The organism is Moheibacter sediminis (assembly GCF_900176425.1).
GTDB lineage: Bacteria > Bacteroidota > Bacteroidia > Flavobacteriales > Weeksellaceae > Moheibacter > Moheibacter sediminis.
In genome coordinates this window covers 115344-173014 of record NZ_FWXS01000007.1, presented here as the reverse complement: position 1 = coordinate 173014, position 57671 = coordinate 115344, and the positions used below count along the sequence as shown (strand labels likewise).

Genomic DNA, 57671 nt, shown 5'->3' with positions numbered 1-57671 from the left:
GCTTGCGGCGAAGCGATGATTCGTTCTTTTTTGAAAAGTCCTTGGTAATCTAAGTCTTGTAGCTGGGTAGCTAAGTGCTGCTGGAATTTTTCGCTGTACATATTTTTGTTTGTTTCTGGTTTTTCGTTTTGCAAGATTCGAAGTTCGAAATTCGCTTTAAAAAGATCCCAACAAATATAGAATTTTTGGATGGATGTTGGAGGATGGAAAATTTAATTTGAATTTTAAATTAAGTTAGTTAAAGGATTTATCTATTTTAGCCGAAATGAAAATTTAAATGTTATGATTGTACTATTTGTATTCGGTTTTATGTTTTATAAGCTGGCAATGGGTTATGACAAAAACCCTTGGATATGGGCATTGGTGGGCGCCGGGAGTTATATTGTAATTCAATTATTAATTAATATTTTGGTTGGATTTTTATCTGCCTTAAATATGATTCCTGAAATCAGCGGAATTACTTTAACAATTATAACCGTAGGAGTTTCGAGTGGATCTGTGTATCTTGGCTATCGTTATTTGAAGAATAAATGGGACGAAGAAGACACGCGTTTTGACCTGCATGGTAGAGATGAGATCAATAACATCGGTAAAGATTAAGAGTAATCTTAGATTTTTATGATTAAATTAATTTCGGTTTCTGTTGATTTGATTTCAACCATTCAACAACTGTCACGTGAAATCTGGGACGAACATTACATCAAAATCCTTTCGCAGGAACAGATTGATTATATGTTGGAAAAATTTTATTCAACCGAAAAAATCAAATCTGAAATTGAAGAAGGTGTTTTGTGGGAAATGCTTTTGGATGATGAAAGACCAATCGGTTATTTGGTATGCAAGATAGAATCTGATAAAGTTTACATCTCTAAGATCTACCTGAAAGCTGAAACTCGCGGAAAAGGTTTGGGGAAACTCCTTCTGAACCGCGCGGTAGAATCAGCGAAGCAAAATGACAAAAAATCAATTTACCTCAACGTCAATAAATACAATATAGATTCGATTGCTTTTTATGAACGAAATGGTTTTGTGAAAATCGAGGAAGGGGTTTTTGACATCGGGAATGGTTATGTGATGGATGATTTCATCATGGAGCTAAAAGTTAATTAAAAATGGCATTCTTTGTGAACCTTGTGGTTAATTTCAACACAAAGATTATTTATCAAAATAATTAACGTACAAGATCCTCAACCACTAAATTTTTGATTTCAGTTTCGTAGAAATACCAATTGTCAGAATTTTCCCCCATCACATTTTCCAGAATAATCAAACTCAAATCCTGCTCAGGAAAATAAATATTCAGCGCTGCAAATCCATCCCCCAATCCGGTGTGCCCCATGAATTTAACACCGTTTTGTTCGGCAATTCGGATGTTGTACCCATACCCCATTTTTGCTGCGCCGAAAACACTGTGCTGCGACATAGCTGAAGATTCAGTCAATAATTTATACGATTCTTTTTTGAGGATTTTTCCGTGGTGAAATTTGTAACTTCACAAGGCCAAGTCGTGTGCGTTGGAAATAATTCCGGCAGCAGGAATGGAGAGCACGTGTTTGGCATTGGTAACGATTTCAGGTTTGTTATTTCTCAAATTATATCCGGAAACGAGTTGATTTTCGTTTTCGAAAGCATAACAGAAAGTGTTTCTCAGCTTTAATTTTTTGAACAAATTGTCGGCAAGTTCTTCGAAAGATTTTCCGGTTACTTTTTCTAAAATTTCACCCAATAAAACATTGGAAACATTTCCATATTTGAAATCCGTTCCGGGTTTGAAGAGCAAAGGTTTATTAACTTCGTCTATTCCATGCGTGTGATTTAACAATTGATGAACGGTGATGGAATCTTTCCATGATTGAGAAAGTTGAGGAAGATAATTGCCAATTGGTGCGTGTAAATCAATTTTTCCTTTTTCAACTTGCAACATCACCAAAACCGAAGTAAACAATTTACTGTTGGACATGATTTTGAATTGGTCACTTAATTTTAAAGCAATTTTCTTTTCAAAATCTGCGAATCCATGTGTTTTTGTATAAACGGGATTTCCTTTTTGGGTAATTAAAATGACACCGTTGAAAATTCGTGGATTTTTGAGCTGAATTAAGCTATCGATTTTTGAAGTAAGTTCATTTGAAATTTGTCCAAATGAAAAAGTTGAACACAATAAAGCCACAAAAAGAAAGAGTTTTGAATGCATGAAATGATGGAAAATTTAGAACACAAATCTAATTTTTTAACGCTTGATTTAAAATTTGGAATTGAGGAATTTTTGGGTTATCTGAATTTAATTAGTCCATTTATTTAATCTTTCGATTCGGTTGTCAAATTGAGCCGAGAGTGCATTCAATCTGGATTTTAAGATTAATTTGCGTCCTTCAATCGTACGCGTATAAACCAAAAAATAATTTCCAACCAAACTTCCCCACTGCGTTGCAAAATATTCTGCCCTATTCTTCTTTCTCCCGAGAATTTCAGGAACCGCATGGTAATCCGTTTGTTTTATAAATCCTTTGAACCGGCTTTTTCTGACAATTATATAACGAGGATTGTCAATAGGCGAAACGATTTCATACAAAGCATTCGTGAATACAGATTTATCATAAGTCGAACCGCCTTCCAAATGACAAAAAACCGCACCATGCTCGTCTTGAGAAGTAATAACTTTTATTTTTGAAGTTTCTGTGTGAAGGGATCCACAGCGAATGAGTGAATTTTTCAAAGCCTCCCCAATCTGATGAATGTCTTTAGAAATGTCGCGGTATTGTACATACAATCGGAATGCTCTGTAAGCTCTTCTGCCAAAAAATAAAATGCCGCCAGTCACCACCAAACCTAACAAAATATTGAGGTCTTGTAAGGTTTTGACATTTCTAACCAATCTAACGAAAATCTCAAAAGCATTTTCCATGTACCAAGAAGCAGCAATTCCTACAGAAACCATAAGATTTACAATGGTTTTTCGATGGTACATTCCTTTTACTTTATTGTATTCCAAGTCTTCAGAAAATGGAATTTTAATTTCCTCTACCAAACTTACTCCGGTTTTCAAAGCTTGTTTCCATCGGTCATGCAATTCATTTCGACTGCTTGCCTGTACCAATATATTTGCATTGACTTCTTCTATTTTTTGAATTAATTCAGAATTATCCGGCAGATTTAATCGTCCGATTCCGTTTTCAATCGTTGGATTTTCATACAATGAAATTCCAACAAAACTTCGAAATCTTCGTTTCAATAATTCTAAATCTGTTCCTGAAAATTCATCCGTCGGGTCTAAACTTACGATGTGCCAAATGTTGGATGTTTTTGCAGGATTGTCTTTTTGGGTACGGATTGCACGACCTCTCATTTGATTGGACATCACAAATGAACCCACAAAACTTGCAAGAATCAAAGCGTTAATCGCAGGTGCGTCCCAGCCTTCTCCCAATAACGATTTCGTTCCAATGAGAATTTCAATTTCTCCATTTTGGAAAATCTGTGTGACGATATGAACAATGTTGTGTTTCATCTGCTCATTCATGGAAATCAAAATATAATTCTCATCAAATGACAATGAAGAAAATTGGATTTCTGCAATTCCATATACTTTTGATTTCTCTTCAAACGAAGGGAAGGCCGATTTTGGAATGATAACAATTGAACCCGTTAAAACACCTAATTTTTTATGGTTTTTATTTTCTCTTCTTAATTTTTCAAAAATCGGAATTACACCTAATTTATTTAATTCTAAATCATTATTTTCAGAATTAATCAAAAACTCTTTTCGAATGTAATCCGAAAGAATGACCATCCGCAACTCCTTTCCCAAATGGCTGTATTCAAATTCTGCAATTTCATTTATACCATTTAACTTATTGATGCTGGAAGCAAGGTATCCTGAAATTTTCTGGCTTTGATAAAAATTGATATGATTTCTTTCCAGAACTCCTGCCTTGCGAAGTTTTGATTCAATTTGATGTTTGTGTTCATTAAACTCTTCAAAATATTCTTTTTCTCTGAACAAATAAAAATCAAGCAAAACCTTTAACCATTGATAATTCAGAAAAGGAATTTCAAAATCTTTTCCGCCAATGACTTCTAAATGCGATTTGGGAATGATGTGTTTATTACAGTTTAAGAAAATCAGACAAGCTGAATAAGATGATATATTTTCATAAATCCAATCCAGGTTTTGATCAGGATTAACCCAAACAGGATGGTTTTCAATGGCCTGAATTAAAGTTTTATCTACACTTATTTCCTTAAAAATTTTTTCAGCATCTTCTCTGAAACCACTGATTTTCTGATTTTCAAAATCTGTGGGCAAAGTAAAATAAACACAATCCTGATGCGGACACAAATCACCTTCGGCTATCAATTCCGGAACAGAAATTTCAGTATCAACAGGTCCGTTTAAACTAATGTAACGATTCCATTCGGCAGGAGTCACATCATACGGTGGCGTGGCCGTCAAACCAACAACCTTAGGATTTAATCTATCTTTTATTTTGTTGAGCGTCTGCCACCATTCATTTTTCAAATGATGTGCTTCGTCAACGATAATTACACCAACATTTTGTTTTTGCAAACCTTTTACAATGGTTTCTAAGTTTGAATTGGCATTGCTTTCTATAATTTCTGAATTGGTTTCTTCCTCTTCAAAATCATCATCTTCGATTTTGGAGCTACTGCAAGCTGCATGCAATCCTTGATAAGTAGAGACTGTTATAAATTTCGGATTGCGGATATCACGTGAAATCCATTCAGGAATTTCATCTATTTGAAGAAAAAGTTCACAAAAACGTTGGATCCATTGGTTTCGAATGGCAAGCGTTGGCGCTAAAATCAAAGCAGGTTTATTGAGCCTGAGCATGACCTCTAAACCCAAAACCGTTTTGCCGGATCCGGGCGGAGCCACTACATGAAGGTGCCCGTCTTCCATGTGAGCTTCTAATTCATCCAATACACGTTGCTGGTATTTTCGCCAATTGTATTTGAATTGTATATCGGTAGGAAAATGTTTCAAAGCAAATTTTTAGTTTACTTCTTCACAAATTTCGTCAAAATCACAATCAATTGACCATCGACTCTTCCTTCGATTTGTTCTACGTTGTCATGTACCAAACGAATGTTTCTGACAGCAGTTCCGATTTTGGCATTGATAGACGAACCTTTTACATCCAAATCTTTAATCAAAGTAACCGTGTCTCCATTTTGCAAAATGTTTCCGTTGCTGTCTTTGTGAAGTTCCACAGTTCCGTCGCCCATATGGTCGCCTGAAGCTTTTGCCCATTCCAAATTTTCATCATCCAAATACATCATTTCCAATGCATCTGCTGCCCAAGATTCATTTCGAAAACGGTTGAGCATTCGCCAAGAAACAACCTGCACGCCGGGAACCTCGCTCCACATAGAAATTGGCAAAATCTTTTCCCAATATTTACTATCGGGTTCTTCTCTTTTTTCGATTTGCGCAAGTGCCTTGTCTGAAATTAAAATCAATCTTTCCGGTTCGTTTCCGGAAGCCGGTTTCACTTCATAAAAATTCAAATTTCCTGTTTCGCTGCTTATTTCACATACGTCGCCGCTTCTTTCTTTTACTGTGTTTTCGAGTTTCATTTTTTTATTTTATTAAATTAGTTGTGATTATTTTGTTCGTTTCAGCATCATAAATAAAGTTCATTTTCAATGCTGTGGAAGAAACAATAAATGATTTTTTATCGAACAAATCAACTCCATATAATCTAAATGTACAAATATCAGTTGCTGATATGTAAGGTGTCATGGGCAAGTGAGTGTGTATAAAAGAAATTGGTATAGAACCATTTTGTTCACTAACTGAAGTTTGAATTAATGTCTTATGAAACCTTTTCCAATTTTTAATTTCACCATTTAAATCAGCCTCAAAAAAATAATCATTTCCAAATGGAATAATATTTCCCTTATTTGTTCCAATTATTATATAAAAATGGAATTTATTTTCAAAAGGAAGCATTACTACGTTTGGATTATACCCCTCCTGAAAAGACAGCTCATATTTATCAGGATTTTGGTTTAGTTCTACAAGAACTTTTTGCTTTACAGAAGCTAAATCACGTTCTTTGTCGGTCAAATCTGTTACATTTTTAAAAATCTGGAGAGGTTTATTTAAATCCTTAGTATCAAAATAGTAACGACTCAATGCTTTTTCTAATTTAACATCATAGTATACAGCCTTCAATGTGTCTGCGCTATGGTAAATAAAGTAACCCCCAAAATCCACCAACTTATCTTTATCTTCCATTGCTAAATCAGAAGACTTCCAAGCAATTTTCTCGTATTGATACATAAGATCAGCCTCTCTAATTATAGAATCTAATTTTATTTGTAGCGTATCTGTTTGGGCAGAAATAATTACTGACAATAAAAAGAAAGAAAAAAATAATTTCATAAGTATTAAGTTTTTGTATTTCAATAAATAATTTACCCATGAATCGCTTGATTATTCCCATAGCTCCGGATCAAATTACCTTCAAATTCCAACCATTCTTTCCAGCGTTTGTCCACATCAACATCGGTTGAATATTTCTTGGCGAATTTCAGAAAAGTCATGTAATGATTGGCTTCGGAAACCATCAAATCATGGTAAAATTTAGATAATTCTTCATCATTTATATTTTGAGAAAGCACACGGAAACGCTCGCAGCTTCTCGCTTCAATCATCGCGGCAAACAACAAACGGTCAACGAAAGCCATGTTGCGGCTGCCGTCCTTTTTGTTAAATTTCACCAATTGATTTACATAATCGTCTTTGCGCTCGCGTCCCAATTCATAACCTCTTTCCTTAATTATATTGTGAACCATTTGAAAATGCTGCATTTCTTCAATCGCAATTTCAGTCAATTCCGAAACCAAATCTTCATGTTCAGAATTGTAAACAATCAGATGAATCGCATTGGATGCGGCTTTTTGTTCGCACCAAGCATGATCGGTAAGGATTTCTTCTAAATTTTCTTCGGCTATCTTTGCCCATCGCGGATCGGTTGCTAATTTTAGTCCTAACATGATTCTGAATTATGTGGCAAAAATCGGATATTTGAACGATGAATCAAAGAAAAGTCTTGTTTATTGGATTGGTTTGGCCGGAACCGACTTCTTCAGCAGCCGGAAAAAGGATTTTACAATTGGTAAAATTCTTTCAGAGCAAAGACTTTGAATTGTTTTTTTGTTCGGCTGCTTCCAAATCTGAAGCGAGTTTTGATTTTTCTGATCGGAATGTTCAGGAATTTCCAATCAAATTAAATAATTCTTCATTCAATGAATTCATCCGAAAAATAAATCCTGAATTTGTAGTCTATGACCGTTTTGTTTCGGAAGAACAATTTGGGTGGCGTGTTACAAAAGAATGTCCGAATGCGGTTCAAATTCTTGATACCGAAGATTTGCATTTCCTCCGTTCAGCACGTGAAAAAGCTTTTAAAAAGAAGGAGGAAATCAATTTATATAATGAAATTACCATCCGTGAAATTGCTTCGATTTTGCGTTGTGATTTGAGTTTGATTATTTCTGAATTTGAAATGAATTTGCTCCAAAATGAATTTAACATCGCTCCTTCTCTGCTCCATTATTTGCCTTTTCTGGAAATCGGAGATGAGAAACAAGTAGCAAGACAGAAAAAATTTGAAGAACGAAAAGATTTTGTTTTCATCGGAAATTTTATTCATGAACCGAATTGGCAAACGGTTTTGCATTTAAAAAAAAATATCTGGCCCAAATTAAGAACGCAACTTCCGCAAGCCAGACTCAACATTTACGGCGCATACCCAAGCCTGAAAGTTTTTAATTTACACAATGAGAAAGAAGGATTTTTGGTTCACGGAAAAGCAGAACTAGCTTTGGAAGTGATTGGAAATGCGAGAATTTTATTGGCTCCGATTCCATTTGGCGCAGGACAAAAAGGAAAATTCATTGATGCAATGCAATCAGGGACACCGATTGCTACAAATTCCATCGGTGCGGAATCTATGTTTGATAATTTGATTCCGGGAATTGTAGAAAATCAAGAAGAACTATTTATTTCCAAAACAATTGAATTGTACAACGATGAAAATATTTGGATGATTGCAAGACAAGCAGGATTTAAAATCCTGTACGCGAAATTCAATAAAAACGATTTTGAAGATACATTTTATCAACTAATTTTAGATTTAGAATTGAATTTAAACGAAGCACGAAAAAGAAATTTCATCGGACAAATTTTAAAACACAATTCAGCCAATGCTTTAAAATTTATGAGTTTATGGATTGAGGAGAAGAATTCTAAATGACAATTTCACATCTAAATAACCCCCAATTATAAATTTAAAATTATAAAATCCTAATAATAATTTCCAATGCATCCAACCTTTTTGGTGTAAATTGCATCTGTTATAAAAAACCTTTTATATGAAGAATTTATTTTTCTTAATTACAATATTAACCTTCTCATTATCAATGGCACAAAAGAAATTCGACTACGATTCCAAATGGAAACAAATTGAAAAACAGGAGCAAGACGGCTTGTTGAAAAGCACGCTTCCTGCTGTTGATGAAATTTATTCCAAAGCAAAAAAAGATAAAAATTCGCAGCAAATCATCCGCGCGATGCTTTATCAGTCGAAAATTGTGATAGTAACGAGTGACAAAGGAGATATCGAACCGGAAATTATTACAAAATTCAAAAATGAAATTGCTGAAGCAAAACCTGTTGAAAAAGCGTTTTTGCATTCGATGTTGGCGGAAATGCTCTACCAATATTACCAGCAAAATCAGTGGGAAATCGGCGAGCGAACCAATATAGAAGAAGCGACCACAGACGATTTGCGTTATTGGACCGAAAATACTTTCCGTAAAAATATTTCAGAATTGTATCTCGCATCCATTAAAGAAAAAGAAATTCTCAAAAAAGAAGATTTGAAAAATTGGGAATCGGTTTTAAATAAAGAAGAAAAAAACAGAAATCTGCGTCCGACTTTGTATGATTTGTTGGCACACAGAGCAATCAGCTATTTTTCAGGATATACCAATTATGATTATTATCCAATGGAAGTTATTGCTGTGGAAACGGATGAAGGTGGAAATGAAATCAATTCTACCCAATCTAAAACTCAAGTCGTTCAGATTTTAAAAGATTTAATAATTTTTCACACTAAATCCAATAACCGCCATGCACAGCTTTACAATGAATTGGAATTGCTGAAATTTCAGCGCAACGATTATAAAGATGCAGAATTTGAGCAAAATTTAACTGGACTGGTTGAGAAATTTCCGGATACGGATTACACGCCCAATCTGCTGATGGAATTGGCTGATTTTTATCTCAATCAAGTCCCGAAACAGGCTGAAAGTGATTTTGTGGAACGCAAAAAGCAAACTGAAAAATCTTTGAAAGTTTTAGATAAATTGATTGATAAATTCCCAAAATCAGATGTTTCAGAAAATGCAAAATTGCTGAAAAGACAAATTCTAAAACCTGATTTCAACCTGCAGATTGAAAATTACGTTTCGCCCGAAAAGACAAATCCTATGTCTGTTTCACAAAAGAATTTAGACAAAATTTATTTCAAAATATTGAAATTTAAAGATGCAGAAAATGTAATGAATGAATTTCAAAATGCTGCCGAGGCCAACAGGCAAAAGGTTTTGAACAACATCATTTCTAAATTTCCTTTGGAAAAAGAATTTTCATTAGAGTTGAAATCTTTTGACGATTACCAGCAGCATGCAACTACAGCTAAATTCGAACCGTTAAAATCGGGAAAATATTTGGTTTTGGCTTCCAACAATCCGGATTTCAAAGTCAATGATGATTTCCTTTTGCAATATCAATTTGTAAACGTTTCTGCTTATTCTATCGTAACACGCGACAGCGAAATCCTTGTTACAGAAAGAGATAGCGGAAAACCTGTTAGCAAAAAAGTGGAAGTTTACGAGCAAAAGGGAAAAGATTTGAAACTTCTTGAAACCGTTACTACCAATGCAAACGGAATTGCAACGGTAAAGCCTAATGAAGCTAATTACCGTTATTACAATTTCAAAATTCAGGGTGAAGATGTAATGTACAACAGCTATGCTTACAAAAACCGCGAACGCACTCAACATGAACAAAATTTAGTGAAGTTTTTCACAGATAGGGCCATTTATCGTCCGGGACAAACCGTTTATTTCAAAGCAATTCTTTACAATGAAAGTACAGAAGGAAAGAAAAAAGTCATTCCAAACCAGGAAATTGAGATCACTTTGGGAAATCCAAACGGCGAAGATGTTTCAAATCTGAAATTAAAATCTAATGAATTCGGTTCAGTTTCGGGAGAATTCATCATTCCGACTTCGGGAATCACCGGACAATTTTATCTCGAAGATAATTTGAGCAATTACAATGGCTCGCATTATTTCAGCGTTGAAGAATACAAACGTCCGAAATTCGAAGTTGAATTTGAAGATGTAAAAGATACTTTCAAACTCGATGAAGAAGTGACCTCGAAAGGAAAAGCGATTGCTTATTCTGGTGCCACTATTGACAACGCAAAAGTCGTTTACCGCGTGTACAGACAGACGATTTATCCGTACTGGCCTTGGTGGAAACGAGGTTATATTCCTTATGGAGAGCCTGAAGAAGAAATCACACAAGGCGAAACGACTACTGATTCCGATGGTAAATTTGAAATTAAATTCAATGCAAAACCCGCGCAGAAAAATTCTTTGACCAAAGGAAAAGAAGAGCCTAGAACTTATAACTACCGCGTAATTGCAGACATTACCGACATCAACGGCGAGACGCGTTCGAGCGAGCAATCGATAACGGTTGGGGATTTGCGTTATATGCTGAGTTTTAATGTTTCGGATAAAATTGAAATTTCTCAATTGGGCTCCATTCAGTTGATTACCAATAATTTAAACGGCGTATTTACGCCGGCAAAAGGTCAGATAACTTTGACCAAAATCAATCCGCCACAAAGGGTTTTACGCGAGTCGCCGATTCCAAAAGGGGATTATGAATTGTATTCAAAAGAAGAATTCATCCAATATTTCCCACATGATGCCTATGGAAAAGAAAATCAAAAAGAGAACTGGCAAAAGGAAAATCCAGTTGTTGCACAGAGTTTCGATACCGAAAAATCTAAATCAATCAAGGTAAATCCGGCAAACTGGAAAGAAGGTTATTACGTTTTGAAAGGTTGGATCATAGATGGAAAAGACAGCATCCAAACAGAAAAATTGGTTTATTTATTTAAAAATGATAAAAAACAACCGACCGACAACGAATTGTTTGCATTAAATCTGAATAAAAATTCTTATAAACCAGGCGAAACTGCTCAGGTTCAGATTGCTTCCGCTGCCAATGATTCTGAAGTTTTGGTTGAATTGGAACATGACGGAAAAATCATTAAAACCGAGAAAATTAAACTGAATAACAACGTCAATAAATTCTCTTTCACGATTGATGAAAAATACCGTGGAAATGTTTTTGTACATTATTATTTCGGGAAATTCAACACGGCCAAACAAGGAACTTTAGGAGTAAATGTTCCACATGAAGACAAATCGTTGACCATTACTGCGGGGACTTTACGCGACAAACTCCAGCCCGGACAAAAAGAAACCTGGGAACTGACCGTGAGCGGGAAAGACAAAGATAAATTTCTGGCAGAAATGCTGGCGACCATGTACGATGCTTCATTGGATCAGTTTAAATCGAATAACATTTCATTCCCGATGAATGTCGATATGAATTACTCCCAAAGACAAAACTGGAATACTTACATGAGTTTCAGTGCAAATCCTTTCAGAACGCTTATTTATAAATATGAAAATTATCCGCAAAACTATTTGGCTTTTGATGAATTGAATTGGTTTGGATTTAACTGGAATTATGGTAGATACGAAAATTATGCTTTGTATGACATGGCTCCGGCACCTGCACGTGCAGAGAAAAGTGCAAATGTGGTTGATGTTCAATTGGCAGATATTGAAATGGAAGAAAGCAATTATAATTTAACAGCAGATAAATCTAAATTTATAACAGCGGATGGTAAGGCTATTGTTGAAGGGAATATTAATATGAGAATATATGATATTCCAAAACAAGAAAAGAATAAACTCGACAACATTGTTGCCCGCCGAGCATTGCAAGAAACCGCTTTCTTCTACCCTAACCTCAAAACGGACGAAAAAGGAAATATCAAAATCCAGTTTACCGTCCCGGAAAGTCTGACCGAATGGAAATTCATGGCAACAGCACATACACCTGAATTGAGAACAGGATATTTTGAAACGACAGTGAGAACGCAGAAAGATTTGATGGTAGTTCCTAATCCGCCAAGATTTTTGCGCGAAGGTGACCAGATTACATTCTCTTCCAAAGTGACGAATTTATCTGACAAAGAATTGAGCGGACAAGCCAAACTTTTGTTATTCGATGCGTTTACGATGCAGCCGGTCGATGTGGAATTTGGAAATAATAATGCAACACAAAACATCAAAGTTGCTAAAGGAAATTCAGCAAACGTTTCTTGGAATTTAAAAGTTCCGACAACGCATCAAGCAATTGTTTACCGTGTAGTGGCTTCTGCGGGGGATTTTTCAGATGGTGAGGAATCTGCTTTGCCGATTCTTTCTAACCGTATGATGGTGACGGAAACTTTACCGATTTATGTGCGTGAAAACCAAAACAAAACTTTCACTTTAGAGAAATTAAAAAACAACAAATCGGAAAGTTTAGACAATTTCAAATTGACTTTTGAGATGACGACCAATCCTATTTGGTATGCTATTTTCTCGTTGCCTTATTTGCGCGAATATCCGTATGAATGTTCGGAACAGGTTTTCAGTCGTTTCTATGGCAACATGATTTCGCAGCATATCATCAATTCCAATCCAAAAATCAAAACGGTTTTTGATGATTGGAACAAAAAAGGAGAATTGGTTTCCAAACTCGAACAAAATGAAGAATTGAAATCGCTTCTTTTGGAGGAGACTCCTTGGGTGCGTGATGCGCAGAGCGAGGAAGAGCAAATGAAACGCATAGCGGTTTTATTTGATTTGAACAAAATGCAGAATGAACTCCAGAGCGCATTCCAGAAATTAAAAGGAAAACAATATAGTTCGGGAGGATTTCCTTGGTTTGAAGGCGGTCAGGAAAGCCGTTATATTACCACGCACATCGTTTCAGGTTTAGGTCATTTGAAAGCTATGGGAATTGATTTCGAGTCGAAATTTGATGTAAATACAAATGAAATTCTCGAAGCAGCTATCCGATATATGGATGCTGAAATGGAAAAGGAATTTGATATTTATTTAAAGAACAATAAGCTGAAACCTTCTAATTACAACGGAATCCAGTATTTGTATGCGAGAAGTTACTTTCTAAAAGAGCATCGATTGGATCATAAAGGAACTTTGGCTCAGGAATATTTCATCAGAGAATTAGACAAAAACAAATTTGAAGAATCTTTGCAGACACAAGCCATGTTGGCTTTGATTTACCATAGATTCGGACACAAAGACAAAGCCTTAAAATTGTTGAATTCCATAAAAGATAACGCCGTGCAAAGTGATGAAATGGGAATGTATTGGAAATCGAACGTTGCAGGATGGTATTGGTACCAGGCACCCATTGAAACACAATCATTGTTAATCGAAGCTTTTGATGAAGTTTTAAATGACGTAGAAAGTGTAGAAAGTATGAAAGTTTGGTTGCTCAAGAACAGACAAACGAACCAATGGGAATCGACCAAAGCAACAACTGAAGCCGTTTTTGCTTTGATGAGCACCGGAAAAGACTGGACGAATGCGGAAGATGGAATCAGTTTAAGAATCGGCAACGAAAACTTAGATTTAAAATCTTTAGAGAAAGCACCGCAAAGCGGTTCAGGTTATGTAAAAACTTCTTGGAACAAAGAGGAAATTAAACCGGAAATGGCAACTATAAACGTTCAGAAAACTTCTCCGGGCGTAGCTTGGGGCGCATTGTATTGGCAATACTTTGAAGATTTGGATAAAATCACAACGGCGCAGACCGGTGTAAAATTCAACAAACAATTATTCATCAAAAAGAATTCTGACAAAGGTCCGGTTTTGACCAAAATCACAGAAAATACTCCGATTCAGATTGGAGATCTAATTACGGTAAGACTGGAAATCCTGACGGATAGAGAAATGGAGTTCATCCATATCAAAGACATGCGCGCGAGCGGATTTGAGCCGTTAAATGTTTTATCCACTTACAAACGCCAGGGAAGATTGGGTTATTATGAAAGCACGCGCGATGCGGCGACAAATTTCTTCATTGACTACATGCCAAAAGGAACTTATGTTTTTGAATACGATGTACGCGCCAACAATGCCGGAAATTTCTCTAACGGAATCACTTCACTCCAAAATATGTATGCGCCGGAACTGAGCGCGCACTCAGAAGGAATTCGAGTGGAAATTAAATAAAATTCAGAAAAATTAATTTATATACAGCTTTGTCAAAGTTCAGACCTTTGACAAAGCTTTTTTATTTAACGCAACCTTTTCTGTCTTTCTTCCTCTTTAAAACATTCGACCATAAAATATCTAAAAATGAAAAAAAGAATGTTTTTCTTATTGTTGACATCAGCCATGATGATTTCATGCTCAGAAGATGACAGCCCACACATCAACGCTGCACTGAATAAAACTTGGGAGATGTTTTCTTATGGAGCCAATATATATGATATTCCGCAAATTAATCCCGGTGATATTCAATGGGATATCAATGTTCATAATCATAAATTGATTATAACCAATAATATAGAAGAGCAAGCTTCATATATTCTTCCTTCTGGAAATTATGATATAGATATAACAAATAATACAGTTGCCATATCTGGTATAACCTACAATTATACTATTGAAAATGATACATTAATTGTATCTAATAAACCAGAATTGGATGGGCCGATAATGAAATTTGTTGCAAAATAAATATTAAGTATAAAATAAATGAGGTAATGGAAGCCTTGTCTGAATAGAATTTAGGCAAGGCTTTTAAATTTTTATCATTGAATAATTTACACAAATGCACTATAACCCGTAATTGCCCTGCCGACAATCAGCGTATTGATTTCCTTGGTGCCTTCGTACGAATAAATCGCTTCGGCATCTGCCACAAATCGGGCAACATTATGTTCAAGTAAGATACCATTCCCGCCCATTACCTCACGCGCACCACGAACGATGTCGCGAGTTCTAAGTGTACAAAAAACCTTTGCCAGAGAGGCGTGTTCATCTTTAAGCTGACCGTTGTCCTGTAATTCCGACAAACGAAACACGAGCGTCTGCATCGCGGTCAGGTTAGAAATCATCTCGACCAAATGGTTTTGAATCAATTGAAATGAAGCTATTGGTTTACCAAATTGTTTTCTGTTTCGGGTATAATCAAGCGCATTTTCGTAAGCACCGCGTGCACAGCCAACTGCCATCCAGGCAACTCCTGCCCTGGTCATTCGTAAAACGTCTGCAGTATCTTTGAAACTGTTTGCATTTGGCAATCGGTCTTTTTCTTCCACAACACAATCTTTCAAAGTAATCAATCCGTTTTGCACGATTCGCAATGCCATTTTGCCTTTTATCTTTTCAACTTCAAATCCCGGATTTTCCTTTCTCACAAGGAAACCTTTCACTTCTCCATCTCCTAAATTCCTCGCCCATACAACCACCACATCTGCAAAAGTCGCATTACCTATCCATTTCTTTTGCCCATTAAGTACCCATCCGTCCGCTGTTTGCTGACAAGTGACTGTTAACCCACCCGCAGCTCCCGAGCCGACTTCAGGCTCCGTCAAACCAAAAGCACCTATTTTCTCAAAACGATTCATCGCCGGAAGCCATTCCTGCTTTTGTTCCTCCGAGCCGCACAAATAAATAGAACCCATCGTGAGTCCACTTTGCACACCAAAAAATGTCGCAATGGAAGAATCAATCCTCGCCATTTCCATTGCCAAGACCCCTTCCATCAGAAAAGGTAGTCCTGGACAACCATAACCTTCGTAAGTCACACCGGCTAAACCTAATTCTCCAAATTTTGGGATCAATTCGTGCGGAAATTCATCTCGCAGCCAATAATCATTTACAATTGGAGCTACTTCCGTTTCCATAAAATAACGAACTTTTAACTGCAATGCTCTTTGCTCCGGCGTAAGTTTATCACTCAATTCATAAAAATCAGGATTTATTTCCGGCAAAACTTTCTCTTTGCCAGGTCCATCGAGCATACGCATCAGCATTTTGAGTTGTTTATCATCCAGTTTCGAAAATTGTTTCATGGCTTTTGCCAAATCAATTTTTTCATTTACAGCCTGCAATTCTTTCCAATCTAACTGTTTATAAAGTTTTGCGGCTTGTTTGATATTTTGAATGAATCCCATATACACTGATTTTTACAGAAATTATTTTAACAATTATTATGCCTATTTTCAATCATAATTTGGGCGTCCGAGCGTGCTGCTTCGGGCTCTGCTTCGCTTCGGTCTTCCGTTTCACTACAGACCGGCTCGTTCCTCGCCGCCACTACCCATCACTGACGCGGTTGGGATAATTCAATCAAGATTTGTAATGCATTCAAAATCAGTTAAAAATAAAAATTCTAAAAATAAATTTGGAAATTACATGACCGATATCATACATTTGCAAGCGAAAATTAAGTTTAACTCAAAAAAACAACGAAGAAAATGTTTGTATTTATCCAAAATCTGCAAAGCGACTCGCCTACGTTCGGTGAAGCTTTTCTTCGTGCTTTTCATTCTTATTGATTCAAAAAAATAAAATATATGAAAGCCCGAAGATTCTAAATTTCGGGCTTTTTTGTTACAATCAATTTTACACTTCAGAATTTCCCGAACTCAAAACAAAAATTTAAGAGATTTTTCGCTTTACTACGTTTCGCTCAAAATGACATACGTTGTCATTCCGAGGAAGGAACCAGGAATCTGAAATTCTCCATTAATTAAAAATTCAAAAAAAATGGGAAATAAAATTTCCGGAAAAGACCTGATCAAATTAGGCTTTCCAAAAACAAATACAATCAATATTGCCCTCGGGCAGATTAACCGATACAGAAAAAAAGAAAAGAAAGAAACCATTTTAACTGAAGCAAAAAATGTTTTACTCAATCCCGAAAATTATGAAGGGAATGGAACCTGGGGAAAATTAGCCGAAAGCTTAATTCAGCCCGTTGAAATCAAAAAACACGAATTGAAATCAACCCGTGCTCCTTTCTCCATTTTTGGGGAAAATGAAATTGACGAACCAACCAAATTTCAGCTTTATGACGCTTTGAAATTGCCGGTTTCTGTTGCAGGCGCTTTGATGCCGGATGCACATTTCGGTTATGGTTTACCCATCGGCGGCGTGCTGGCAACGGACAATGCAGTCATTCCTTACGGAGTTGGTGTTGACATCGGATGCCGAATGAGTTTGTCCGTTTTTGATTTACCAGCGGAATACCTCAATGGAAAAACGGATATGCTGGAAAACATCTTGATGAACCATACCAAATTCGGAATGAAAGAAGTTCATAAAATAAAAGCGGATCATGAAGTTTTCAGTCGTGATGAGTTCAGAGAAATTCCTTTATTGAAAGGGTTGCTGGACAAAGCATATACGCAATTAGGAACTTCGGGAGGTGGAAATCATTTTGTGGAATTTGGAATTGTGGAAATAAACGAGTCCAAACCTGAGTGGAATTTACCAAACGGAAAATATGTTGCAGTTCTTTCTCACAGCGGTTCACGTGGTTTAGGTGCAAATATCGCGAAACATTACACTTATCTTGCAGGGAAGCAAACTCCGTTACCCAAAAACGTTCAGCATCTGGCTTGGCTCAATCTGGAAACACACGACGGGCAGGAATATTGGAAAGCGATGAATCTGGCAGGCGAGTATGCAAAGGCTTGTCACGATGACATCCACCGAAGAATTGCGAAAGCTTTAGGGAAAAGAGTTTTGGTCAATATTGGAAATCACCACAATTTCGCATGGAAGGAAATGATAAACGGAAAAGAATACATCATCCACCGAAAAGGTGCAACACCTGCAGGAAAAGGAGTTTTGGGAATCATTCCGGGATCAATGACTGCTCCGGGCTACATCGTAGAAGGATTGGGAAATGAGTCGAGTTTAAATTCTGCTTCGCACGGTGCGGGAAGAGTTCTTTCAAGATCGAAATGCAAACAGACATTTACACGAAACGACATTAAAAATGTATTGAAAAAAAATGGTGTAAATTTAATCGGCGGAAATGTAGATGAAGCTCCCATGGCTTACAAAGACATCCGAAAAGTGATGAATTGCCAGCAGGAATTGGTACGTGTATTGGGAACTTTTACGCCGAAAGTCGTAAGAATGGATAGGTAAAAAATGACATTCCGACGAATGAGGAATCTATTATATCTCAAGATTCCTCATTACGTTACACTTCTTTCGAAATGACAAAAACAAATTAAAAAAATGAAGAAAATTATACAAATAACCGCAGGCCGCGGACCCGAAGAATGCACTTGGGTGGTGGCCCAGGTTTTGAAAACTTTGCTCGATGAAGCGCAACAATTAGGGCTCAACCCGATTGTGCTTCATCGCGAAACGGGAAATATCAACGGAACAGTACTTTCTGCGACGGTGATGGTCGAAGGGAAAAATTCATCCGAATTTGTGAAATCCTGGAAAGGAACAATTCTTTGGATAGGACAAAGCCAGTTCAGGAAAATGCACAAAAGAAAAAATTGGTTCATCGGCATTTTTGAATTGAACAATTTTGTTCCGACCAAATTCAATGAAAAAGAAATTGAATATCAAGCGATGCGAAGTTCCGGTGCTGGCGGACAAAATGTAAATAAAGTCAATACAGCAATCCGCGCAACACACAAACCCACCGGAATCGCAGTGGTATCTATGGACAGCCGTTCCCAGCATCAGAACAAAAAACTGGCAACTGAAAGGTTACTTGAAAAATTAAATGAGGAAAACCTGAAATCATTTCAGCAGCAAATTCAAAATGAGTGGCAGAATCAAACAGAAGTTCAGCGCGGAAGTCCAACCCGAATTTTCAGAGGTTCCGATTTTAAAAATCAAAAAACAGAAAAGAATTTCAAATCTGCAAGACAAAAATTGAAACGGGATTTGGGTAAAAACTTAAATGAATAAAAAAAATGAAAACATTAGATAAATACTTGTTCAGCGCGTTGGACAATTATCCTTATAATTTATTGGAAACAATCGAATCTTTGGAATATGCGCTTTCTTACAACGATAAGAATACAATGGCTTTGTGCTTGATGGGAAGGGTTTATGCGGAACAATTGATGGATTATGAAACTGCAAAAGATTATTTCTCGGAAGCAATTTCACACAATATCCATGCTTTGGAAATTTATCCGAATTACATCGAAACTTTGATTTTGAATGAAGATTTCGATGAAGCGGAAAAATTGATTGAATTTGCGTTAACCATCAAAGGAATCAATAAAATTGAAATTCTTTTGAAAAAAGTTTTAATGCTTGAAATCAAAAAGGAATTCTCGAAAGCAAAATTGGTTTTGAAAGAAATCAAATCCATTATTTGTACTTCCAATTATGATGCTCAAATTAAAGAATTCAAGGAAAGAATTAATTCAAAAACAAAAGGAAATAAAAAAGGTCAGAAATAATTCTGACCTTTTTTTAATCGTATAATTTCAAGTATTAATTACAAGGCAATGCCTCTAATTGTGACTGATATACACTTGAACCTGGACAACTAGCATCAATAGCGGCTTTTAAAGCATCTCTAAAAGCTATACAATTTGCATCCGAATCGTTTGCTGAATAAGCTGCTCCGGTATCCATAATTTTTTGTGCTTGATTATAACAATCTAAGGCAGTTCCTTTATCATCATCACTTGAACAACCTACGAAAGCCATAGAACCCGCTACTGCTAATAAAATAAATGTTAATTTCTTCATGTTAATTAAATTTGAGTTTTAAAATAAGGTTGCAAAACTAACATTATTTTATAATTTTCCTAATAATTATTTAACATTTATTTAAGTTAAACAAAAAAGTCAGTTTCTTTTCAGAAACTGACTTATGCATTTTAATCTAATGTTTAATTAAATAAATCTTTCGGCTACTTTTTCAGAAACCCCTGTGTTGTTATATCCACCATCATTGTAAAGATTTTGCATCGTTACTTTTTTGGTCAAATCAGAGAACATTGCAACGATGTAATTTGCACAATCTTCTGCAGTTGCATTTCCAAGCGGCGACATTTCGTCTGCAAACTTCATAAATCCACCGAAACCTTTCACGCCTTGTCCCGCAGTGGTAGGTGTTGGAGATTGAGAGATTGTATTAACACGAACATTTTTTTCTTTGCCCCAAAAATATCCGAAACTTCTTGTGATAGACTCCAAGTAGGCCTTGTTGTCTGCCATATCATTGTAATCAGGAAAAGTTCTTTGCGCCGCAATGTAAGTCAACGCCAAAATGCTCCCCCACTCTTTCATCGCATCTTTATCCCAAGCGGTTTTCATCACTTTATGAAATGATACTGCCGAAATATCCCATCCTTTCGTCAGGAAGTTATAGTCCATATCGGTATAGTGTTTTCCTTTTCTCACGTTGATGCTCATCCCGATGGAATGAAGTACGAAGTCAATTTTACCGAATTTTTCAATCGCTCTGTCAAACAAATTGGAAAGATCTTCCATCGAAGTAGCATCTGCACCGACAACTTCAGACCCTGTTTTTTCTGCCAATCCGTTCAATTCGCCCATTCTGAGCGCAACCGGTGCATTGGTTAAAATAAATTCAGCTCCTTCTTCGTGGCATTTTTCTGCTGCCTTCCAAGCGATGGAATTTGCATCCAATGCTCCGAAAATAATCCCTTTCTTTCCTTTGAGTAATCCGTACGACATATTGTTTGTTTTTAAATCAAATTCAAAAATACATTTTTTTGTTGGATGTTGGAAGTAGAAGCTTTTTTTACAGCTTATTAAATTTATTTTCTAATTCCGGATGGTTGAACAAATGCGAATAAATTTCCATTTTTTCTGAATTGAACAAACAAATTTCTCCCAAAAATAAATGTGTGAAATGTTTCGATTCCAAGTCCAGAATTCCAAATGATTTTTCTTTTTCGTCCAGCAAAATAATTCCTTTTCGCATTTGCGAAGCAGCATTAAGTCTATAATTTACCAAATCATTTTCGTAGATGTCACGGTGAAATTTATCCTGAATTCCCACGAATTTATCTATTTGGCTGTAATTGGGTTTTCCGCGCATCCACCAAAGCGGTTCGCGTCCTTTGAAAAGCAGTCCGTCTTCGGTTTCTTCGGCATAACCGATGATTCGTGAATTAAGTCTGAGTCGGTATTTGTTTTTTTGGTCAATCATCATGGTAAAAATCGTTAATTTTGGCGAGATGTATAAAGTAATTCCAAAAAAACGTTATCAACACACGCTGGAACTCGTTGATAAATTCATTTCAAAAGATGAAAAAATTCTTGATTTGGGTGTGGAAAATCCACTTTCTAATTTAATACGGGAAAATGGGTTTCAAGTCATTAACACAAAAGGCGAAGATTTAGATGATGAATTTGAACATTTGAATTCTGTGGACGCAGATGTGATTACGGCTTTTGAAATTTTGGAACATTTCTTAAATCCTTATTCGATTCTGAAAAATTTACCCGGGAAAAAATTATTGATTACCGTTCCGTTGCAGCTTTGGTTTGCTAAACCTTACCGAAACATGAACGACATTCGCGATTGGCATTACCATGAATTTGTGGATTGGCAGCTTGATAGACTGATTGAAAAAGCTGGTTGGGAAATTAAATTCAGAAAAAAATGGACACATCCAAGCGGAAAAATTGGAATCAGACCTTTGCTCAGAAGAATTACACCTAGATATTATGCAGTTTATGCTGAAAGAAATTAAACTGAAATGAAAAGCATTCCATCTGACATTAATAAAAGGAAACATCTTCAGATGAAATATTGTATTATCATTCCTACCCGAAATGAAGAAAAATTCATCGGACAAACTTTGCAATCCATTGTAGGACAAAGCTTTTTACCGTCGGAAGTAATTATAGTAAATGATAATTCAACCGATAAAACTGCTGAAATTGTAAATGAATTTTCTCTGAAATTTCCATTCATGAAAATCATTCATTCCGGAAATCAAGAAAATAAACACGAGCCGGGAAGCAAAATCATCGAAGCATTTTATAAAGGTTTTGATGAATTAAAATCCAATTGGGATGTAGTTACAAAGTTGGATGCCGATGTAATTCTTCCTTCAGATTACTTCGAAAAAATTATTCTTTCATTTGAAATCAATCCTAAAATCGGAATTGCAGGCGGGTTGGTTTATATCAATAAAAATGAGGAATGGATCTATGAAAAAATTTCCAACAAAAAACACGTTCGCGGCGCGATTAAATCTTATTCAAGAGCATGTTTTATCAAAATGGGCGGCGTAAAAAAATCAATCGGTTGGGATACGGTTGATGAATTGTTGGCGCAGTTTTATGGATTTGAAATTGCTGTTTTCTCTGATTTAAAAGTAAAATTACTCAAACCAACAGGCAACGATTACAAAAAAATACATGGTCAAAAAACGGGTTCCGGCTTCTATAAGATGGACTATGGTTGGCTCATTAGTTTGATTGCAGCACTCAAAGCATCTTGGAATTCTAAGAATCCAAATTTGTTCTTTTCCATTTCAAAAGGCTATTGGAATTCAGCGTTAAAACATGATAATAAAATAGTTACAAAAGAAGAAGGCAAATTCATACGAACTTATCGTTGGAAGAAAATTCTTAACAGATTTGTAAATCATAGCTAAGTTTTTGTTAAAGCAAAATTTTGCATATACTAAATGTATTTCTTTGTCGTTAAATATGTCGAGACACATTCTCATATTAGTAGTTTTTTTTAGCTTTTTGGGTATTGTTCTCGCTCAAGATAAAATCATAACGATTCAAGTCATTATTGATGACGAGCAAGAAGAATACCCGGGAAGCGTCTACATCACAAACTCACGCACAAACAACATCTCGACTACCGGTACCGATGGCATTGTTTCTTTGGCAGTACAGCTAGGAGATGAATTGGTTTTTAATTCTGATTTTTATGAATTCCGAAGGTTGTTCGTCACAGAAAAATTGATGGAAAATCCTGTAATCAATGTCCATCTAAATACTAAAGCAATTCTTTTGGACGAAGCCAAAATCAGCGATTTTAAATTGACTGGAAATTTGGCGAGAGATGCCAAAAATGCAAAATTTGTCGATTCTGCGGCTTTGGTTTATGCGAATTTGGGAATTAAAGAAAAAGATGTTCCTAAACCGAATCCTGCCGGACGAAGAATTCCAAAATTCAAAATAATTGATGTCGCAACGCTCAATGTCACTAAAATTATTGGTGAACTAAACGGCTATAACGAAAGACAAAGAAAAACACATGCTTATGAAGACAAACAAAAAATTCTCAATAAAATCAGGGACATTTGGCAAGATGATTTTTATGTAAATGATTTGAAAATTCCGAAGGAAAAAATAGATGAATTTGTTTTTTTCACTTACGAATCGACTGATATTTACACAAAAATTAAACAAAAAGATTTGCTTACGGCAGAGAAATTGATGAATGAACAAAGTAAAATTTATGTTGAAAGATTAAATCAATCTGCAGAAAATCCATGAGAAAATTCCTTTATTTCATACTATTTTTATCAATTCCTATCGGAATTTTCGCGCAGGAAAAATTAATCATCGGGCGCATCATCATTGATTTAGATGATTCGTCACCGGAAGGGATTTACATTACCAATTCACGTACAAAATTTACGTCTATTACAGACATCACCGGAAGTTTTGCTATCCATGCCGCTGCCGGAGACAGTTTGCTGATTCGTTCTGCATTTTATGAATCAAGAAGATTTTATATGAAAGAATCTTTGCTCAACAATGAGTTGCTCACGATTCACCTCAACATGCAGCCTATTGCGCTTGACGAAGCTGTCATCACCACAAAACTCACGGGAATTTTAGAAAAAGATGCCAAATATTCCAGTAAACATGATCCCGTTGCTGAATTGTACAAAGAAATGGGTATCAATCCTGATATCAAACCGCGAAGAGATGCTACTGATTTCACGATGTGGAAAGATGTTTCACCGCTTCATTTGAACGTTGAAAAGTTAGCTGATGTGATTTCAGGTAATCTGCGCAGAAGACAAAATCTTTTTGCTTATGAAGACAAAGAATCTGTTCTGACTGAGATCCGAGAATATTTTGGAGATGATTATTTTACCCAAGATTTAGACATTCCGCAGGAGAAAATCCGTGAATTTATATTTTTCGCTTACGAAACAACATTTATTTCACAACACCATAAAGTGAATAATTATTTCAAAATCATGGAAGAATTGATGAAAGTAAAATCCATTTATCTGAATCGTTTGAGTTCTCAAAATCAAATCAAAACCGATAACGAGTAATCCGTTCAAATCCATTATATTCGTAACGATATAGAATTTGAATGAAAAAGTCATTAGCTGCCCTTATTTGTTTATTGGTTTTAAACCTGAGTTTTGCACAAGAAAAAAAATACCCGAGTTTACTTTGGGAAATTTCAAAAGACAACAACAAACCTTCGTATCTATACGGAACGATGCATGTGAGCGAAAGAATTGCTTTCCATCTTTCCGATGTTTTCTTCGAAAAATTACTTTCTACCGATAAAGTTGCACTCGAAAGCAATCCTGAAACCTGGTTGGATGAATTACAAAATTCGCCCGGCGACATGGTAATGGGCATGAATCCTTATGGTCAATACCAGTTTTACAAATCATTTCAACGTTCACCTTTGAAAAATGAATTGTTGAAACAATCTTTTATGTTCAATGATTTTATGTTAAATGGAATCCTATACAGAACTAACGATAGTTTTAATGATTATCAGGAAGATACCTATCTCGATATGTTTATTTACCAAGTCGGAAAAAGAACCAATCGTACCATTGTCAATCTTGAGGAATACAAAGAATCTCGTCAATTGGTAGAAAAAGCATTTCTGTCAAATTCCCGATTTGACCCGCCGGCTTGGGCAAAAAAAATGTCGAAGGACAAACCTATGAATATTTTGATGGAAGACGCTTACCGCGAAAAAAATCTGGACATGATTGATTCTATCAACCGAGGAATGAATTCTCCTGATTACAACAAATTCATGTTGTTTGAGCGAAATGGAAACATGGTAAAACGCATGGATTCCATTTTCAAAAAAGGAGAAACACTTTTCATCGGAATTGGTGCTGCACACTTGCCCGGACATGATGGTGTCATCGAAATGTTGCGTGAAAAAGGCTATACCGTAAAACCCGTTTCGGGCGATTATACCATAAAAGGACGTGGACAAAAAGACAAGCTTGACCATGCGTTTCAATATTTCAATTATACAAATCAGACGACTTCAGATGGCATTCTTACATTAGCCGCTCCTTCAAAATTGTATGAATTTGAATTCCCGGGAATGAGCATGGCAGCCTCTCCTGATTTGAAAAATGGTGCTTATGTAAATGTCATTCGTTTAAAAAATTATGATTTCCTCCGAAAAAATAATTACACTTCTTCCCTTACCAAAATTGACAGTTTGTTATACGAATACATTCCGGGCAACATTACCAAAAAAGAGAAAATAAAAATCAATGGATTCGATGCTTTTGACATCAGCAATAAAACCAAAGAAGGTGATTCCCAGCGTTATTGGATCATTTCTACACCGCTAGAATATTTGATTATTTCAGTGTTAGGTAAATCTGAATTTGTAGAAAATCAAAGCAAAAACATGCTTGCTTCAATCAAAATAAAAAATACCGGCAATAATTGGGAAAAAGTTTCACCGATTCAGGGTGGTTATTCGGTTCAGGTTCCCTCCTACCACAACATAGTTGCCAATGACAAATTTGGCTCGCTCATGGGAAATCCTGAAATTCTTGCCCATGACAAAACAGATGGATCTTATTATTTTGTGATTGAAAAAACTTTGAATGACATTGAATATTTGGAAGAAACAGAATTTGAATTGAAAAGAATTCAATATGAATTTTATAAAAAATTAAAAATTGATTCGACTAACGGAAAGTTTAGCCAAAATCCTTTGACTTATACTTCACAGTCGAAATTAAACGACAATAAAACGATTCGTTTGAAGTCGGTGATACATGGTTCGCATTATTATTTGTTGGGAACTGTTTCAAATGAAACGAAAACAAAACAGTTTTTTGACAGTTTCAAATTGGAAAATTTCAATTACTACAGAGAACCGAAAATGTACAAAGACACCATTCTGAATTATACCGTAAAAACCCAAATAGATCCGGGTTCGAGTGAAATCGATTATGAATATTATTACAAAAACCATCTGTATAATTCAGATAAAAATCATTTCGAAGGAAGCAATAAATCGCGTACGATAAGTTCAGAATCCAAGCAAAATATTATAGTAAATTATAGAAAATTTCCGCGTTACGGACATTATGAAACCATTGATTCACTTTGGAATACTATTGTAAAAAACAATAGAATTGATTTTGAATTTGAAGCATTTAATAAGAAAACATATAAAAACGATGATGGGAAAGACGTGATGGATGTCTATTTTAAAAAACCTGAATCTGCACAAATCGTAAAAACACGTTACATCGCCAGCGATTTAGGTTATCATTCGATTAAAACATTGGTTGACAATGATTACAAAGGAAATGATCCTTATATCGAAAGATTTTTCAATGATTTCACGCCATCGGATTCCGTAAATGGAATTTCAATTTTTGAACAAAAAACAAATCTTTTCCTAAATGATATTGAAAGCGAAGAAGACAGCATCCGCAGTTCAGCTTTGAAATCTGTGCATTACATAAAATTCAAAGATGAAGATTTCCCTGCCTTGTCAAAATTGATTGAAAATTTTGAATTTGAAGAAGACGAATCTTATTATAAAAATAGTTTGATTGCCAAAATCGGCGAATTAAATCATCCCCAGACCAATCAATTTCTGATCAATTATTATCATAAAAACTCAGGCGATAGCAATTTACAATTGGGTGTGATCGAAGCTTTTACCAAAAAGAAAAACAAACAAGATTACAAAACAATTCTCAAGTTGATGGATGAGGATTTACCGTTGCCGAGTAGTTCACACGACCTTTTTGGGACTTTTGGTTCCATGGCGGCAGATCCGGAAAACAGTGCAAAAATAATTGGAGATTTATTGAAATACCGTTCCATTCCGGAATACCAAAACCACATCATTTCATTGACTGCGTATCTTATGGAAAGTGGAAAGCTGGCACCGAGAAAAATCCGTCCGTACAGAAAAGACATTTTGACTTTGGCAAAATTAGAATTGAAAAGAACGACAAGTAACTGGATGGATTCCAAACGTTCGCAAACTGATTATTACGAATACACGACGCCTACTGATATCAGTTTACTAAAAAGTTACATCACTCTTTTACAACCATTTTCGCACGAAAAAGAAAATCAAGAATTCTTCCAGAAAGTTGAAAAATTGGACATTCCCGAACTTCTATTATTTACTTTAGACCAAAAATTAGAAGCTGATGACAACGTTTCAGATCAGTTAATTAAGAAAATTTCGAAAGAAAAAAATTCACAATGGGAATTGTATGAAATCTTGAAAAGAAACAACAAACTCGATAAATTCCCCAAAGAAATCAGCAAAGAACACCTTGCGCTTTCTGTCTTAATCGGAGAAAATGGTCAAATCAATGAAAAAGAAGATTCAATCAAATTCCTGACTACTAAAAACGCAGCTTACAAAAATAAATCTTACGAAATTTATTTCTTCAAGATCAAAACAAAAAATATTTACACCGGTATCGACATGACTGAAGTCGGTTATACAGCTTTTGAATTGGACAAAGACAATACATTTAAAATCAGCACAAAAAAAGAAAAAGAAAAAGAAACTAACCTCATTTTGGAAGAAGTTTATGAAACCGCCGAAGTAGCTGTAGAAGTCACTGAAATTGCGGTTGAAGCGGGCGTACAATACGATGAAAACGAAGATGATTCTGTATTTTCGCATTCCGGAATTGAGTACATCGATGATGAATATCTGGAAGAAACGTACAAAAGTGAAATCGACCGCGTACTTTTCCACAACAAAAAACGTGTTTCTTTTGAAAGCGATTATTATGGAGGATATTTAGGTTATTAAATTATTCTGAATTCTGATTTTTTTGTAACTTATACTTTATTGAAAAAAAACTTAAAACTTTTGCCTTTTTACTTAGACAATGAATTTACGTACTGCAAATCTCACCCGTTACATTTTGCCGCTCCGAGAAGGTGGTTCGCTTCCTGCATTGGCAGAGGCTTGTGACGGATTCAAATATGTCGTCAAATTCAAAGGTTCAGGGCACAGGGAAAAATCTGTGATAGCCGAACTTTTGGGTGGTGAAATCGCTCGCAAATTAGGATTTCTCGTTCCGGAATTAGTTTTCCTCAATGTAGATGAAGCTTTCGGAAGAACCGAAGCAGATGAAGAAATCCAGGATTTACTACAGGCAAGCCAAGGAACGAATTTGGGTTTACATTTCCTTTCGGGTGCAATTAATTATGACCCAAACGTGATGAAAGTTGATTCCGAATTGGCTTCCAAAATTATTTGGCTCGATGCTTTCATTACCAATGTGGACCGCACTTTCCGAAATACCAATATGCTGATGTGGCACAAAGAATTGTGGCTCATAGACCACGGTTCCAGTTTTTATTTCCACCACAGTTGGGACAATTGGGAAGCGCAGGCAAAAAGTCCTTTCAATTTCATCAAAGACCATGTTTTGTTGCCATTTGCCAATGATTTGGATAAAGTCAGTGAAGAATTAAATTCGAAAATTGATGAGAAATTCATTCAGGATTTGGTAAAATTGATTCCTGACGAATGGCTCAATTTCGACTACGATTTATCGCCCGATGATTTGCGAAAAGTCTATGCGCAATTCATGTTGACACGAAAAGAAAATTCAGAAATATTCATAAAAGAAGCTCAAAATGCAAGACAAAATCTTATATGAATACGCCGTAATCAGGATTTTCCCAAAAGTAGAAAGGGAAGAATTCATCAACGCCGGAATTATGATTTTTTCCAAAGGCGCAAAAAAACTCTTGATCAAAACGCATTTCAACGAGAAAAAATTCCGTGCGTATGAATCTGAATTAGATGAAGAGCAAGTAAAACTCAATTTGAAATCATTTGAAATGATTGCCACTTGCGATGAAAATGGGGGTCCGATTTCGCTGATGGATATGCCTTCACGCTTCCGCTGGCTCACGGCGGTAAGGAGTTCAAGCATTCAGACTTCTCGTCCACACCCTGGGTTTGCAGATGATTTGCAAGAAACTTTGGAAAGGTTGTTTGAGGAATTGGTTTTGTAATTTTTTCTAAACTTATGTACAACAAATTCGCTCGATCAATTAAATAACCACACTTATTTAATTCAAATTTTACTTTTCAAAAATTCCAATGCCTCTTTTGGAATACTTCTTTGTATTTAAATTATTGGAACAATTCATTTATAACTTAATTCTCTTTTTTCTTAAAATTTAGGGTTAACCCCTATATGAAGTACGTGTATCCTAATGATTTTTGCATTGGAAATAATTCCAATTAAAATTAAAAAAAATCATTAAAAAAATGAAAAAACTACTATTTGCTTTAACGATTGCATTGAGCTCAACGACTTTTTCTCAGAATATTAAAGATGCGGTCGTGCAAGAAGGTACCGAAATGTCACAAAACTTAGCCGCTGAAGGTGGTCAAAAACTTATAGATGCTTTAGGTGATGCAACATTTGGGGTGAGAGCTTTTGGATTGGTAAATTCTTCTTCATTAGGAAATTTTAGTGATGTTAAAGACTTGGGAAAGCATGGCTTTAGTATAGGTCTCGCTGCAAAAGTAGATATATCAGAAGATTTCTTTGTTACACCCGAATTGTATTACAGCCATACAGGATTTGATGAATTGAGCTTACCTATTTTGTTTGGGTACAGCATTGTACAAGATAAATTAGACATCATTGCAGGACCTAATTTAATGTACACATTCTCAAAAGACTCTAAAGGAGACTTACAAAATATTGGGGAAGGTGCAATGGCTGGACAAATTGACTACCAAGGCATTTTATCAACTTTTGAATTTGGTTATATGGCTGGTTTACAATATCATTTGGGTAATTTTATGATTTCGGCACGTTACCAAGGAGGTTTCTCAGGAAAAGTTGTACAATACGCAAGCCAGGGAACAGGTGTTGATTTCAAACAATCGAACGAGGAAAAAATAAAAACTTCTTATGTTTCCTTAGGAATTGGATTCAACTTTGGAAGTAAATAATAATTTCCCTTCAAATCAATAAAAACAGAATACTCCTTAATTTATCCGGGAAATCCATTTACAATTAATTCTTTACTTACACTCATTTAATATGTGGATTTCTCCGGATAAATTAAAATGTCTTACAGGCTATAAGAACTAAATTTAAATATATTTATGTTTGCTGTACTAAACTAAATAAAAACACAGATGAGGCTCTACAACTCAATTTCTTTTATTTTCATATCAATATTATTAATTTTTTCTTGTCAAGAAAATTCGCCAAAAAGTGAAAATAAAATCACTCCAATAGAAAGTGATTATAGTTATTTGACTGACTATAAATGGCTAAGTAATATTAAAAATTTTGAAGATGAGAATTATCAGAAAAAATTCAAACAACATTTTGAGCAGAGTATAGAAGAAAATAAGTTTGAAGATGCCGCTGCTTATTTGATAACTTATGGAGAAGTCCTTGATTTTAAGTTTGTTCATGACAGCATATATATGCAAAATAGCATTGAATTTTACACAAAAAATAAACACAATATTTCAAAAAATGCTCAAAGTAGCTTATCTTACTACATAGGAACCCAATATTTTAGAGCCCTTGACTTAGTCAAAAGTAATATATGGCTAAAAAAATGCGTGGAAATAATTCCGGAAAATAATTCTCAGAAAAAAATTCAAGGTTTTGCTCATTTTTCCATTGGGCAAAATTACTCGAGAATGGGTAAGTTAGAATTAGCTGAGAAGCATTTAGTCAATGCGCTGAATATTTTTGAAGAAGTGCAAGATTTGACAAATCAAGGAACCGTATATCTGTTAATGCATAGTTTATATACGCAAAACAATGCTTATAACGAAGCTGAGAAATTTCTAAAAAAAGCAATAAGTATTTTTGAAAAAGATAAAAATGATTTTTTGGCTTTTGCAGCTCATGTTTCTTACGTTCATTTTTATATTGAACAAGGTGATACGCTCACAACCATAAAACAAATTGATAAGCTATCAGAATTTGCTAAAACTTATAAGGATATAACAGACTATGACAAGGGGCTTTTAAATCAATTTAATGCCTTTAAATTTATTGCTAAAAAAGATGAAGATAGCGCTTCATATTATTTACAGGTTGCCAGAGAAATTGCTGAAAGAAACGTTGATCCAGATCTTGATATGCGCAATTTCTTTCAGGAAATTTTATTTTCCAAAGCGTTTGACAAGCCTTTGGAAGATGTAGAACAAGCGGAAGCTTTTTATAAAGAATTAGCTAAAGACAAAGAGCACAACAGACAGTTTATGGAGCAAATTGCCGATGTATTGTTTAAATTTTATCAACAAAAAGGTGAGCATTACAAAGCCAATCAATATGCAATTTTTCTAATCGAAGATGCAAATAAACAAACCGAAGAACGTGCTAAAGGATACTTGTTTGAGCTGGAAAGAAAATTTGAAACAGAGCAAAAAGAAAAAACAATATTACTTCAGGAAAAGAAACTGACAGACAAGAATAAAATCATTCTATCTATGGTCATTATCACCATTTTTATTGTATTGATTTCGATTCTCGCATTTGTCTGGAGCAAAAACAAAAGCATCATCAAAGAGAAAAAAATAACGGAGAATTACGCATCACAATTATTACAAAAAACAGAAGATGAACGAAAGAGAATTGCTTCCGATTTACATGACAGCGTGAGCAATGAGCTCGTAAACCTCAGACACGCCATCGACAATAACAATATCCAACTGAAAGATAAAATAGATTTTATATTGGAAGAAGTGAGGAATGTCAGCAGAAACATAAGCCCTATTTTATTTGATAAAATCGGATTGAAATCAAGCGTAGAGCAACTAACAGAACGAATTCAAAATCAACATTATTTTTTCATCAGTTCAGAAATTGACTACAAAGGAGAATTGGGAAATGACAAGGAATTACAATTGTACAGAATCATTCAGGAAGCCATTACCAATATTTTAAAACACGCAGATGCAATAGCTGGAAAAGTAACGGTAACTGAAGATTCCAATTTTGTAAATGTTGAAATCAAAGACAATGGCAAAGGATTTAATGTCGATAAAATGATTGAAAAAGGAAATTGTTTTGGGTTATTAAACATCACTGAAAGAACTAAATTTTTAAATGGGACTGTCAATTTTCACTCTGACAACAAAGGAACCATCATTAAAATATCAATACCAAAATAAAAAAAATACACATGCATTTTATAATCGCTGACGACCACCCACTTTCTCTTCTTGGCACTCAGGTATTAGTTGACAGTTTAGGTCATGTGGTTTTAGGAACTTATAAAGATGGTCAATCAGCTTGGAATTCAATTAAAATTTTAAAACCTGATTTTGTAATTCTCGACATTTCTATGCCGGAAATGAGCGGTTTAGAGATTTCAGAAAAAATCAGAGTTCATCAATTGCCAACCAAAATAATTCTGCTGACTTCGCACAAAGAAAAAAGTATTTTCCAAAAAGCAGAAGAATTGCAAATCAATGCGTATCTGCTCAAACAATATGCTTTGGATGAATTGAGAGACTGCATCAAACATTTATCGACCCATGAAAAATATTTCAGCCGAAAATTAAATTTCGATTTGGAAAAAGATGTAAATTATCTGAAAGGAGAAGTGATGGAACAATTGAGCTTCTCGGAACGAAAGGTATTTGAATTCATCATCGAACAAAAAACCACCAAAGAAATTGCAGCTTTATTATTCTTATCCGAAAAAACAATAGAAGCCCACAGAGCCGCAATCATTCGAAAATTAGGTTTGGAACCACAGAAAAATGCTTTACTCAAATTCGCAGTTCAATTTAAAGATGCCTCTCATCCTTTATCTTAAGAATCTTAAATGAAAATCATTTCTTTATTCCCGAAATCCCACTCGCACAACCGAAGAAATATGAATTATAATTAACTTTGAGATTTTCTTTTTCAAAAATTTCAATAACTCTTTTCGCATTCTGAAATTTCTCAGTATAAATCCACAGCATTTTATAATCATGTGGATTTCCTAAAAACAACTTTCCTAACATCGGAATGATTTTCCCGATGTATAAGCTGTAAAAGAAATGCAGTTTTTTTTGTTCAGGTTTAGAAACTTCTACAAAAGAAAATTGTCCCCCTTGTTTTAAAATCCTGGTTACTACTTTAGCGATTTGTTCCAACTGTATTTCATTGAAAGTTTTCAATCCATACGCACACGTAATGACATCAAATTGATTAGAATCTAAGTCAGATTCCAAAAGATTTTGATTAAAAACTATAAATTGATTATTAAACTTTTCAACATTCTTTTTCTTGCTTTTTTCAATCATTTCATCTGAAAAATCAAGCGCATAAAATTCAGCGTTGGGAAACCTTTTCCTTAAATAATTCCAATTTTCACCAAGTCCCGATAACAAATCAATGACTTTTATTCTATCATCAGTTGCAGGAATTTTTTGGATGAATTGTTTACGCCAGCGAATCGAAAAACCAAATGAAGTGATGTAATTCATCCTTTCATATGATGCCGACATTTGGTCAAATAATTTCTTCACAAATTCCGGCTCGTAAATATCCTTCATCTATTTTTTATAATCTATTTTCTGAATTCAAAGATAACTCTCAAACTTAAATTCAGAAAGCGTAAAAGGATCCGCTCCTGCAAACAATTCCTCAATTAACCGAACACACTGATGACGGTTGCAAAAAGTCTGATGCGTGCCATTTTTCGGAATATCCGGAATTTCCACAAGCCACAGAAATTTATTGTATTTACTGAACTGTATGACCGTCCCGGTTTCATTTACAATGCCAAAAGTACTTCCGTCATCTTCAGGCAGTTCCTCAAAGATTTCCAAAGCCTGTTCCAACACAGCCTCCAATGGAAAATCCATCTGCACCTTCATCTGATCACTTATATTTTCAAAAAATAATTTCATTCTCTATTTGATAATTTTAGATTAAAACATCCCACACCCAATATCCAGCATCCATCCTAACATTTATATCAAAAATATAAAATTCCTCAATATGGATAAAATTCCTTCAATAATTCTTAATTTAGCCGACAAAATAAGTTTAAGAATGAAATTCGACATAGCAGTAATCGGAAGCGGACCTGGCGGATACGTTGCAGCAATTCGTGCAGCACAGTTAGGCAAAAAAGTAGCCATCATTGAAAAAGCAGAATTAGGCGGTATCTGTCTCAACTGGGGATGTATTCCTACAAAAGCGCTTTTGAAAAGTGCACAAGTGTTCAAATATCTAAATCACGCAGAAGATTTCGGGATCAATAAACCAGAAAACATCACTTACGAATTCGGAAACATCGTAAAAAGAAGTCGTGGCGTTGCTGACAACATGAGCAAAGGCGTTCAGTTTCTGATGAAAAAAAATAAAATCGAAGTCATCAAAGGCGAGGCAAAAGTGCTTCCCGGCAAAAAAATAATGGTAAAAGGAGAAGACGGCGTTTCCAACGAAGTTTCTGCTGAACATATCATCATTGCTACCGGTGGCCGTTCCAGAGAATTGCCAAGCCTGCCGCAAGATGGTAAAAAAGTTATCGGTTACCGCGGTGCATTGAGCTTGGAAAGCCAGCCAAAAAGCATGATTGTAGTAGGAAGCGGTGCCATCGGAGTAGAATTCGCACACTTCTACCATACTTTGGGGGTTGATGTCACCATCGTTGAGTTCCTGCCGAGAATCGTTCCGGTTGAAGACGAAGATATTTCTAAGCAATTGGAAAAATCTTTCAAGAAAAACGGAATCAAAATCATGACCAATGCCGAAGTTACCTCAGTTGACACTTCAGGAGAAGGTGTGAAAGCTACCGTAAAAACAAAAGGTGGCGAAGAAATCCTTCAGGCGGATATCGTTCTTTCAGCCGTTGGAGTTACTGCCAACATCGAAAACATCGGATTAGAAGAAGTAGGCATCCAGACTGAAAGAGGAAAAATCAAAATCAACGATTTCTGTCAGACCAATGTTGCCGGATATTATGCAATTGGTGACGTCGTTCACGGGCAAGACTTGGCGCACTTAGCATCTGCTCAGGCAATCCTTTGCGTAGAAAAAATCGCCGGGATGAACGTTGAAGCCATCGATTTCAACAACGTTCCGGGCTGTACATATTGTTCACCTGAAATCGCCTCGGTTGGTTTTACAGAGGCAAAAGCAAAAGAAGCAGGGTACGAAGTGAAAGTAGGTAAGTTCCCATTCTCTGCAAACGGAAAAGCAGTAGCAAACGGAGGCGCAGACGGATTTGTAAAAGTAATTTTCGATGCCAAATACGGCGAATGGTTAGGTTGCCACCTCATCGGTGACGGTGTGACTGAAATGATTTCAGAAGCAGTCGTAGCACGTAAATTGGAAACCACAGCACACGAAATCATGAAATCCATCCACCCGCACCCGACCATGTCAGAAGCTATCATGGAGGCGGTAGAAGACGCATACGGACACTCCATCCACATTTAAAATTCATTTAATTTGATATAAAAAGCAGGAACTTATAATTCCTGCTTTTTCATTTGAACTTGTTTTCTTTAAAATTATTTTAAGATAATTTTTCTATTAATTATCTCACCGTTCTGAGTCTGAACTTTTATAATCAAAACTCCTTTTGATGCAGATTTGATTTGGTAAGAGTTTGCATTTACCTTATTGTTGGTGTGAATATTTCTTCCTGATAAATCATACAATTCTACTGAAAGGATTTTTTCATTTTTAGATTCAACTACAATATTCTGATGGTTTTTGTAAATCTGAACAGAAGCTTCTGTTAAATTACCTGTTCCCATTACTTCATCTGGTTGGTAAATGATTTCGAATCTTTTGTTGGATTCACCAGCAATTGATTCAAAATTATAATCAGATTCCATTAAATTATGTGTGATATTTAAATCCTTATCTTTCAAATAAACGTTTACTTCTCCTTCTGCAAAAAATCCGTCGAAGTTTGAAAGTGAAATATTAAATTTACCGGCCTGGGCAGCTGTAAATCCTAGTGCCACAACATCTGATGTTTCAAATGGCAATGCACGTCCCTGGATGACAAATTTCTCTTCTGAAATGATGCTGTATAATGCTGAACCTTCATATCCGAATTGTTTCCCATCGATTTGATTGTCAATTCCCTGAGTTGCTCCGTTCATGTAACCAACCAAAATGTTGTTGAAATTTTGGTTTAACTCATCGTTCAGACTTAACCAGAATCTGTGTTTCTCAACTGTATTTTCTTTGAAGAAAATTGTTGCGTCAGATACCCTCATCTCATTGTTAAATGTAACCGATGCTGAGCTTGACTCTATCAAAAATCCTTGACCTACACTGATGAAATTGCTCGGTGTCTGGCTTCCGCCTCCCGCAGGACTTCCTCCAAGAGTGGTATAAGTCGCGTAGTTCATACCAGCCTGACCCGTGTTGTTCCAGAAATATAAGGTTGAAACAGTTGTGTTTTCTGCCATGAATAATTCTGCATCGATGTTAGATGGATAAGGGTTACCTACAGAGGTGTATTTAGTAGGATAAACAGGTAAAGTTACATTTCCATTGAATGGAACTCCTACGAATTCTCCTGCATAAGGTGCCGGTGTTGTCCCCCAAGTATTTGGTGCGCGGAATAAATATCCTTTACCGTTTTCAAAGTTGGCAGTAACATCTGGCACTACTACATATCCTCCGTTTGTTGCTTCAGTTGCAGTTGTAGTTTCGTAAGTGTAGATACGGTTTGGCAATGTCTGTGGAGAGAAATCCTGTAGGTGATGACCTGTAACAGGTGATGACCACAATGTATAATCTAATCGGACCATGTCTTGACTTTCACGTTGTACAGTAATTTCACCAATATTTCCCACATTTTCATTTTGGATTAAATTTCCTCCGCTTGCTACTACAAAATCTTCTGGTGATGCTTTATTGATTATTCTGCCATTTACTGTAAAATTAAATCCTGAAGGAATCTCTAAGCTTCCGTTTGTTGTTACTTCCAATTCACAAGCTTCAAAATTTGATTCAAGAGTTAATCCTCCATCGATAATTGCTTTTTTGTTTAAATCAGGGCTACCATTGCTCCAAGTTGAACCATTCCAAATTGTTGATGAAGGACAAAAAACAGCTCCTGAAATCACTATAGCAAAGACTTGTGAGCCATTTTGTAAATTTCCTTTATGAGAAACTGATATTTCATAATTCAATCCTTCAATAGAATTGTCAATGACAATTTGCTCAACGTTATCAACCACATTATCTCCTCTGGTTGCTGCTGCAGAAGGATTATTCACATCTAATTTCCACGGTTGATACTCAACCAATCCATCAGAAATTCTCAGATCTAAATCATTGATTAGTTTTGCAGTACGGTCATTGTGCCCTGCTCCAACTGTCGCTGCAGGATCCAACCAAACGATCGTAACCTTCAACGGTTCGTTTTCAATTCCTCTTACAGAAAAATTGTAAGTTTGTCCATTATTTAAAGTTTGATTTTGTAAAATCGAAGTTTCGTCTTTACCTATAATTAATTCTGCAGCTTTTGCAGAATCCATCAACCCCCATCCAAATTTATAATCAGGCCCGGGAGCATCTCCCGTTTCATTTGCCGTATGAATTACCAAAGCTTTTGTCAAATCAGAACGAAGATTACTACCATACTTCTCTTCATATAATTGTTGTAGCAAAACAATATTTCCGGTCACAGCCGGAGAAGAAAAAGAGGTTCCGTTAAAACTTCCATATTGGTTATCAGAACCTGAATTTGCTGTGTAAACATTTACTCCTACTGCTACAATGTCCGGTTTGATACGCCCATCGTCAGCCGGACCAAAACTTGAATCACTTGCTATCAAAACATCTGATGGCTGTATATAACGGCCTGTTAAAGGTTGAACAGAACCTACTGTAATGATATTTTTAGCAAGTGAACTTGTTGGTATGCAATCGAATCCCGTTTGACCACAATCTTTTGGACGGGCTACATTATAAAATTTTACCAATTGAAAATTAGAATCATACGACCAATGCTCAGCCAAAGTTCCTTCTGGTCCTTCCCCCCTGTCATTACTTGCAGATTTTACGATTGTATGCTGCGGAGCATTGTAAGCAATATTATCAAAGTCGCTATCAGCTTGTCCATAATAACCAAAATTATAACCCTCGGTTGCAGAATAAATACTTTCATTTCCATACCAATACCATTGAGAATTATTAGTATTAAAATACCAGCCTGCTAAAGTTCCATAAGAGTGATTTGAAATCATATAATCTGCATTACCCGGATTTGAAGATTCTGTTGACATTTCTCCAATGTTACCTGCTGTAGTATAATTATTCAATGTTGCTTCATAAGCCATTCCACGACTTGTATTACCTCCGGAAATCCCATTACCGGAACCTATTAAAACTCCTGCAACACCGGTGGCGTGTGAAGCAACAGTTCCTGATTGAACATTGATTATGCGATTCACAAAATCATTGTGCGATATCCAGGCATTATTTATCTCCCACATAAATATTTTCATTCCATTTCCGGTAACTTGTACGCCAGGAATAGAATTATTATATAAAAAATCTGTATTGGTTGCAATCGCCTGACGGGAATCATTGGTGTGATAAAAGAGCGGTGCTCCTAAAGAATATCCTGCAAAATAATCTGCCAAATCATGATTTTGATCTTTTTCGAAATTATAATTCTGATTAAATTCTGCAAGTTCCTTTTGATGTTTCAAATTAAATTCAGAAGAAATTCTTTCTAAAGCAGATGAATTTATATTTTCTTGAGCAATTATTAAAATACTCAAATTCAACACTAAAAGAGTAAATTTTAATTTCATAGGATTAACTTTTGGACGCTACAAATTTATTAAAATTTAACCTCAAATTAAATTAATAATTATTTATGAATCAAAGAAAAATGAATGTGTAATTTTGCAGACAAATCGAAACGATGAAATATTGCAATAACATACTTGAAACTATTGGAAATACGCCACTTGTAAAACTTAATAAAGTAACTTCAGAAATAGACGCATTGGTTTTGGCAAAAGTTGAAACTTTCAATCCTGGTAATTCCGTAAAAGACAGAATGGCAGTAAAAATGATCGAAGATGCAGAAGCAGACGGAAGACTGAAACCAGCCGGAACGATTATCGAAGGTACTTCAGGAAACACAGGAATGGGTCTGGCTTTAGGTGCAATCATCAAAGGATATAAATTAATTTGTGTGATTTCCGACAAACAATCCAAAGAAAAAATGGACATCCTGCGTGCTGTGGGTGCGAAAGTTGTCGTTTGTCCGACAGATGTTGAGCCAGATGATCCGCGATCTTATTATTCAGTTTCCAAAAGATTGGCAGAGGAAACTCCCAATTCATGGTATGTAAACCAATATGACAACCCTTCAAATGCCATCGCACATTATGAGCAGACCGGACCCGAAATCTGGGAACAAACGGACGGGAAAATTACGCATTTTGTTGTAGGAGTTGGAACCGGAGGAACGATTTCCGGTGTGGCTAAATATTTAAAAGAGAAAAATCCAAACATCAAAATCTGGGGTGTAGATACTTATGGGTCCGTTTTCAAAAAATACCACGAAACAGGAATTTTTGACGAAAATGAAATTTATCCATATATCACAGAAGGAATCGGCGAAGATATTTTACCTAAAAATGTTGATTTTTCTTTAATCGACGGATTCACTAAAGTTACTGATAAGGACGCCGCAGTTTATACAAGAAAAATCGCAAAAGAAGAAGGAATTTTTGTGGGAAATTCTGCAGGTTCGGCCATCAAAGGTGTTTTACAATTGAAAGAACATTTCAAACCAGACGATGTCGTTGTGGTTCTTTTTCATGACCATGGAAGCCGTTATGTAGGGAAAATGTTCAATGATGACTGGATGCGCGAACGTGGATTTCTGGAAGAAGAAATCAAAACTGCTGCAGATTTAATCAGAGAACACATTCATCAGCCATTGGTAACGGTTCGTACTGAAGAATTGGTTTCACACGCAATTGATAGGATGAAAAAATTTGATATTTCTCAAATTCCGGTGGTGGATAATGAAGGTTTTGCAGGTTCTTTGGACGAATCAAATTTGTTCAGATTGTTTTTTGAAGACAAAGATTTGGCAAACCGTTCTGTAAAATCTGTGATGGGAAATCCGTATCCGATCGTAAAGGAAAAAACGCCGGTTGAGCAGATTTCAAAATTGATCGATAAGGAAAATTCTGCCGTTTTGGTAGAATTGGAAAATGGTAAGAATCAAATCATTACAAGACACGATATCATCAGGGCAATTCAGTAAATTCTGAATTTGATTTCAATATAAAAACCTCAAAAGCATTCAACTCTTTTGAGGTTTATTTTTTATAATGTTTTAATTAATCTTTTGCTCTTACAAAACTCAACGTCACAATATCGCCTGTGATAAGCACAAGCTTCTTCTCGTCATCAATAACATCAAATTTATTGACGGATTTCAATGCATTCAAAAATACCTTTTCATCAAGACCTTCGCAAAACATACGTGTTGCTCCAAATTTTTCGGTATCAAATTGAATGGAATGATTACTTGAAATCGAATATCCTCCGTTGATGTTATTACAGCCATTATTACCTGCAACTTTGGTATCATCTACAAAATTTAAATAAGGCTTTTGGATTTTATAAAGCTGTTTAATGTCTTTTCCATCAACAGGTGAAATATATTCCAAAGTCCATTTCCCCTGTAAACCAGATGTTTCAAAAAAAGTGGCAGGTGGAGGTGCTTTGATTTCAGTTACTTGATTCGTTTTACAAGAAACAAGTAAAATTAAAATTGCTAATGACAAGATAAATTTGATTTTCATGTGGGGATTTTAATTAATTACCCAATAAAATCACAAAATCAATACCAATAGTACATTTTGTTAATTATTTTTTTACTTAATCATTTTAATTCAACCTAAAAGGATTATTTTTGTTTTCTGTTATAAAAAAGAACAATATTATATGAAATTCATCGTATCAAGCAGCAGTTTGTTAAAGAATGTAAATCTCATCAGCGGAGTTATCAATTCCAACAATACATTACCGATTTTAGATAATTTTTTGTTTGAATTGGAAGAAGGTAAATTAAAAATCACAGGTTCCGATTTGGAAACAACAATTTCTACCACGCTCGAAGTTGAGTCTTCTGATTCTGCACAAATTGCCGTTCCGTCAAAAATTTTGGCAGATACGCTGAAAACTTTTCCTGATCAGCCGTTGACATTCATCCAAAAAGAAGACAATCTTTTGGAAATCGTTTCTGAGCAAGGAAATTACCAAATCGCAATGGAATCAGCTGAGGAATATCCGCACGCTCCTGAAATTCAAGATGCAACGGTTTCTACTTTGCAAGCCGGCGTTTTATCGGAAGCAATTGCAAAAACACTTTTCGCAACTGGAAACGATGAACTTCGTCCGGTGATGACAGGGGTTTTCTTCCAGGCTGGAACAGATAGCTTCAAATTTGTGGCAACTGACGCGCACCGTTTGGTAAAATATACAAGAAAAGATTTGCAGGCAAATGACGCAGCCGAATACATCATGCCGAAAAAACCGTTGAACCTTTTGAAAAATGTTTTGTCGGGGAGCAATGAAGATGTAAACATCGAATACAACCAAACAAACACTAGATTTTCATTTCAGAATATCGTTTTGACTTGTCGTTTGATTGATGGAAAATATCCTAATTACGAAGCCGTTATCCCTAAAGAAAATCCAAATGTATTGACGATTAACCGCAATATGTTTTTGACTTCTTTGAAAAGGGTTGCAATTTTCTCAAACAAAACTACGAATCAGGTTCGTTTGAAATTATCAGGCAGTTCATTGAATATCAATGCAGAAGATTTAGATTTCTCAAGCAAAGCTGAAGAAAGACTTCCTTGCGACTATAACGGGGCGGATATGCAGATTGGATTTAATTCTAAATTTTTGATTGAAGTTTTGAATAATTTACAATCCGACGATATCACTTTGGAAATGTCAGAACCAAGCCGCGCAGGAATCATCAAACCGGTTGACGGATTGGAAGAAGGGGAAGAAATCCTTATGTTGGTAATGCCTGTAATGTTAAATGCTTAATTAAATTACAACCAATAAAATCACATTTCTCCCTCCGCAAAAGGGAGATTTGCTTTTAGTAAAATCCTGAAACTTTTTGGTTTCAATTAATAATTAAAATAAAAATGAAACCGTAAGGTTCCATCTGAATTATAAAATAAAAAACACAGATGAAAATTTCATACAATTGGCTTTCCTCCTATTTAAAAACAGATATTGACGTTCAAAAAATTGGAGAAATTTTGACCAACATTGGTTTGGAAGTAGAAGGAATCGAAGCCGGTGAAGTCCATAATAATGGTTTAGAAGGTGTGGTTGTCGGAAAAGTGACTTCACTTGAAAAACATTCCAATGCTGATAAATTGAGAGTTGCGACGGTAGATATCGGAATGGGCGAAACTTTGCAAATCGTTTGTGGGGCACCAAATATAGCTGAAGAACAAAAGGTTGCGGTGGCTACTGTCGGAACAGAGTTGATTGGAAATGACGGTAAATCTTTCAAAATAAAAGAAACCAAATTGAGGGGTGTTGATTCTTTCGGGATGATTTGTTCGGAAGCGGAATTGGGATTCAGTGACAATCACGACGGAATTTGGGTTTTGGAACCTTCTGTGAAAATCGGAATGCCCATTTCAGATTTGATTAAAAAATCAACTGATACAGATGTGATGTTGGAAATTGGTTTAACGCCGAATAGAACCGACGCAATGAGTCATTTTGGTGTTGCAAGAGATTTAAATGCAGCGCTGAATGTCTTGAAAATCCATTCGGAATTTAATGCTTCAAATACGGAAGAATTTGAAAGTTTGGCAAAAAATTCAAATCAAAATACTATTCAGATTGAAATCAAAAATCCTGAATTAGCGCCGCGTTATGCTGGAATTTCTTTGACAAATATATCTGTAAAAACTTCGCCGGAATGGCTTCAAAACAGATTAAAAACCATTGGTCTACAACCGATTAACAACGTTGTAGATATTACTAATTATATTCTTCACGATTTAGGACAACCATTACATGCGTTTGATGCTGATAAAATTAATGGCAAAAAAATCATCGTTCAGACACTCACGCAAGGAACTAAATTTAAAACATTAGACGGATACGAAAGAGAATTAAATGGTTCTGAATTAATGATTTGTGATGAAAAAGGCGGACTTTGCATGGCTGGAATTTATGGAGGACTTGATTCAGGCGTAACTGAATCAACGAAAAACATATTTCTAGAAAGTGCTTATTTCGAACCAGTTACTATTCGAAAAGGTTCTAAATTTCATGGCTTGAATACTGATTCTTCTTTCAGATTTGAAAGAGGAGTTGATCCTAATATGACAATTACAGCTTTGAAAAAAGCAGTAATTTTATTAACGCAATATGCAGATGCTGAAATAGTTGGAGAAATTCAGGATATTTATCCAAATCCAATTCAGAATTTCAAAGTGGTTTTGAGGTACCATAAAATCGACCAGCTTTTAGGAGAAAGAATTCACAGAGAAAGAATTAAAAATATTCTGGAATTACTAGATATCAAAATTATTTCTGAATCCAATGAGACTTTAGATGTTGAAATTCCTCCTTATAGAGCAGATGTTCAGAGAGAAGTCGATTTGATTGAAGAAATTTTGAGAATTTATGGTTACAACCAAATCAAAACGCCGGAAAAAATCACTTTTTCTGTAGTTAAAAATGAAATAGTTGACCATCAAAAATTGGAGAATAAAGCTGCCAATTATTTGGTTTCTTTGGGATTTCATGAAGCGATGAACAATTCATTGACCAAAACAGAATACCAATCTGTATATGGTTTAGAGGAAAATGAAGGTGTAAAAATGCTCAATCCTTTGAGTGGAGATTTAGCCGTGATGCGCCAAACAATGTTAACCGGATTATTAGAAAATACAGCCTACAACATCAACCGTAAAACTGCTGACATCAAGCTTTTTGAAATCGGAAAAACTTATAAAAAACTAAAAAAGGGTTACGAGGAAACTTATAAACTGGCTTTGCTGATTTCCGGAAATACTTCCCGTGAAAACTGGACAAAATCTACTCAAAAAACAAGTTTCTATCATTTGAAAGGAACTGTTGAACAGCTTTTGAAAAGATTGAATCTAAATGATGTAAAACAAAAACCAGTTTCTATTCCAAATTTTTCAGATGTTATTTCTTTAGAATTAAATGGAAAAGTATTGGGAATCGCAGGTATTGTAGATCAGAAAATTCTGAAAAAAGCGGATATTTCCCAAGATGTTTTCTATGCAGAATTGAATTGGGAAATGGTGGTTGAATTTGCTTCTCTATATAAACTGCAATACAAGGAAATTTTAAAATTCCCGGCTGTAAAAAGAGATTTGGCTTTACTTTTGGATAAAGGAATTTCGTATGCTGATTTGTATGAATCGACTTTGAATATGAATTTAAATTTATTGAAATCCGTTCAGTTATTTGATGTTTACGAAGGAGATAAATTACCGGAAGGGAAAAAATCTTATGCTTTGAGTTTTGTTTTGCAGAATGAAGAAAAAACTTTGGCGGACATAGAAATTGAAAAAACAATGAATGAATTAATTCGTAACTTTCAGAAAAATTTCAATGCTGAACTAAGAAATTAAAATTTATAATAATGAAAAAATCAATCATTTACATAGTTTTCGCAGGTTTGTTCATGGCTTCATGTAAAACTGCTCCGGTTGCAGATTTCAACAAAGTAAAACAAATCATACAATCCAACACTTGGATATTACAAGATGAGGGAGGAAACGCCAAAGGTTTCAATGGACAAGATGTAACGATGAAATTCACACAAGACAACGGCATGCAGGCGGTGGGATTTGCAGGATGTAATAATTATTTTTCAAGCGTTGATTTACAGCCGGCAAATATCAAATTCAGCCAAGCTGGTTCTACGATGATGGCTTGTCCCGATATGGAAAATGAACAAGCTTTTTTGGAATTATTGACCCAAGTGAATGGTTATGAAGTTTCGGGAACTGAATTGCGTTTGTTTCAAAACAAAATTTTACTTTTGAGGTTCAAGACGAAGTAAGATTAAATTTATAAAGCCTTGTTTTTACAAGGCTTTTTTATTAATGATAATTCCTTTCTCCAAAAATTGAACTTCCTACACGAACCATGGTGCTCCCTTCTTCTATAGCGATTTTGAAATCACCACTCATTCCCATTGATAAAGTTTTGAGCTCTGAGTTTTGAGTTCTGAGTTTATCAAAAACTGATTTCAGGTATTTGAATTCACTTCGGATTTGATTTTCGTCTTCGGTAAAAGTTGACATTCCCATCAGTCCAACGATTTCGACATTTGGATAATCGGATTTATAATTTGAGATAATTTCTTCTGCTAATTCAGCATACATTCCAAATTTCGAATCTTCTTCCGCAATTTTAATTTGTAACAAACATGGAATGATTCTGCTACATTTCGCAGCCTGTTTGTTTATTTCTTTCAACAAATCCAAGTTGTCAACACTATGAATCAGGTAAACAAATTCAGTGATGTATTTGACTTTATTTTTTTGAAGATGGCCTATTAAATGCCATTTGATATCTTTAGGTAAAAATTCGTATTTGGAAACGAGTTCCTGTACTTTGTTTTCTCCAAATTCAATTTGCCCGGCATCGTATAATTCCTGAATTGCTTCTGCAGGCTTGGTTTTGGAAACCGCAACGAGCGTTACATTTTCTGGTAATTCGTTTTGAACTTGTTGAAGATTTTCTACAATACTCATTCTTTCAAATCAAAAATCGTAAGTCCGCTCAGTGGTTTGGGTTCGATGTATGTACTTTTTGGAGGCATCTTCAATCCTAAATCTGCAATTTTTTCCAAATCTGCAGAATTCACCGGATAGAAAAAGAATCCGGCTTTGAAACCTTCTTCATCCACTTTTGCTTTCAAAGATTTTACACCTTCCACATTTCCAGTTCCCCGAAGGAAATCAATTCTTTCATCCGTTCTGGAATCGTGGATATTGAGAATTGGTTTCAAAATGAATTCTTCAAATAAATATGTGTCCAATTCAGACAAACCTTTTTCAGTCAAAGCTTCTTTTTTCACAAATAAACCATAGAATTTACCATCCAAATACATTCCAATATGGTGTTTTTTAGATGGAAAAAATGGAGATTCACCGCGTTCGGTGACATCAAATTTATCTTTTAATAATTCTATAAATTTCTCAGAAGTGTAACCATTTATGTCTGTCAATAAACGATTGTAATCTTTTATAATCAGCTCACGATCAGAAACTAACATTGCTAAAGTGTAATTAAATGGCTCAGTACCCACTGAATTTTTCTGTTGATTTCTTATGTTTTTAGTATAAACATAAGAACTCTCCATTCTGTGGTGACCATCGGCAATGTAAAGTGCTTCATTTTTTTCAATAGAATCTTTGAATTGCTGCAAGTTTAAACGATTTTCCACCTGCCAAAGCTGGTGTTGATTTTCTTCTTTGTCTTTGAATGAAATCGTCGCTAAACGTTTCATTTCTACTTCCATCAACAAATCAATTCTTTGGTTATGACTATAAGTCAATAAAACCGGTTCGGCATGGAAATTTACATTTTGTAAATACTCAGCAAACAATTCTGTTCGTTTTGTAAGCGTTTCTTCATGCTTTTTGATGCTTCCATTTTCATAATCATCCATGTGTACCAAACCGATTATTCCACGAACACGTTCTTTGGTTGGTTTCGTAATTTGATAAATATAAAAGGAAGATTTATCGGTTTCAGATTTTTCGCCTTCGGCAAATGCTTCAAAATTCGCTGAAACTTTCCGGTGTTTGGATTTCGTTTCCGAAATCGATTTGTCCCAAGTCGGTTTAATAATATGAAGAAACGAATCGGCGTTTGATTCCAATTCATTTTTCAATTCCTCAGAATTATAAGCATCAACTGTTTTCGTTGAAAAAAAGCCCGCAATATCTTTTACGGGCCGAATTCCTTTAAAAGGTTTGAACTGCGGCATAGTGCAAATTTAAGAAAATTTTCACACAGTTGCCTGTTTGTAGAACGTAGTAATTTGTTCTGCCAATTCAATACCAATGCGTTCTTGTGCTTCTTCTGTGCTTCCTGCCAAGTGTGGAGAAAGCGACAAGCTTTCTTCCATCAATAATTTTATGCTTGGAAACGGCTCTTTTTCAAACACATCCAAAGCTGCACCACGAAGTTTTCCGTCTTCCAAAGCTTCCAACAAAGCTTCTTCATCGACTACTCCACCGCGTGCTGTATTGACAATCATCGCACCGTCTTTCATTTTTTCAATTTCACGCGCACCAATCACATAACCTTCTTGTGCCGGAATATGCAAGGTAATGATGTCAGATTGAGAAATTACTTCATCAAAACTCTGAATATCAAAATGGAACATCAAACATTGACCATCAAAAAATTCAACAGGAACGGTTGCTTCTGTATAACTTCTGTCATAAGCAATTACTTTCATTCCTGCTCCGATAGCGAGTTTGGCAACTTCTCTTCCGATTCTCCCGAATCCTATAATTCCCATAGTTTTACCTCTCAATTCAAAGGCTTTACCATAAGCTTTTTTCAAATCGTTGAATTTAGTTTCACCTTCCAACGGCATATTTCGGTTGGACATGTGTAAATTTCTGTACAATGAATAAGCGTGCGCCATCACCATTTCTCCAACTGAAGCTGAAGAAGCAGCAGGTGTATTGATAACCAAAATTCCTTTGGACTGCGCGTATTCCACATCGATGTTATCCATTCCTACTCCACCGCGACCGATGATTTTGAGATTGGTTGCATCGATTAATTCTTTACGAACTTTGGTAGCACTTCTTACCAAAAGTACTTCTATATTGTTTTCGTTGATGAAATTTGCGAGTTGATCTTGTGCGACAAATGCTGTGATAACTAAAAATCCTTCTTTTTCAAGATAATCTTTACCTGCTTTTGAAATTCCGTCGTTTGCTAATATTTTCATTTCTGTAATTTGTATTAAATCTTAAAAATTATCCGAATTTCTGTTCAAATTGTTTCATTACGTCAACCAAAACCTGAACACTTTCAATCGGTAAAGCATTGTACATGCTTGCGCGGTATCCGCCAACATCTCTGTGTCCTTCCAAGCTTGAAATTCCGGCTTCTTTCCACAATTTATTGAATTCAGCTTTCAAACTTTCATCTTTCAAAACAAAAGTTGCATTCATTTCAGAACGGTCTTCTACTTCTGCAGTTCCTGTGAATAAAGCATTTCTGTCAATTTCAGCATACATCAATTCAGCTTTTGCCTGATTTCTTTTTGTAATTTCAGGAACACCACCTAAATTTTTCAACCACTGCAAATTCAACATCACACCATACACCGCCAAAACAGGCCAAGTATTAAATGCGCTTCCTTTGTCAATGTGCGTTTGAAAATCTAAATATGCAGGAATATTTCTTCCGGTTTTACCCAAAACTTCTTTATTGACAATCGTTACAACACTTCCCGCAGGACCCATATTTTTCTGTGCTCCGGCATAAATGACATCAAATTTAGAAACGTCAACCGGCTTGCTCAAAATATCAGAAGACATATCACAAACCACAGGAACAGGACTGTCAGGGAAAGATTTCATCTGTGTACCGAAAATAGTATTGTTGGATGTGCAGTGAAAATAATCTACATCTGAAGGAATGGTATATCCTTTCGGCACATAATTGAAATTTTTATCTGCCGAAGAAGCAATAATCTGAACTTCTCCCATTCTTTGTGCTTCTTTGATAGCGCTTTTTGCCCAAGCTCCGGTTTCGGTGTAAGCTGCTTTTCCTCCGTTTAATTTCATCAAATTAAAAGGAACCATCACAAACTGCAAGGAAGCCCCACCTTGGGTGAAAATCACTTCGTGCGTATCAGGCACATTCATTAAATCTTTTACCAATTGGATTGCGGTATCTATAACTTCCTGAGCATCTGCTCTTCTGTGGGAAATTTCCATAATGGAAGAACCTGAACCGTTGAAGTCCAAAACTGCTTCTGACATTTTTTGGAAAACTTCCTGTGGAAGGATGCAAGGACCTGCGCTAAAATTGTGGATTTTCATAAATAAATTTTGTTTTTGTGTTGTAAGTTTTGCGTTTTATTTTTTTGATTAATTCAATTTATTCTTTGTGCATAAATGCCTTTTTACTCAATAAACGTTCATCGCTTTCCACATGATCATCATCGGGCACACAACAGTCAACAGGACAAACGGCGGCACATTGCGGTTCTTCGTGAAAGCCTTTACATTCCGTACATTTATCGGGAACAATGAAATAAACTTCATCGCTCACAGGCTCTTGCGCTTCATCGGCGTCGAAAGATTTCCCATCTATATTGATTATATTTCCTGAAAGTTCAGTTCCGTCGGCGTATCGCCAATCCACTGCTGCTTCGTAGATTGCAGTATTTGGGCACTCAGGTTCACACGCTCCACAGTTGATACATTCATCAGTGATTATGATTGCCATTATTATTCTCTTTTATTTTATATTTTGAATCTTAAATTTTAAATGAATAAGAACCGTTTATTACTACTTTCTAATTCACTAAATTTGCACTCCAAAATTACCACATTTTTTTATACTATATGTCAATTCCAAGCCGTATTTCCGCAATTTATGATTTAGGTCAGTTTTTTTCATTCATCACTGAAAATGAAACAGATAAAGATTCAAATCATTCTAAATTCAAATATTTACAAGATGAATTTTTTGCAAAATTAAAATTAGCTGAAATCCATAATCCGTGGTTTACGCAAGACAATTTGAAATTTTGTCTGGAACAATGGGGAAAAATTTTGACCAAAGAAAATCTAAATAATTGGGTTAAAGATTATTCCGAAACGCAAAATTCTAAAGGTGTAGGCATCATCATGGCGGGAAATATTCCGCTCGTGGGATTTCATGATTTGATTTCGGTTTTACTTTCCGGACACCATGCAATTGTGAAAACTTCTTCAAAAGACGATATTTTGATGAGTTTTGTTATTGATTATTTATTGGAATTTGATGCGTTAAAAAATACAATTCAAAAAGTCGAAAGATTGAAAAATCATGATGCTGTCATTGCCACCGGAAGTAATAATACGGCAAGATATTTTGAGTTTTACTTCAAAGAAATTCCGCATATCATTCGCAAAAATAGAACTTCCTTGGCTGTTTTAAATGGAAATGAAACGGAGCAAGATTTGAAAAAATTATCAGAAGACATTTTCAGGTATTTTGGTTTAGGATGCAGAAATGTGACCAAAATTTATTTGCCGAAAGGATTTAATACAGATAAAATATTTGAATCATTTTTTGATTGGAGTCACATCATCAATCACACCAAATATTCTAATAATTACGATTACAATCGTGCAATTTACTTGATGGGAAGTGAAGATTTTCTGGATAATAATTTTGTCGTTTTAAAGAAATCTGAAGAATTATTCAGTCCGATTGGTGTAATCAATTATGAATTTTACGAAGATTTGAATGAAGTCAAAAATGAATTAATTCAAAACGAAGAAAAAATCCAATGTGTTGTTGGAAATAATTTCGAAATAAAATTTGGCGATACACAAAAGCCGTCTCTCACAGATTATGCTGATGGCGTGGATGTGATGAAGTTTTTAGAAAGTTTATAATTAAATTCAATAAATTTGATTTTATCAATTGATTTAAAATGTGCACAGAATCCAAAATCTCCAAACGAATAAAATCTTTACCAAAAAATGCTTTGGTTGAATTGGAGTAATTTTTAAATTACTTGGATTACAAACATTCAAAATTTAGCATTTAAAATTTAAAATAAAAACTCCTCGTCTCTCTAATTTCACTTTTCACTTTACTATATTTGCACTGCAAAATCCCAATAATTCACAATTATGAAATACAAAAGAATACTCCTGAAATTAAGTGGCGAAGCATTGATGGGCGACCGTCAGTACGGAATTGACCCTGAAAGACTTAAAGAATATGCTGAAGAAATAAAATCAGTGATAGGTTTAGGAGTTGAAGTAGCAATCGTAATCGGCGGCGGAAATATTTTCCGAGGTGTAGCCGGTGCTGCTAACGGAATGGATAGAGTTCAAGGAGATTATATGGGAATGCTGGCAACGGTCATCAATTCGATGGCATTGCAGTCTGCACTTGAGGAAGCGGGTGTTTATACACGTTTGCAAACCGCCATCCGAATGGAACAAATCGCTGAGCCATTCATCAAAAGAAGAGCAACACGCCATCTCGAAAAAGGAAGAGTTGTAATTTTCGGTGCGGGAACGGGGAATCCGTATTTCACAACCGATACTGCGGCGACTTTGAGAGCAATTGAAATCGATGCTGACGTGATTTTGAAAGGAACACGTGTTGATGGCATTTACACTGCTGATCCTGAAAAAGATCCGACTGCGACTAAGTTTGATACGCTTTCTTTTGATGAAGTTTACCAAAAAGGATTGAACGTAATGGACATGACGGCTTTCACTTTGAGTCAGGAAAATAATTTACCGATTATTGTGTTTGATATGAATACGAGAGGAAATCTGGAGAAATTAATCAAAGGTGAAAACATCGGTACCCTGGTAAATTAAAAATGTTGAATTTTAAATTTAAGATTAGATATTATATATTCGCAAAACTAATTTCGGATTTCGAAAAAAGATTAAAACATGGAAGAATTAGATTTAATATTGGAAGAAGCAAAGGACCAAATGCAGAAAGCATTGGAACATTTAGATAAAGAATTGATGAAATTACGCGCCGGAAAAGCGACTCCCGGGATGCTTTCTACAGTGAGATTTGACTATTACGGAAATTCTACTCCGGTCAGTCAGGCTGCCAATATCAGTACGCCCGATGCTCGGACTTTGACCATCCAGCCATGGGAAAAAGGTTTGATCAATGAAATTGAAAAAGCAATCATCAATGCCAATTTGGGTTTTGCGCCGTCTAACAATGGTGATATGATCATCATCAGCATCCCGCCTGTGACAGAAGAACGTAGAAAAGAATTGGTAAAAATGGCAAAAGCGGAAGCAGAACACGCAAAAGTAAGCATCCGAAATTCGCGTAAAGATGCCAACAATGACATCAAAAAAGCTGAAGACGCTTCAGATGATTTGAAGAAAAGTTATGAAGACAGAGTTCAGGGATTGACTGATAAATTCGTTGTAAAAACGGAAGAAATCCTTGCTGCAAAAGAAAAAGAAGTAATGACGGTTTAAAATTATTCTAAACTTATAAAAAATACAATGCTGCTTGATTGAATTTTAAGCAGCATTTTTGTTTACATTAGCTTTATGAGCAAAACCATCTTTACATTTCTATTCCTATTAATTAGTTGCTTCAACTACTCTCAAGCATGTTGTCATATTAATTTCAAATACAGTGGCAAAATAAATTCTGATAACTTTAAAATAGATAAGATTTACTTACCTTCTACTTCATATTTATCTGAATTAAGTGATTTAAATGAAGCAAGCTCATTTTATATTTTCAATTTAGAATCTAATTCTTTTTCTAAAGAATTTATTTCAAATAGAAGTGGTAAATTTTGCATGGAACCACAAATGATTATTGATAGATATTTTAAACAAATTGAAAATTATACAATACAGATTACCGAAAAAATGAAAGATCATGCTGGAGTATTTAAAACTTACACATTTGCAATTCCTGTTGAACAAATCAAATTCAAGATTGATGATAAAAATCAAATTGAAATTATATTACCAGAAATTAATTTAGAATAATACATTTTGAATAAAAGAATTCCAAATGATTTTTTCCAAAACAACGATGCACTTTTCGTTGCAGAAAATTTAATTGGAAAAACTTTAGTGCGTGATTTTGGGAACGGAGAAGTCATTCGTTCCAAAATCATAGAAACTGAAGCTTATTTTGGAGGAGATGATTTGGCTTGTCACGCCAGCAAAGGACGAACTCCACGCACCGATATTATGTTTCAAGATGGTGGAAAAATTTATGTTTACCTGATTTACGGAATGTATTGGATGCTGAATTTCGTGACTGGAAAAGAAAATCATCCGCAAGCAGTTTTGATTCGTGGCGTTGAAAATTGTATCGGTCCCGGAAGATTAGGAAGAATGCTTCAATTGGACAAATCCTTTTACGGTGAAGATTTAGAAACTTCAAATCGAATTTGGATTGAATATTCTCAAATACAAGGAACCATCATCACAACCGCAAGAATCGGTATCGACTATGCCGGAGAAATCTGGAAAAACAAACCTTGGCGATTTGTCCTGACTTAAAATTCCCAATTTCTTCCAGAATTCAATTCTAATTTTGCCTTCATTTTTGGTTTAAATTCGTAGTATGAAAATCCTGATTATAGAAGACGAAAAAGAATTGTTGCAAGTGATGAAAGATTCGCTTGAAAAAGACAATTATCTCATCGAATCGGCTTCAGAATTTCATTCAGCTTTGGACAAAATCATTTCTTATGAATATGACTGCATCCTTCTGGATATTATGCTTCCCGGCGGAAACGGATTGGAATTGCTTTCAGAATTAAAAAAAAATAAAAAGAATGAAGCCGTCATCATAATTTCGGCTAAAGATTCCATCGATGACAAAGTTTTAGGGTTGGAATTGGGCGCTGATGATTACCTCGCGAAACCTTTTCATTTGGCTGAATTGACCGCACGTGTAAAATCTGCAATCAGAAGAAAAAATCAAAATGGAAGCAATTTTGTTAATTGGCGAAATGTCCAGGTTGAACCGGAAAATCGAACTGTAAAAGTCAATGATGAAGAATTAATTCTGAACCGAAAAGAGTTTGATTTATTGTATTATTTCATCACCAATCCTGAAAGATTGATTACCAAAACATCGATTGCTGAATACGTTTGGGGTGACCATGCCGAACAATCAGACAGTTTAGATTTTGTGTATTCACAAATCAAAAATTTACGCAAAAAACTCAATGAAGCACAAGCTGACACTGACATTCAAGCAGTTTACGGTGTTGGTTATAAATTAATCTAAATGAAAAATAAATCGCTTAAATATTCAACGCTTCGTTATTTAGTGATTGCCATTTTGGGAATTATCGCGATTTGGGCTGCATCATTTTACCTCTTGATTATTGAGGAGGTTTACGATAATATTGACGACGGACTCAAAGACAGCCGCATCAGAATTTTGCATGAAATTGAATCGGATTCTGAAATTTTACAAACGGTTGACTACGGCATTGCTCAATTCAAAATCACACCTTTACCGATAGGAAATTATTCGAAAAAAATCCATATTTACAATTCCAAAATGTACATGGCTTATGACAATGACGACGAGCCTGTGAGGATTTTACAGACTATTTTTAAAAATCAAAATCAGAATTATCAGTTAGAAATTTATACTTCGACGGTTGAAGAAGATGAATTTATAGAAAACCTACTCATTGCTTTATCAGCTCTTTACATAGCGCTTGTCGGTAGCATCATCCTCATCAATCATTTCATTTTGAAAAAGGCTTGGAGTCCGTTTTATATAATTTTAAATAATCTGAAATCATATAAAATCGGAACTAAAAAAGGTTTTGAAAAAACAAATTCTGAAATCATAGAATTTGACGAATTAGAAGCTGAATTATCTGCAATGATCGATCGAAATGAAAAGATTTATGAACAGCAAAAACAGTTTATCGCCAATGCTTCGCATGAATTGCAAACACCTTTGGCTATTGCTGGAAATAAATTAGAATTGCTCATCGAAGAAAAAGACATTACTGAAAATCAAGCACATAAAATCGGCGAAATTAATGAGATGTTGAATCGTTTGAAAAGATTAAATAAATCACTTTTAACTTTGTCAAAAATTGAAAATAATCAATTTCAACATAAAGAAAATTTGAATTTCAATGAGTTGATAAAACAATCTTTGTTTGAATTGGAAATGATGACTGAATTCAAAAAGATTAATGTTACAATTAAAGAAAATGGAATTTTTCAGTTTGAAATGAATGCAGATTTAGCTGGAATTTTAATCAATAATTTATTGAAAAATGCGATTGTTCACAATGAACAAAATGGATTTCTAAACGTTTTTATTTCTCCAGAAAAAATATCCATTCAAAATCCGGGCGAAAATCCACTTAATTCTCAATTCATTTTTGAAAGGTTTTATAAAGACGAACAAAATGAAAATTCTACCGGTTTAGGTTTAGCGATTGTGAAATCCATCGTTAAAATTTATCCAGAATTATCTATCAATTATCGTTTTGATAGCAGGCATTATTTTGAATTGGAGAAAAAATAATTCGTAAAATTCATTATTCCCAATTCTTTCCAGAATCCTTCCTGAAATTTGTCTCATAATTAAAAACAACAGTTATGAACACAAAATTCAATTTAGTAAAAGCGGTTATGACATTAGGAGTTTTTGTTTTGAGTTTCCAGGTAAATGCGCAGGAAACTGTCATCAAAACAACTGAGCTTCCTAAAACTGCCCAAGATTTCATTTCTAAAAATTTCTCCGGACAAAAAGTAAGTCAAGCAATTAAAGACAAAGGAATGATCAGCACCGATTATGAAGTTTGGCTCGACAATGGTGTGAAAATCGAGTTTGACGGCAACGGAAATTGGGAAGAAGTGGATGGAGAAAATGATGCGGTTATTCCTACAGGATTCATTCCTAAGAAAATCACATCTTATGTTTCTAAAAATTTTCCAACGCACAAAATTTCTAAAATAGAAAAAGATTCAAATTCTTATGATGTGGAATTGACAAATGGTTTGGATCTGGAATTCAAATTGAACGGAGATTTTTTAAGAATTGATGATTAATAATTAAATCCGAACACATATATGAAACTAATTTTTCTAAAAACAATCGTTGTTGCGGGAATTCTATTTTCTTTCACAGCATGCAACAATGACGATGACAACAACAATGAAACGAACATTTCGTTAGCCGAATTGCCGGAAGCGAGCCGCAATTTAATCGAATCAAATTTTACGGGAGCAACAGCAAATCGTGTGGTGAGGAAAAACGCAGCAGACAATGACGGAACTTTGTATGAAGTTTGGTTGAGCAATAATTTCGAGATTGATTTTGATACAAATGGCTTTTGGACGGACATCGACGGAAATATGCAGCAAGTTCCCAATGCCTTGATTCCTGAAGCAATTTTGAGTTATGCACAGGCCAATTATTCTTCATTTTTTATAGAAGGAATTGACAAAGAAACTTATGGATTTCAAGTTGAAATTTCAAATGATGTTGATTTGAAATTCAATGCTGACGGTACTTTCATAGGAATTGAAAATTAGAATTCTTTTTTTAGATTATATAAATCCTGTTAGCGTATAGCAGGATTCTTGTTTTCGAATGAATTGTCGAAATAATGTTGCAAACAAAAACTACGATTGTTAACTTTGAATTTAATACTATACTAATGATTCAAAATTTATCAAAAACACTTTTACTCTTTTTCCTGATTTTGTCAGGAGTTCATTTGAGTGCGCAGGAAAAAACCATTGATGAATGGGAACTTCCAAGAACGGCACGTGATTTCATTTCTCATAATTTTCCTAATCAAAAAATAACGCAGGCACTGAGAAAAGAGGAAGAGGGAAAGAAAGAATTTGAAACTGTTTTGGACAATCAAGTAAAAATTGAATTTGACAATCTCGGGTACTGGAAAAAAGTTCAGAGCAATGGCACTGTATTGCCAACTGAATTTATTCCGAAAAAAATCATGGAATATTTAATGGAAAATCACAAGAAAGAGAAAATCAATAAAATCGAAAAAGAATTACACACTTATGAAGTTGAATTGACGAATGGCGCTGATTTTGAGTTCAATTTAAAAGGAAGATTTTTGAAAAAGAAAGATTAAATTTTTTCCAAATTATATAAAAAACAAAAAGGTTCCGCTTATGCAGAACCTTTTTTGTCATGTTGTAAATCTTATATAAACTAATTAAGCTCTTCTAACATTTACTGCATTTTGTCCTTTTTTGCCATCTTCAATGTCAAATGTAACTTCTTCGTTTTCACGAACTCTGTCAACAAGACCTGTTACGTGCACAAAATACTCTTTTCCTGAAGCGTCATCTTTAATGAATCCATATCCTTTTGATTCATTGAAAAACTTTACGGTACCTCTGTTCATTCTATAAAAATTTAATTATTGGTAAAAATATATAAATAAATTTA

The 57671-nt window shown here is 35.1% G+C and carries 54 protein-coding genes (1 of these 54 only partly in view); 33 read left to right on the top strand and 21 right to left on the bottom strand.

Going from position 1 to position 57671, the window contains the following annotated elements; translation table 11 throughout:
• A protein-coding gene (gene kbl / locus B8977_RS11375; protein WP_084017884.1) for a glycine C-acetyltransferase crosses the window boundary here: on the bottom strand, positions 1–101 show its beginning. 1096 nt of this gene lie to the left of the window's left edge; the window shows 101 of its 1197 coding nt (coding positions 1–101); its start codon is at positions 99–101; its stop codon lies beyond the left edge, outside the window.
• Between the two features lie 181 nt (positions 102–282).
• On the opposite strand from kbl, the gene B8977_RS11370 reads away from it, so the two are divergent.
• Together B8977_RS11370 and B8977_RS11365 are read left to right on the top strand one after the other, a co-directional pair.
• On the top strand, positions 283–600 hold the full coding sequence (locus tag B8977_RS11370; protein ID WP_143736477.1) for a hypothetical protein: 318 nt from the start codon (positions 283–285) through the stop codon (positions 598–600).
• Positions 601–618: 18 nt separating this feature from the next.
• Entirely contained in the window at positions 619–1110 is a 492-nt protein-coding gene (locus tag B8977_RS11365; RefSeq protein ID WP_084017838.1) for a GNAT family N-acetyltransferase, read from the top strand.
• A gap of 61 nt (positions 1111–1171) precedes the next feature.
• On the opposite strand, the gene B8977_RS15295 is transcribed toward B8977_RS11365, so the two are convergent.
• The 6 genes from B8977_RS15295 to miaE all read right to left on the bottom strand — a co-directional run bounded on the left by B8977_RS15295 (position 1172) and on the right by miaE (position 7023).
• Positions 1172–1423: a hypothetical protein gene (locus B8977_RS15295; RefSeq protein ID WP_317043210.1), complete on the bottom strand. Its 252-nt coding sequence runs from the start codon at positions 1421–1423 to the stop codon at positions 1172–1174.
• A 69-nt stretch (positions 1424–1492) separates the two neighbouring features.
• Positions 1493–2194, bottom strand: coding sequence for a serine hydrolase domain-containing protein (locus B8977_RS11360; RefSeq protein WP_317043209.1), 702 nt, complete (start codon positions 2192–2194; stop codon positions 1493–1495).
• Between the two features lie 87 nt (positions 2195–2281).
• Positions 2282–5005, bottom strand: coding sequence for a DEAD/DEAH box helicase family protein (locus tag B8977_RS11355; protein ID WP_084017837.1), 2724 nt, complete (start codon positions 5003–5005; stop codon positions 2282–2284).
• A 14-nt stretch (positions 5006–5019) separates the two neighbouring features.
• Positions 5020–5598: a PhnA domain-containing protein gene (locus B8977_RS11350; protein WP_084017836.1), complete on the bottom strand. Its 579-nt coding sequence runs from the start codon at positions 5596–5598 to the stop codon at positions 5020–5022.
• A gap of 4 nt (positions 5599–5602) precedes the next feature.
• Positions 5603–6409, bottom strand: a complete 807-nt coding sequence (locus B8977_RS11345; protein ID WP_084017835.1) for a hypothetical protein — start codon at positions 6407–6409, stop codon at positions 5603–5605.
• Between the two features lie 32 nt (positions 6410–6441).
• A complete protein-coding gene (miaE, locus tag B8977_RS11340) occupies positions 6442–7023 on the bottom strand; it encodes a MiaE family protein (RefSeq protein WP_084017834.1) in 582 nt (193 codons plus the stop codon).
• A gap of 38 nt (positions 7024–7061) precedes the next feature.
• Here miaE and B8977_RS11335 point away from each other — a divergent pair, with 38 nt between their 5' ends.
• The 3 genes from B8977_RS11335 (at position 7062) to B8977_RS11325 (ending at position 14946) form a co-directional block, all read left to right on the top strand.
• Positions 7062–8285, top strand: a complete 1224-nt coding sequence (locus tag B8977_RS11335; RefSeq protein WP_084017833.1) for a glycosyltransferase family 4 protein — start codon at positions 7062–7064, stop codon at positions 8283–8285.
• 166 nt (positions 8286–8451) lie between these two features.
• Complete coding sequence (locus tag B8977_RS11330) at positions 8452–14436, top strand: alpha-2-macroglobulin family protein (RefSeq protein ID WP_159447490.1); 5985 nt, start codon at positions 8452–8454, stop codon at positions 14434–14436.
• 126 nt (positions 14437–14562) lie between these two features.
• Positions 14563–14946: a hypothetical protein gene (locus tag B8977_RS11325; protein WP_084017831.1), complete on the top strand. Its 384-nt coding sequence runs from the start codon at positions 14563–14565 to the stop codon at positions 14944–14946.
• Positions 14947–15032: 86 nt separating this feature from the next.
• Here B8977_RS11325 and B8977_RS11320 read toward each other — a convergent pair whose 3' ends face one another.
• Positions 15033–16388, bottom strand: coding sequence for an acyl-CoA dehydrogenase family protein (locus tag B8977_RS11320; RefSeq protein ID WP_084017830.1), 1356 nt, complete (start codon positions 16386–16388; stop codon positions 15033–15035).
• Between the two features lie 595 nt (positions 16389–16983).
• On the opposite strand from B8977_RS11320, the gene B8977_RS11310 reads away from it, so the two are divergent.
• From B8977_RS11310 to B8977_RS11300, 3 genes are all read left to right on the top strand, one after another.
• Positions 16984–18375 carry an RtcB family protein gene (locus tag B8977_RS11310; protein WP_084017828.1) on the top strand — a complete coding sequence of 464 codons (1392 nt, stop codon included), beginning with the start codon at positions 16984–16986 and terminating at the stop codon, positions 18373–18375.
• Between the two features lie 93 nt (positions 18376–18468).
• Positions 18469–19161, top strand: a complete 693-nt coding sequence (gene prfH / locus B8977_RS11305) for a peptide chain release factor H (RefSeq protein WP_084017827.1) — start codon at positions 18469–18471, stop codon at positions 19159–19161.
• 5 nt (positions 19162–19166) lie between these two features.
• Positions 19167–19664, top strand: coding sequence for a tetratricopeptide repeat protein (locus B8977_RS11300; RefSeq protein WP_084017826.1), 498 nt, complete (start codon positions 19167–19169; stop codon positions 19662–19664).
• 34 nt (positions 19665–19698) lie between these two features.
• Here B8977_RS11300 and B8977_RS11295 read toward each other — a convergent pair whose 3' ends face one another.
• From B8977_RS11295 to B8977_RS11285, 3 genes are all read right to left on the bottom strand, one after another.
• Positions 19699–19959, bottom strand: a complete 261-nt coding sequence (locus B8977_RS11295; RefSeq protein ID WP_084017825.1) for a hypothetical protein — start codon at positions 19957–19959, stop codon at positions 19699–19701.
• Between the two features lie 147 nt (positions 19960–20106).
• Positions 20107–20913, bottom strand: coding sequence for an enoyl-ACP reductase FabI (locus B8977_RS11290; protein ID WP_084017824.1), 807 nt, complete (start codon positions 20911–20913; stop codon positions 20107–20109).
• A 67-nt stretch (positions 20914–20980) separates the two neighbouring features.
• Positions 20981–21394 carry a hypothetical protein gene (locus B8977_RS11285; RefSeq protein WP_084017823.1) on the bottom strand — a complete coding sequence of 138 codons (414 nt, stop codon included), beginning with the start codon at positions 21392–21394 and terminating at the stop codon, positions 20981–20983.
• A 25-nt stretch (positions 21395–21419) separates the two neighbouring features.
• On the opposite strand from B8977_RS11285, the gene B8977_RS11280 reads away from it, so the two are divergent.
• The 10 genes from B8977_RS11280 (at position 21420) to B8977_RS11235 (ending at position 33267) form a co-directional block, all read left to right on the top strand.
• The gene (locus tag B8977_RS11280; RefSeq protein ID WP_084017883.1) at positions 21420–21938 is read left to right on the top strand and encodes a class I SAM-dependent methyltransferase; all 519 of its coding nucleotides are present in this window, start codon (positions 21420–21422) and stop codon (positions 21936–21938) included.
• Between the two features lie 51 nt (positions 21939–21989).
• Complete coding sequence (locus tag B8977_RS11275; RefSeq protein WP_159447489.1) at positions 21990–22850, top strand: glycosyltransferase family 2 protein; 861 nt, start codon at positions 21990–21992, stop codon at positions 22848–22850.
• A gap of 55 nt (positions 22851–22905) precedes the next feature.
• Positions 22906–23709: a hypothetical protein gene (locus B8977_RS11270; protein ID WP_084017821.1), complete on the top strand. Its 804-nt coding sequence runs from the start codon at positions 22906–22908 to the stop codon at positions 23707–23709.
• Complete coding sequence (locus B8977_RS11265; protein ID WP_084017820.1) at positions 23706–24506, top strand: hypothetical protein; 801 nt, start codon at positions 23706–23708, stop codon at positions 24504–24506. The genes B8977_RS11270 and B8977_RS11265 overlap by 4 nt, the downstream gene beginning before the upstream one ends.
• A 41-nt stretch (positions 24507–24547) precedes the next feature.
• Positions 24548–28252: a TraB/GumN family protein gene (locus tag B8977_RS11260; RefSeq protein WP_084017819.1), complete on the top strand. Its 3705-nt coding sequence runs from the start codon at positions 24548–24550 to the stop codon at positions 28250–28252.
• Between the two features lie 79 nt (positions 28253–28331).
• A complete protein-coding gene (locus tag B8977_RS11255) occupies positions 28332–29111 on the top strand; it encodes a HipA family kinase (RefSeq protein ID WP_084017818.1) in 780 nt (259 codons plus the stop codon).
• Positions 29089–29472: a DUF3037 domain-containing protein gene (locus B8977_RS11250; RefSeq protein WP_084017817.1), complete on the top strand. Its 384-nt coding sequence runs from the start codon at positions 29089–29091 to the stop codon at positions 29470–29472. The genes B8977_RS11255 and B8977_RS11250 overlap by 23 nt, the downstream gene beginning before the upstream one ends.
• 259 nt (positions 29473–29731) lie before the next feature.
• Positions 29732–30427, top strand: coding sequence for an outer membrane beta-barrel protein (locus B8977_RS11245; RefSeq protein WP_084017816.1), 696 nt, complete (start codon positions 29732–29734; stop codon positions 30425–30427).
• A 189-nt stretch (positions 30428–30616) separates the two neighbouring features.
• Entirely contained in the window at positions 30617–32617 is a 2001-nt protein-coding gene (locus B8977_RS11240; protein WP_084017815.1) for a tetratricopeptide repeat-containing sensor histidine kinase, read from the top strand.
• Positions 32618–32628: 11 nt separating this feature from the next.
• Positions 32629–33267 (top strand): response regulator transcription factor, encoded by a 639-nt coding sequence (locus tag B8977_RS11235; RefSeq protein WP_084017814.1) that lies wholly within the window; start codon positions 32629–32631, stop codon positions 33265–33267.
• 16 nt (positions 33268–33283) lie between these two features.
• On the opposite strand, the gene B8977_RS11230 is transcribed toward B8977_RS11235, so the two are convergent.
• Positions 33284–33994 carry a class I SAM-dependent methyltransferase gene (locus tag B8977_RS11230; protein WP_084017813.1) on the bottom strand — a complete coding sequence of 237 codons (711 nt, stop codon included), beginning with the start codon at positions 33992–33994 and terminating at the stop codon, positions 33284–33286.
• Between the two features lie 27 nt (positions 33995–34021).
• The gene (locus tag B8977_RS11225; RefSeq protein ID WP_084017812.1) at positions 34022–34351 is read right to left on the bottom strand and encodes a hypothetical protein; all 330 of its coding nucleotides are present in this window, start codon (positions 34349–34351) and stop codon (positions 34022–34024) included.
• A gap of 145 nt (positions 34352–34496) precedes the next feature.
• Between B8977_RS11225 and lpdA the strand changes: the two genes are divergently transcribed.
• Positions 34497–35888, top strand: coding sequence for a dihydrolipoyl dehydrogenase (gene lpdA / locus B8977_RS11220; protein ID WP_084017882.1), 1392 nt, complete (start codon positions 34497–34499; stop codon positions 35886–35888).
• A gap of 74 nt (positions 35889–35962) precedes the next feature.
• Here lpdA and B8977_RS11215 read toward each other — a convergent pair whose 3' ends face one another.
• Positions 35963–39238 carry a S8 family serine peptidase gene (locus B8977_RS11215; RefSeq protein WP_084017811.1) on the bottom strand — a complete coding sequence of 1092 codons (3276 nt, stop codon included), beginning with the start codon at positions 39236–39238 and terminating at the stop codon, positions 35963–35965.
• Positions 39239–39351: 113 nt separating this feature from the next.
• On the opposite strand from B8977_RS11215, the gene B8977_RS11210 reads away from it, so the two are divergent.
• Positions 39352–40713, top strand: coding sequence for a pyridoxal-phosphate dependent enzyme (locus tag B8977_RS11210; protein ID WP_084017810.1), 1362 nt, complete (start codon positions 39352–39354; stop codon positions 40711–40713).
• A gap of 76 nt (positions 40714–40789) precedes the next feature.
• Here the strand turns inward: B8977_RS11210 and B8977_RS11205 are convergent, their stop codons facing one another.
• Positions 40790–41257: an META domain-containing protein gene (locus B8977_RS11205; RefSeq protein ID WP_084017809.1), complete on the bottom strand. Its 468-nt coding sequence runs from the start codon at positions 41255–41257 to the stop codon at positions 40790–40792.
• A 142-nt stretch (positions 41258–41399) separates the two neighbouring features.
• On the opposite strand from B8977_RS11205, the gene dnaN reads away from it, so the two are divergent.
• The 3 genes from dnaN (at position 41400) to B8977_RS11190 (ending at position 45543) form a co-directional block, all read left to right on the top strand.
• The gene (dnaN, locus tag B8977_RS11200) at positions 41400–42518 is read left to right on the top strand and encodes a DNA polymerase III subunit beta (protein ID WP_084017808.1); all 1119 of its coding nucleotides are present in this window, start codon (positions 41400–41402) and stop codon (positions 42516–42518) included.
• Positions 42519–42667: 149 nt separating this feature from the next.
• The gene (pheT, locus tag B8977_RS11195; protein ID WP_084017807.1) at positions 42668–45109 is read left to right on the top strand and encodes a phenylalanine--tRNA ligase subunit beta; all 2442 of its coding nucleotides are present in this window, start codon (positions 42668–42670) and stop codon (positions 45107–45109) included.
• Positions 45110–45120: 11 nt separating this feature from the next.
• Positions 45121–45543 (top strand): META domain-containing protein, encoded by a 423-nt coding sequence (locus tag B8977_RS11190; protein WP_084017806.1) that lies wholly within the window; start codon positions 45121–45123, stop codon positions 45541–45543.
• A gap of 40 nt (positions 45544–45583) precedes the next feature.
• Here B8977_RS11190 and B8977_RS11185 read toward each other — a convergent pair whose 3' ends face one another.
• From B8977_RS11185 to B8977_RS11165, 5 genes are read right to left on the bottom strand one after another with little or no spacing between them, the layout of a single operon-like run.
• A complete protein-coding gene (locus B8977_RS11185; RefSeq protein ID WP_084017805.1) occupies positions 45584–46240 on the bottom strand; it encodes a YggS family pyridoxal phosphate-dependent enzyme in 657 nt (218 codons plus the stop codon).
• Positions 46237–47481, bottom strand: coding sequence for a DUF1015 domain-containing protein (locus B8977_RS11180; protein ID WP_084017804.1), 1245 nt, complete (start codon positions 47479–47481; stop codon positions 46237–46239). Before B8977_RS11180 ends, B8977_RS11185 begins: the two co-directional genes overlap by 4 nt.
• Positions 47482–47502: 21 nt before the next feature.
• Positions 47503–48462: a D-2-hydroxyacid dehydrogenase gene (locus B8977_RS11175; protein ID WP_084017803.1), complete on the bottom strand. Its 960-nt coding sequence runs from the start codon at positions 48460–48462 to the stop codon at positions 47503–47505.
• A gap of 28 nt (positions 48463–48490) precedes the next feature.
• Positions 48491–49564 (bottom strand): 3-phosphoserine/phosphohydroxythreonine transaminase, encoded by a 1074-nt coding sequence (gene serC / locus B8977_RS11170; RefSeq protein WP_084017802.1) that lies wholly within the window; start codon positions 49562–49564, stop codon positions 48491–48493.
• A gap of 58 nt (positions 49565–49622) precedes the next feature.
• Complete coding sequence (locus tag B8977_RS11165) at positions 49623–49973, bottom strand: 4Fe-4S dicluster domain-containing protein (RefSeq protein ID WP_084017801.1); 351 nt, start codon at positions 49971–49973, stop codon at positions 49623–49625.
• 119 nt (positions 49974–50092) lie between these two features.
• Here B8977_RS11165 and B8977_RS11160 point away from each other — a divergent pair, with 119 nt between their 5' ends.
• From B8977_RS11160 to B8977_RS11115, 10 genes are all read left to right on the top strand, one after another.
• Positions 50093–51133, top strand: a complete 1041-nt coding sequence (locus B8977_RS11160) for an acyl-CoA reductase (RefSeq protein WP_084017800.1) — start codon at positions 50093–50095, stop codon at positions 51131–51133.
• Positions 51134–51373: 240 nt separating this feature from the next.
• Positions 51374–52078 carry a UMP kinase gene (gene pyrH, locus B8977_RS11155; protein WP_084017799.1) on the top strand — a complete coding sequence of 235 codons (705 nt, stop codon included), beginning with the start codon at positions 51374–51376 and terminating at the stop codon, positions 52076–52078.
• Positions 52079–52156: 78 nt separating this feature from the next.
• On the top strand, positions 52157–52711 hold the full coding sequence (gene frr / locus B8977_RS11150; RefSeq protein ID WP_084017798.1) for a ribosome recycling factor: 555 nt from the start codon (positions 52157–52159) through the stop codon (positions 52709–52711).
• 75 nt (positions 52712–52786) lie between these two features.
• Positions 52787–53239 (top strand): hypothetical protein, encoded by a 453-nt coding sequence (locus tag B8977_RS15030; protein WP_143736475.1) that lies wholly within the window; start codon positions 52787–52789, stop codon positions 53237–53239.
• Positions 53240–53245: 6 nt separating this feature from the next.
• Positions 53246–53761: a DNA-3-methyladenine glycosylase gene (locus tag B8977_RS11140; RefSeq protein WP_084017796.1), complete on the top strand. Its 516-nt coding sequence runs from the start codon at positions 53246–53248 to the stop codon at positions 53759–53761.
• 64 nt (positions 53762–53825) lie between these two features.
• The gene (locus B8977_RS11135) at positions 53826–54497 is read left to right on the top strand and encodes a response regulator transcription factor (protein WP_084017795.1); all 672 of its coding nucleotides are present in this window, start codon (positions 53826–53828) and stop codon (positions 54495–54497) included.
• Positions 54498–55769, top strand: a complete 1272-nt coding sequence (locus B8977_RS11130) for a sensor histidine kinase (protein WP_084017794.1) — start codon at positions 54498–54500, stop codon at positions 55767–55769.
• Positions 55770–55843: 74 nt separating this feature from the next.
• Entirely contained in the window at positions 55844–56296 is a 453-nt protein-coding gene (locus B8977_RS11125) for a PepSY-like domain-containing protein (protein ID WP_084017793.1), read from the top strand.
• A gap of 21 nt (positions 56297–56317) precedes the next feature.
• Positions 56318–56782, top strand: a complete 465-nt coding sequence (locus B8977_RS11120; protein ID WP_084017792.1) for a PepSY-like domain-containing protein — start codon at positions 56318–56320, stop codon at positions 56780–56782.
• A gap of 125 nt (positions 56783–56907) precedes the next feature.
• On the top strand, positions 56908–57351 hold the full coding sequence (locus B8977_RS11115) for a PepSY-like domain-containing protein (RefSeq protein WP_159447487.1): 444 nt from the start codon (positions 56908–56910) through the stop codon (positions 57349–57351).
• An 84-nt stretch (positions 57352–57435) separates the two neighbouring features.
• Here B8977_RS11115 and B8977_RS11110 read toward each other — a convergent pair whose 3' ends face one another.
• On the bottom strand, positions 57436–57627 hold the full coding sequence (locus B8977_RS11110) for a cold-shock protein (protein WP_084017790.1): 192 nt from the start codon (positions 57625–57627) through the stop codon (positions 57436–57438).
• Between the last annotated feature and the right edge of the window lie 44 nt (positions 57628–57671).

Excerpts from the sequence above, each read along its gene's own strand:
- B8977_RS11370 (WP_143736477.1), top strand. The coding sequence starts at position 283 with ATGATTGTACTATTTGTATTCGGTTTTATGTTTTATAAGCTGGCAATG.
- B8977_RS11365 (WP_084017838.1), top strand. The coding sequence starts at position 619 with ATGATTAAATTAATTTCGGTTTCTGTTGATTTGATTTCAACCATTCAA.
- B8977_RS15295 (WP_317043210.1), bottom strand. The coding sequence starts at position 1,423 with ATGTCGCAGCACAGTGTTTTCGGCGCAGCAAAAATGGGGTATGGGTAC.
- B8977_RS11360 (WP_317043209.1), bottom strand. The coding sequence starts at position 2,194 with ATGCATTCAAAACTCTTTCTTTTTGTGGCTTTATTGTGTTCAACTTTT.
- B8977_RS11350 (WP_084017836.1), bottom strand. The coding sequence starts at position 5,598 with ATGAAACTCGAAAACACAGTAAAAGAAAGAAGCGGCGACGTATGTGAA.
- B8977_RS11345 (WP_084017835.1), bottom strand. The coding sequence starts at position 6,409 with ATGAAATTATTTTTTTCTTTCTTTTTATTGTCAGTAATTATTTCTGCC.
- miaE (WP_084017834.1), bottom strand. The coding sequence starts at position 7,023 with ATGTTAGGACTAAAATTAGCAACCGATCCGCGATGGGCAAAGATAGCC.
- B8977_RS11335 (WP_084017833.1), top strand. The coding sequence starts at position 7,062 with ATGAATCAAAGAAAAGTCTTGTTTATTGGATTGGTTTGGCCGGAACCG.
- B8977_RS11330 (WP_159447490.1), top strand. The coding sequence starts at position 8,452 with ATGGCACAAAAGAAATTCGACTACGATTCCAAATGGAAACAAATTGAA.
- B8977_RS11325 (WP_084017831.1), top strand. The coding sequence starts at position 14,563 with ATGAAAAAAAGAATGTTTTTCTTATTGTTGACATCAGCCATGATGATT.
- B8977_RS11320 (WP_084017830.1), bottom strand. The coding sequence starts at position 16,388 with ATGGGATTCATTCAAAATATCAAACAAGCCGCAAAACTTTATAAACAG.
- B8977_RS11310 (WP_084017828.1), top strand. The coding sequence starts at position 16,984 with ATGGGAAATAAAATTTCCGGAAAAGACCTGATCAAATTAGGCTTTCCA.
- prfH (WP_084017827.1), top strand. The coding sequence starts at position 18,469 with ATGAAGAAAATTATACAAATAACCGCAGGCCGCGGACCCGAAGAATGC.
- B8977_RS11300 (WP_084017826.1), top strand. The coding sequence starts at position 19,167 with ATGAAAACATTAGATAAATACTTGTTCAGCGCGTTGGACAATTATCCT.
- B8977_RS11295 (WP_084017825.1), bottom strand. The coding sequence starts at position 19,959 with ATGAAGAAATTAACATTTATTTTATTAGCAGTAGCGGGTTCTATGGCT.
- B8977_RS11290 (WP_084017824.1), bottom strand. The coding sequence starts at position 20,913 with ATGTCGTACGGATTACTCAAAGGAAAGAAAGGGATTATTTTCGGAGCA.
- B8977_RS11285 (WP_084017823.1), bottom strand. The coding sequence starts at position 21,394 with ATGATGATTGACCAAAAAAACAAATACCGACTCAGACTTAATTCACGA.
- B8977_RS11280 (WP_084017883.1), top strand. The coding sequence starts at position 21,420 with ATGTATAAAGTAATTCCAAAAAAACGTTATCAACACACGCTGGAACTC.
- B8977_RS11275 (WP_159447489.1), top strand. The coding sequence starts at position 21,990 with ATGAAATATTGTATTATCATTCCTACCCGAAATGAAGAAAAATTCATC.
- B8977_RS11270 (WP_084017821.1), top strand. The coding sequence starts at position 22,906 with ATGTCGAGACACATTCTCATATTAGTAGTTTTTTTTAGCTTTTTGGGT.
- B8977_RS11265 (WP_084017820.1), top strand. The coding sequence starts at position 23,706 with ATGAGAAAATTCCTTTATTTCATACTATTTTTATCAATTCCTATCGGA.
- B8977_RS11260 (WP_084017819.1), top strand. The coding sequence starts at position 24,548 with ATGAAAAAGTCATTAGCTGCCCTTATTTGTTTATTGGTTTTAAACCTG.
- B8977_RS11255 (WP_084017818.1), top strand. The coding sequence starts at position 28,332 with ATGAATTTACGTACTGCAAATCTCACCCGTTACATTTTGCCGCTCCGA.
- B8977_RS11250 (WP_084017817.1), top strand. The coding sequence starts at position 29,089 with ATGCAAGACAAAATCTTATATGAATACGCCGTAATCAGGATTTTCCCA.
- B8977_RS11245 (WP_084017816.1), top strand. The coding sequence starts at position 29,732 with ATGAAAAAACTACTATTTGCTTTAACGATTGCATTGAGCTCAACGACT.
- B8977_RS11240 (WP_084017815.1), top strand. The coding sequence starts at position 30,617 with ATGAGGCTCTACAACTCAATTTCTTTTATTTTCATATCAATATTATTA.
- B8977_RS11235 (WP_084017814.1), top strand. The coding sequence starts at position 32,629 with ATGCATTTTATAATCGCTGACGACCACCCACTTTCTCTTCTTGGCACT.
- B8977_RS11230 (WP_084017813.1), bottom strand. The coding sequence starts at position 33,994 with ATGAAGGATATTTACGAGCCGGAATTTGTGAAGAAATTATTTGACCAA.
- B8977_RS11225 (WP_084017812.1), bottom strand. The coding sequence starts at position 34,351 with ATGAAATTATTTTTTGAAAATATAAGTGATCAGATGAAGGTGCAGATG.
- lpdA (WP_084017882.1), top strand. The coding sequence starts at position 34,497 with ATGAAATTCGACATAGCAGTAATCGGAAGCGGACCTGGCGGATACGTT.
- B8977_RS11215 (WP_084017811.1), bottom strand. The coding sequence starts at position 39,238 with ATGAAATTAAAATTTACTCTTTTAGTGTTGAATTTGAGTATTTTAATA.
- B8977_RS11210 (WP_084017810.1), top strand. The coding sequence starts at position 39,352 with ATGAAATATTGCAATAACATACTTGAAACTATTGGAAATACGCCACTT.
- B8977_RS11205 (WP_084017809.1), bottom strand. The coding sequence starts at position 41,257 with ATGAAAATCAAATTTATCTTGTCATTAGCAATTTTAATTTTACTTGTT.
- dnaN (WP_084017808.1), top strand. The coding sequence starts at position 41,400 with ATGAAATTCATCGTATCAAGCAGCAGTTTGTTAAAGAATGTAAATCTC.
- pheT (WP_084017807.1), top strand. The coding sequence starts at position 42,668 with ATGAAAATTTCATACAATTGGCTTTCCTCCTATTTAAAAACAGATATT.
- B8977_RS11190 (WP_084017806.1), top strand. The coding sequence starts at position 45,121 with ATGAAAAAATCAATCATTTACATAGTTTTCGCAGGTTTGTTCATGGCT.
- B8977_RS11185 (WP_084017805.1), bottom strand. The coding sequence starts at position 46,240 with ATGAGTATTGTAGAAAATCTTCAACAAGTTCAAAACGAATTACCAGAA.
- B8977_RS11180 (WP_084017804.1), bottom strand. The coding sequence starts at position 47,481 with ATGCCGCAGTTCAAACCTTTTAAAGGAATTCGGCCCGTAAAAGATATT.
- B8977_RS11175 (WP_084017803.1), bottom strand. The coding sequence starts at position 48,462 with ATGAAAATATTAGCAAACGACGGAATTTCAAAAGCAGGTAAAGATTAT.
- serC (WP_084017802.1), bottom strand. The coding sequence starts at position 49,564 with ATGAAAATCCACAATTTTAGCGCAGGTCCTTGCATCCTTCCACAGGAA.
- B8977_RS11165 (WP_084017801.1), bottom strand. The coding sequence starts at position 49,973 with ATGGCAATCATAATCACTGATGAATGTATCAACTGTGGAGCGTGTGAA.
- B8977_RS11160 (WP_084017800.1), top strand. The coding sequence starts at position 50,093 with ATGTCAATTCCAAGCCGTATTTCCGCAATTTATGATTTAGGTCAGTTT.
- pyrH (WP_084017799.1), top strand. The coding sequence starts at position 51,374 with ATGAAATACAAAAGAATACTCCTGAAATTAAGTGGCGAAGCATTGATG.
- frr (WP_084017798.1), top strand. The coding sequence starts at position 52,157 with ATGGAAGAATTAGATTTAATATTGGAAGAAGCAAAGGACCAAATGCAG.
- B8977_RS15030 (WP_143736475.1), top strand. The coding sequence starts at position 52,787 with ATGAGCAAAACCATCTTTACATTTCTATTCCTATTAATTAGTTGCTTC.
- B8977_RS11135 (WP_084017795.1), top strand. The coding sequence starts at position 53,826 with ATGAAAATCCTGATTATAGAAGACGAAAAAGAATTGTTGCAAGTGATG.
- B8977_RS11130 (WP_084017794.1), top strand. The coding sequence starts at position 54,498 with ATGAAAAATAAATCGCTTAAATATTCAACGCTTCGTTATTTAGTGATT.
- B8977_RS11125 (WP_084017793.1), top strand. The coding sequence starts at position 55,844 with ATGAACACAAAATTCAATTTAGTAAAAGCGGTTATGACATTAGGAGTT.
- B8977_RS11120 (WP_084017792.1), top strand. The coding sequence starts at position 56,318 with ATGAAACTAATTTTTCTAAAAACAATCGTTGTTGCGGGAATTCTATTT.
- B8977_RS11115 (WP_159447487.1), top strand. The coding sequence starts at position 56,908 with ATGATTCAAAATTTATCAAAAACACTTTTACTCTTTTTCCTGATTTTG.
- B8977_RS11110 (WP_084017790.1), bottom strand. The coding sequence starts at position 57,627 with ATGAACAGAGGTACCGTAAAGTTTTTCAATGAATCAAAAGGATATGGA.